Annotated in this window: 41 protein-coding genes and 1 pseudogene (2 of these 42 cut by a window edge); 17 read left to right on the top strand and 25 right to left on the bottom strand. The window is 65.5% G+C overall.

The annotated features are described in order from the left end of the window. A protein-coding gene (locus WBP07_RS15290) for a Crp/Fnr family transcriptional regulator (RefSeq protein WP_395392346.1) crosses the window boundary here: on the top strand, positions 1-512 show its 3' portion. Its footprint begins 190 nt before the window's first position; 512 of the gene's 702 nt are visible here — the last part of the coding sequence; its start codon lies beyond the left edge, outside the window; it ends in the stop codon at positions 510-512. Between the two features lie 75 nt (positions 513-587). On the opposite strand, the gene WBP07_RS15285 is transcribed toward WBP07_RS15290, so the two are convergent. Then, the gene (locus tag WBP07_RS15285) at positions 588-1,286 is read right to left on the bottom strand and encodes an OmpW family protein (protein ID WP_395392344.1); all 699 of its coding nucleotides are present in this window, start codon (positions 1,284-1,286) and stop codon (positions 588-590) included. Positions 1,287-1,485: 199 nt separating this feature from the next. On the opposite strand from WBP07_RS15285, the gene hemN reads away from it, so the two are divergent. Then, the gene (gene hemN, locus WBP07_RS15280; protein ID WP_395395805.1) at positions 1,486-2,799 is read left to right on the top strand and encodes an oxygen-independent coproporphyrinogen III oxidase; all 1,314 of its coding nucleotides are present in this window, start codon (positions 1,486-1,488) and stop codon (positions 2,797-2,799) included. A gap of 102 nt (positions 2,800-2,901) precedes the next feature. On the opposite strand, the gene WBP07_RS15275 is transcribed toward hemN, so the two are convergent. After that, positions 2,902-3,174 (bottom strand): histidine kinase, encoded by a 273-nt coding sequence (locus WBP07_RS15275; RefSeq protein ID WP_395392343.1) that lies wholly within the window; start codon positions 3,172-3,174, stop codon positions 2,902-2,904. 217 nt (positions 3,175-3,391) lie between these two features. Beyond that, the gene (locus WBP07_RS15270; protein WP_395395804.1) at positions 3,392-4,150 is read right to left on the bottom strand and encodes a sugar phosphate nucleotidyltransferase; all 759 of its coding nucleotides are present in this window, start codon (positions 4,148-4,150) and stop codon (positions 3,392-3,394) included. A 194-nt stretch (positions 4,151-4,344) separates the two neighbouring features. Between WBP07_RS15270 and WBP07_RS15265 the strand changes: the two genes are divergently transcribed. The 4 genes from WBP07_RS15265 (at position 4,345) to WBP07_RS15250 (ending at position 8,657) form a co-directional block, all read left to right on the top strand. Further along, positions 4,345-5,721, top strand: a complete 1,377-nt coding sequence (locus WBP07_RS15265; protein WP_395392341.1) for a lipopolysaccharide biosynthesis protein — start codon at positions 4,345-4,347, stop codon at positions 5,719-5,721. Between the two features lie 19 nt (positions 5,722-5,740). Beyond that, on the top strand, positions 5,741-6,958 hold the full coding sequence (locus WBP07_RS15260) for a M20 family metallopeptidase (protein ID WP_395392339.1): 1,218 nt from the start codon (positions 5,741-5,743) through the stop codon (positions 6,956-6,958). A gap of 71 nt (positions 6,959-7,029) precedes the next feature. After that, the gene (locus WBP07_RS15255; protein WP_395392337.1) at positions 7,030-7,986 is read left to right on the top strand and encodes a hypothetical protein; all 957 of its coding nucleotides are present in this window, start codon (positions 7,030-7,032) and stop codon (positions 7,984-7,986) included. After that, positions 7,983-8,657: an AAA family ATPase gene (locus WBP07_RS15250; RefSeq protein WP_395392336.1), complete on the top strand. Its 675-nt coding sequence runs from the start codon at positions 7,983-7,985 to the stop codon at positions 8,655-8,657. Before WBP07_RS15255 ends, WBP07_RS15250 begins: the two co-directional genes overlap by 4 nt. Here the strand turns inward: WBP07_RS15250 and WBP07_RS15245 are convergent. Genes WBP07_RS15245 through dxs form a run of 3 tightly spaced genes read right to left on the bottom strand, consistent with a single transcriptional unit; the run spans position 8,654 to position 12,722 of the window. Continuing rightward, positions 8,654-9,436 (bottom strand): alpha/beta hydrolase, encoded by a 783-nt coding sequence (locus WBP07_RS15245; protein ID WP_395392334.1) that lies wholly within the window; start codon positions 9,434-9,436, stop codon positions 8,654-8,656. The genes WBP07_RS15250 and WBP07_RS15245 overlap by 4 nt on opposite strands. 44 nt (positions 9,437-9,480) lie before the next feature. Then, on the bottom strand, positions 9,481-10,743 hold the full coding sequence (locus WBP07_RS15240) for an MFS transporter (RefSeq protein WP_395395803.1): 1,263 nt from the start codon (positions 10,741-10,743) through the stop codon (positions 9,481-9,483). 56 nt (positions 10,744-10,799) lie between these two features. Next, positions 10,800-12,722: a 1-deoxy-D-xylulose-5-phosphate synthase gene (gene dxs, locus WBP07_RS15235; RefSeq protein WP_395395802.1), complete on the bottom strand. Its 1,923-nt coding sequence runs from the start codon at positions 12,720-12,722 to the stop codon at positions 10,800-10,802. 98 nt (positions 12,723-12,820) lie between these two features. On the opposite strand from dxs, the gene WBP07_RS15230 reads away from it, so the two are divergent. Continuing rightward, entirely contained in the window at positions 12,821-13,204 is a 384-nt protein-coding gene (locus WBP07_RS15230; RefSeq protein WP_395392332.1) for a VOC family protein, read from the top strand. Between the two features lie 34 nt (positions 13,205-13,238). Further along, positions 13,239-13,814, top strand: coding sequence for a GNAT family N-acetyltransferase (locus WBP07_RS15225; RefSeq protein ID WP_395392330.1), 576 nt, complete (start codon positions 13,239-13,241; stop codon positions 13,812-13,814). A 4-nt stretch (positions 13,815-13,818) separates the two neighbouring features. Here WBP07_RS15225 and WBP07_RS15220 read toward each other — a convergent pair whose 3' ends face one another. The 6 genes from WBP07_RS15220 to rpe all read right to left on the bottom strand — a co-directional run bounded on the left by WBP07_RS15220 (position 13,819) and on the right by rpe (position 19,400). Continuing rightward, complete coding sequence (locus tag WBP07_RS15220) at positions 13,819-14,292, bottom strand: Fur family transcriptional regulator (protein WP_395392328.1); 474 nt, start codon at positions 14,290-14,292, stop codon at positions 13,819-13,821. Between the two features lie 70 nt (positions 14,293-14,362). Further along, entirely contained in the window at positions 14,363-14,512 is a 150-nt protein-coding gene (locus WBP07_RS15215; RefSeq protein ID WP_395392326.1) for a hypothetical protein, read from the bottom strand. A gap of 335 nt (positions 14,513-14,847) precedes the next feature. Continuing rightward, positions 14,848-15,057 carry a hypothetical protein gene (locus WBP07_RS15210; RefSeq protein ID WP_395392324.1) on the bottom strand — a complete coding sequence of 70 codons (210 nt, stop codon included), beginning with the start codon at positions 15,055-15,057 and terminating at the stop codon, positions 14,848-14,850. Between the two features lie 22 nt (positions 15,058-15,079). Next, positions 15,080-16,672, bottom strand: coding sequence for a bifunctional phosphoribosylaminoimidazolecarboxamide formyltransferase/IMP cyclohydrolase (purH, locus tag WBP07_RS15205; RefSeq protein WP_395392323.1), 1,593 nt, complete (start codon positions 16,670-16,672; stop codon positions 15,080-15,082). Positions 16,673-16,783: 111 nt separating this feature from the next. Continuing rightward, on the bottom strand, positions 16,784-18,619 hold the full coding sequence (locus WBP07_RS15200) for a heparinase II/III family protein (protein ID WP_395392321.1): 1,836 nt from the start codon (positions 18,617-18,619) through the stop codon (positions 16,784-16,786). Positions 18,620-18,737: 118 nt separating this feature from the next. Then, complete coding sequence (gene rpe, locus WBP07_RS15195) at positions 18,738-19,400, bottom strand: ribulose-phosphate 3-epimerase (protein ID WP_395392319.1); 663 nt, start codon at positions 19,398-19,400, stop codon at positions 18,738-18,740. A gap of 275 nt (positions 19,401-19,675) precedes the next feature. Here rpe and WBP07_RS15190 point away from each other — a divergent pair, with 275 nt between their 5' ends. Beyond that, complete coding sequence (locus tag WBP07_RS15190) at positions 19,676-20,200, top strand: DUF2141 domain-containing protein (protein ID WP_395392317.1); 525 nt, start codon at positions 19,676-19,678, stop codon at positions 20,198-20,200. Between the two features lie 32 nt (positions 20,201-20,232). On the opposite strand, the gene WBP07_RS15185 is transcribed toward WBP07_RS15190, so the two are convergent. The 3 genes from WBP07_RS15185 to WBP07_RS15175 are packed head-to-tail and all read right to left on the bottom strand — an operon-like array spanning position 20,233 to position 23,027. After that, complete coding sequence (locus WBP07_RS15185; RefSeq protein WP_395392315.1) at positions 20,233-21,009, bottom strand: nucleotidyltransferase family protein; 777 nt, start codon at positions 21,007-21,009, stop codon at positions 20,233-20,235. Then, entirely contained in the window at positions 21,006-21,929 is a 924-nt protein-coding gene (locus tag WBP07_RS15180; protein WP_395392313.1) for a hypothetical protein, read from the bottom strand. The genes WBP07_RS15185 and WBP07_RS15180 overlap by 4 nt, the downstream gene beginning before the upstream one ends. Before the next feature lie 51 nt (positions 21,930-21,980). Further along, on the bottom strand, positions 21,981-23,027 hold the full coding sequence (locus tag WBP07_RS15175; protein ID WP_395392312.1) for a diacylglycerol/lipid kinase family protein: 1,047 nt from the start codon (positions 23,025-23,027) through the stop codon (positions 21,981-21,983). Positions 23,028-23,253: 226 nt separating this feature from the next. On the opposite strand from WBP07_RS15175, the gene WBP07_RS15170 reads away from it, so the two are divergent. Both WBP07_RS15170 and WBP07_RS15165 read left to right on the top strand, forming a co-directional pair. Further along, on the top strand, positions 23,254-24,402 hold the full coding sequence (locus tag WBP07_RS15170; RefSeq protein ID WP_395392310.1) for a CDP-alcohol phosphatidyltransferase family protein: 1,149 nt from the start codon (positions 23,254-23,256) through the stop codon (positions 24,400-24,402). A 172-nt stretch (positions 24,403-24,574) separates the two neighbouring features. After that, positions 24,575-25,012: an HIT family protein gene (locus tag WBP07_RS15165; RefSeq protein ID WP_395392308.1), complete on the top strand. Its 438-nt coding sequence runs from the start codon at positions 24,575-24,577 to the stop codon at positions 25,010-25,012. 56 nt (positions 25,013-25,068) lie between these two features. Here WBP07_RS15165 and phbB read toward each other — a convergent pair whose 3' ends face one another. Then, the gene (phbB, locus tag WBP07_RS15160) at positions 25,069-25,791 is read right to left on the bottom strand and encodes an acetoacetyl-CoA reductase (RefSeq protein ID WP_395392306.1); all 723 of its coding nucleotides are present in this window, start codon (positions 25,789-25,791) and stop codon (positions 25,069-25,071) included. Positions 25,792-25,960: 169 nt separating this feature from the next. Beyond that, complete coding sequence (locus WBP07_RS15155; RefSeq protein WP_395392304.1) at positions 25,961-26,725, bottom strand: hypothetical protein; 765 nt, start codon at positions 26,723-26,725, stop codon at positions 25,961-25,963. 382 nt (positions 26,726-27,107) lie between these two features. On the opposite strand from WBP07_RS15155, the gene WBP07_RS15150 reads away from it, so the two are divergent. From WBP07_RS15150 to WBP07_RS15130, 5 genes are all read left to right on the top strand, one after another. Beyond that, positions 27,108-27,584, top strand: coding sequence for a DUF3576 domain-containing protein (locus tag WBP07_RS15150; protein ID WP_395392302.1), 477 nt, complete (start codon positions 27,108-27,110; stop codon positions 27,582-27,584). Positions 27,585-27,664: 80 nt separating this feature from the next. Then, complete coding sequence (gene leuS / locus WBP07_RS15145; RefSeq protein ID WP_395392301.1) at positions 27,665-30,196, top strand: leucine--tRNA ligase; 2,532 nt, start codon at positions 27,665-27,667, stop codon at positions 30,194-30,196. Next, positions 30,193-30,690 carry an LPS assembly lipoprotein LptE gene (gene lptE / locus WBP07_RS15140; RefSeq protein WP_395392299.1) on the top strand — a complete coding sequence of 166 codons (498 nt, stop codon included), beginning with the start codon at positions 30,193-30,195 and terminating at the stop codon, positions 30,688-30,690. Before leuS ends, lptE begins: the two co-directional genes overlap by 4 nt. Before the next feature lie 24 nt (positions 30,691-30,714). Then, the gene (holA, locus tag WBP07_RS15135) at positions 30,715-31,779 is read left to right on the top strand and encodes a DNA polymerase III subunit delta (RefSeq protein WP_395392297.1); all 1,065 of its coding nucleotides are present in this window, start codon (positions 30,715-30,717) and stop codon (positions 31,777-31,779) included. A 140-nt stretch (positions 31,780-31,919) separates the two neighbouring features. Continuing rightward, complete coding sequence (locus tag WBP07_RS15130) at positions 31,920-33,320, top strand: exopolysaccharide biosynthesis polyprenyl glycosylphosphotransferase (RefSeq protein ID WP_395392295.1); 1,401 nt, start codon at positions 31,920-31,922, stop codon at positions 33,318-33,320. A gap of 4 nt (positions 33,321-33,324) precedes the next feature. On the opposite strand, the gene WBP07_RS15125 is transcribed toward WBP07_RS15130, so the two are convergent. The 5 genes from WBP07_RS15125 to WBP07_RS15105 all read right to left on the bottom strand — a co-directional run bounded on the left by WBP07_RS15125 (position 33,325) and on the right by WBP07_RS15105 (position 37,509). After that, a complete protein-coding gene (locus WBP07_RS15125) occupies positions 33,325-35,091 on the bottom strand; it encodes a glycosyl hydrolase family 28-related protein (protein WP_395392293.1) in 1,767 nt (588 codons plus the stop codon). A 30-nt stretch (positions 35,092-35,121) separates the two neighbouring features. Beyond that, a complete protein-coding gene (locus WBP07_RS15120; RefSeq protein WP_395392291.1) occupies positions 35,122-35,556 on the bottom strand; it encodes a hypothetical protein in 435 nt (144 codons plus the stop codon). A gap of 150 nt (positions 35,557-35,706) precedes the next feature. Next, positions 35,707-36,216 (bottom strand): LptA/OstA family protein, encoded by a 510-nt coding sequence (locus WBP07_RS15115; RefSeq protein WP_395392289.1) that lies wholly within the window; start codon positions 36,214-36,216, stop codon positions 35,707-35,709. Then, positions 36,213-36,860, bottom strand: coding sequence for an LPS export ABC transporter periplasmic protein LptC (gene lptC / locus WBP07_RS15110; protein ID WP_395392288.1), 648 nt, complete (start codon positions 36,858-36,860; stop codon positions 36,213-36,215). Before lptC ends, WBP07_RS15115 begins: the two co-directional genes overlap by 4 nt. Positions 36,861-36,885: 25 nt before the next feature. After that, a complete protein-coding gene (locus tag WBP07_RS15105; protein WP_395392287.1) occupies positions 36,886-37,509 on the bottom strand; it encodes a ribonuclease D in 624 nt (207 codons plus the stop codon). A gap of 94 nt (positions 37,510-37,603) precedes the next feature. On the opposite strand from WBP07_RS15105, the gene ung reads away from it, so the two are divergent. After that, entirely contained in the window at positions 37,604-38,293 is a 690-nt protein-coding gene (gene ung / locus WBP07_RS15100) for a uracil-DNA glycosylase (RefSeq protein WP_395392286.1), read from the top strand. Between the two features lie 7 nt (positions 38,294-38,300). Here ung and WBP07_RS15095 read toward each other — a convergent pair whose 3' ends face one another. The 3 genes and pseudogenes from WBP07_RS15095 to gltB all read right to left on the bottom strand — a co-directional run. Further along, the gene (locus WBP07_RS15095; protein ID WP_395392284.1) at positions 38,301-38,609 is read right to left on the bottom strand and encodes a putative quinol monooxygenase; all 309 of its coding nucleotides are present in this window, start codon (positions 38,607-38,609) and stop codon (positions 38,301-38,303) included. Between the two features lie 175 nt (positions 38,610-38,784). Further along, the gene (locus tag WBP07_RS15090) at positions 38,785-40,218 is read right to left on the bottom strand and encodes a glutamate synthase subunit beta (RefSeq protein ID WP_395392282.1); all 1,434 of its coding nucleotides are present in this window, start codon (positions 40,216-40,218) and stop codon (positions 38,785-38,787) included. 16 nt (positions 40,219-40,234) lie between these two features. Continuing rightward, positions 40,235-41,010, bottom strand: a pseudogene (gene gltB, locus WBP07_RS15085) (glutamate synthase large subunit); it runs 3,863 nt beyond the window's last position.

The following is a 41,010-nucleotide window of genomic DNA, read 5'->3' as shown; positions in this document are numbered from 1 at the left end:
ATACCGAGGACGGGCGCGAGCAGATCGTTGGCGTGGTCTATCCTTCGGACTTTATCGGGCGGCCCTTCGGCGGCACCACCGGGCATGGCGTTACCGCGCTGACGGAGGCAAAGGTCTGCGTCTTTTCGCGCCGCGATTTCGATGCTTTCGCGCGTGAGCATCCGGCGCTGGAGCACAAGCTTCTGGAACGCACGCTTGGAGAACTGGATCGTACGCGTCGCTGGATGCTGCTGCTCGGGCGCAAGTCCGCCTCAGAAAAGCTGGCAAGCTTCCTGCTGGAGATGGCGGAGCGGCTCGGCGGGCATGGTTGCGCCATCGCGTTCGACATGCCGGGCCAACAGCGCATTTCGCTGCCGTTTTCGCGCCAGCAGATTGCGGACGTATTGGGGCTGACGATCGAGACTGTCAGTCGCCAGTTCACCCGCTTCAAGAACGAAGGCCTGATCGATCTGCCCTCACGCCGCGATGTCACGATTCTCGCCTTCGAGGCACTGACCGCAGAGGCCGGCTGAAACCGGAAACGAAAAAGGGGAGCCGATGGCTCCCCTTTTTGCGTTCGGGCCCTTTTGCGTTCGGGTGAGGTGCGCTCAGAAGCGGTAGGTGACACCCGCGCTCAGCACCCAGGGATCGAGATCGTGCCTGGTCTTCAGCGCCAGCACGCCGTCGTCGTAGAACGAGGCGGTCGGCTTCACCCAGTACTTCTTGGCATCGAAGGAGAGGCCCAGCCCCTTGTCGTTGAGCGCCACGTCGAAGCCGCCTTGCAGTGCGAAGCCGAGCGCGTTCGACATCTTCACCTTGTCGACGCCAAGTGCCTTCGCCGTATCGCCCGGCTTCTCGTCGATTACGAAGAAGATCGACGGTCCGGCCCCGACATAGGGCTTGATGGGAGTGCCGGTGTCGAGGTGCGCCTTCAATGTAGCGGTGGCGGGCAGGATCAGCACGTGATCGACCAGGCCCGCGCCGGCGATGTCGCCAGTGCCGCTGACATGGTGCTGGGTGAGGCAGCAGATCGTCTCGACCGAGAAGGTCTTGTTGAAGAAATACTCGACCGCCAGGGTTGGCACCACATTGTCGTTCGCCTTGGTGCCGACGTTATCGAGCGTTGCCAGCGTACTGCCGAGTGTCGTGCTCGTGTCGATGGACTTGATCTTGTCGATCTTGCCATCGGGAAGGACGGCGGTGCCGAGCACCTTTACCTGCCACTTGCCGTCCGGGCTGCCCGCCACCGCCGGTGTGGAGATCGCGGTTGCGGCTGCGAGCGCTGCGAGCATGGTCAGTTTGCGCATGTCTGCTTCTTTCCGTCGCCGCCGGGGCCGCACCATGCGATCCCCCCTCTTGAGCGGCTGTGCCCAAGCCTCTGCGCCTGATCGCGGTTCAAGGAATTGACAGGGCGCAAATTCGGCGAAAATCCGCCACTCCATCGCCAGATGCACTGCTTGATCGAGCGCAATGACGCAGGCCGAAGGCGATGCGATGCTGCGGCCCATGTGGACCTATCATCCCGAACTGCTGGCAGTTCCCGTGCCGCGCTACACCAGCTTCCCCACGGCGGCGGAGTTCGGGGAGGGTGTGGGGCCATCGGACTTCGCGACCGCACTGCAAAACGCGCGAGGGGACGTCTCGCTCTATGTGCACATCCCGTTCTGCGAGAAGATCTGCTGGTACTGCGGCTGCAACACCAGCGTCGCCAACCGAACCGACAGGGTGGCGAGCTATCTGGACGCCCTTCACCGAGAGATCGTGCTGGTGGCCGAGCACCTTCCCAAGACCGCGCGGATCGCGCGCATTGCTTTCGGCGGTGGCAGCCCCAACGGAATATCGCCTGTGGATTTCGTGCGACTGGTCGATGCATTGACGCTGCACTTTGCTGCGTCCGGGCCGATCCTGTCGATCGAACTGGATCCCCGCACTTTCGGGCCGGAGTGGGCGGCGGTGATCGGATCGGTCGGCATCACGCGCGCCAGTTTCGGCGTGCAGACCTTTGCGCCGCACCTGCAGCAGGCCATCGGACGCGTGCAGCCGGCGCGCATGATCGAGCAGGGCACGCACATGCTGCGCAGCGCGGGCATCGGGTCGCTCAATTTCGACCTGATGTACGGCCTGCCCGGACAAGCCCTGGGTGACTTGCGCGATTCTCTGGAGCGGACGGTGGAACTCGGCGCCGATCGCATCGCGCTGTTCGGCTATGCTCACGTGCCGCACCTGATCCCCCGGCAACGCAAGATCGACGCATCGGCGCTGCCCGATGCGGAGGCGCGTTTCGCGATGGCGGCATTCGGACATGCGTTCCTGGTTGGCGAAGGCTACGTGCCGATCGGGTTCGACCATTTCGCCCGGCCGGGAGACAGCTTGGCGCAGGCGGCGCTGTCGGGCCGGCTGCATCGCAATTTTCAGGGGTTTACCGAGGATCGCGCACCCGTGCTGATCGGCTTTGGGGCATCATCGATCAGCAGCTTTCCCGCGCTGCTTGCCCAGAACGCGAAGAATACGGGCCAGTATCGCACGATGCTTGCGCAGGAACGGCTTACCACCAGCCGGGGAATTGTGCGCAGCATGGACGACCGCCGCCGCGCCGCCGTGATCGAAAAGCTGCTTTGTCATGATCGCGCCCACATCGACGCCGATCTGCGCAGGGAGGCCTGGCCTTTGCTGCAGCCCTATTTCGCGGCAGGACTGTGCGAGGACGATGGCGAGGATCTGGTGATCCGGCCGGAAGGGCTTCCCTATGCCCGTTCCATTGCCGCGCGCTTCGATCCCTATCGCAAGCACTCGCTGCGGCGGTTCAGTTCCGCAGTCTGATGGAGCAGCGGATCCGACGCAATCGGATCGGAAACCGCTCTAAGTTTTTGGTTTTCCGCGTTTTCCGCTTCATCATGTGATTCCACCCGATTGGAAACCGCTCTAACCGCCCGTTTCCAGTTCCACGCCGAACAGGTTGCCATCCACCCAGCGCACCAGGCCCCAGACCTCGCGCCCGTCGTCCAGTACCGCGCGAATCACTTCGTTGATGGGTGGTGCCGTGCCGACGGCTGCCGCGCTGAATCCGTGCGAGGAAATGTCGCGGATCATCACCTCAACAGGCTGCCCCTGGGAATCGATCAGGACATATCGCGTCAGTTTTCGTCGTCGGCTCTCGCGCGGGATCGGGGTGGGCTTGAAGCGGGAAGCGTCCATGGCATTGCCAGAACGGTCGGTTGCGACAAAAATTAAGATGCCGCTTCGAATTTGACCGCGATCAATGGCACGGAGCCGTGCATCTGCGAGGAAATGCCTGCCGGTCTTGCAGCCACCGCACCCGATCGCGGCGGTTGCGAACCGCTTCTCCCCAACTCGAAGGGCGGTCCCTTGGGACCGCCCATTTTTCTGTCAGCGGGTAAGCGGGTAAGCGCGATCAGCTCCAGGTATCGGTGAGCTTCGTCGCGATCTCGATATCGTTGAGGAAGTCGACTTCGGCCCAGTGCAGGCCTTCGATCGAATTGGTGCCGACCTTGCCGGTGGGCGCGATCGAATCGATCACCTTCAGGTACCAGTGCTGCACGCCTTCGGGGGTGCGCATGGCCTGCCGCACGGTTTCGCGGAACAAGTCCGCCCCTTCGCCGCGGAAGGCCAGGAAGCCGATCGATTCAGAGTTCGACTGGGCGGCGGTCAGCGTCTTGCCGATGTGGACCAGGCGGCCGTCTTCGGTCCGCTCCACTTTCATGTCGTCGCTGTCGTAGCCTTCCTGCTTCACGTCCACGGTGACGGCGATCGGCCAGAGGTTGCCGTCCTTGTCGGTCGCGCCCTGCTGCACTTTGCGAACGATCTCTTCCGAAACCAGCGTATCGCCGTTGAGGATCAGGAAATCGCCGCGCATCGCTTCACGCGCGATCCAGCACGAACCCAGGTTGTCCGCCACCTTGAAGAAGGGGTTGAACCGCACGGTCACTTCGACGCGCGGGTCCTTGATCGACTGCAGGTGCTCTTCCAGCATATCGGTCATGAAGCCGGTCACCACATCGATCCGCTTCACGCCGCCGCGCGCCAGCATTTCGATCTGCCATTCGATCAGCGACCGGCCGGAAAAGTCGATCATGCACTTGGGACGCTCGGCCGTGAGGGGGAGCAGGCGCGAGCCCTGGCCGGCGCTGAGGAGAATGGCGTGTTCGATCATGGGGTTCACATTCATGTTCGCGGGGGAGATGGTCTGCATCTAGTGATTGCCGCGCAAAAGGGAAAGGTGCGCAGCGATAAGCTCTCGGCTGCGCAGGCCGGATCGGGTAGACTGGAGCGCCCCGTTCATGCTTCGGCAATCGCGATTTCGCGACTGGCTTGCAACTCGCCTCCCCCTCGTTCAATGCAGGCTCAATGTCTCCCAAACGCCACCGTCACGAGAGCAGCACTCCGCTGGGCCGGATCCTTCAGAACACCGCCTGGCTGCTGGGCGGCAAGGGGTTCGGTGCGGTCTGCGGGATCGGCTATCTGGCGATCCTCACGCGCACGCTGGGGTTGAAGGACTTCGGCCACTTCTCGCTGATTTTCGGCACCGCGCAGGCGCTGATCGCGATCGCCGGCTTCCAGACCTGGCGCGTGGTCGTGCGCTATGGCAGCGAACATGTGCACAACCACGACTGGAGCAAGTTCGGCCGTCTGGGCATGCTGTGCGGCGTGCTGGATGCGCTGGGCGCGGTGATGGGCTGCGGGCTGGCGGCGATCCTGATCTACGGGTTCGCGCATATGCTGGACCTGAACCCGCTCTACATGAACACGGCGTTCTGGTTCTGCTGCGCCTCGCTCTGGGCGCTGGTATCGGCACCGACCGGCATCGTGCGCGCGCTGCACCGCTTCGACATGGCCGTCTACGTGGAGGCCGTGGTGCCCACCGGGCGCCTGATCGCCGCACTGGTGATCTGGCTGACCGGGCCCACGGTGGGCCGCTTTCTGCTCGCATGGGCGGCGATCGATCTGCTGGAAGCGCTGCTCTACTGGATCATGGCGCGCCGGCTTGCCCCGGCGGCGGTGAACCTTCGCAATTTCCTGCAATGGCGCCAGGCCCTGGCCGAGAATCCCGGCATCGGCCGCTTCTTCATGGTCACCTACGTCGGCTCCACGCTCGATGCGGCGGTGAAGAACGGGCCGCTGCTGGTGGTCGGCGCCTGGGTGGGCACCAAGGCGGCGGGCCTCTACCGGCTTGCCTCGCAGCTGTCGCAGGCGCTGACCAAGCTGTCCTCGCTGCTCACGCGCTCGGTCTATGCCGAAGTGGCGCGCGCGCGGGTCTCCTCGCAAGCGGGCGAGTTCCGCAAGCTGGCCTTACAGACCAGCAAGATCGCCGGGCTCGGCGGAGTGGTGGTGGTGGCCGTGGCGATCCTGCTGGGCAAGGAACTGCTGGCGCTGATCGGCGGCGACGCGTTCGAGCGGGGCGAGGCGATTCTGGTTCCGCTGACTCTGGCCGCCTGTTTCGATTTCGCCAGCGTGGCGTTCGAACCGGTGCTCCATTCGACGGGACGCGCGCAAGCCTCGCTGGTCGCGCGCTTGATCTCGGTGGTCGCGCTGGTGCTCGGGCTGGTGTTCTTCATCCCGATCGGCCCCAGCGGGGCGGCCTGGGCCGTGGCGCTGGCAGGCGCGGTGTCCTACCTGGCGATGGGGGCGATGGCCTGGCACACGCTGCGCCTGATCGACCGCGATGAGATCCGCGTGATCGACGCAGAGCCGGAACCGGACGAACCCGGCTCGACAGTGGAGTGACCGTGGCTATCATGGGGGCATGTCCACAGACCTGCTGACCCGCGAAGCCGCCCGCCTGTCCGACCGCATCGTCGCGCTGCGCCGCGCGATCCATGCGGAGCCCGAGATCGGCCTGCACAACCCGAAAACGCGCGACAAGATTCGCGAGGCGCTGGCCCACCTGCCGCTGGAATGGAGCGCGGGCCCTTCGACTACCGGCCTTGTCGCCACGCTGAAGGGCGGCGCGGGAGAGGGCGGCACCGTCCTGCTGCGCGGCGATACCGATGCGCTGCCGATGCCCGAAGAGACCGGGCTGCCTTTCGCTTCCACCATTCCCGGCGTCATGCACGCCTGCGGTCACGACACCCACGTCGCCATGCTGGCGGGCGCGGCGGAGATACTTGCCGGGCAGGCGAGCAGCCTGAAGGGCGAGGTGCGCTTCATGTTCCAGCCGGGCGAGGAAGGGCATCACGGCGCCCGTTTCATGCTCGATGACGGGTTGCTGGGCGGCGAGGGCTTCGATCGTGCGCTGCCCGATGCGGCGTTCGCGCTACACATCATGCCCAATGCCCCGCACGGACTGATCGGCGGGCGCGCCGGGCCGCTGATGGCGGCGGCGGACGAACTGCGTATCACCGTCACCGGGCGCGGCGGCCATGCCTCGATGCCGCACGATACGGTCGATCCGGTGCCTGTCGCCTGTGAAATCGTGATGGCCATCCAGACCATGGTGGCGCGCCGCTACAGTGTGTTCGATCCAGTGGTGGTCACCATCGCCAAGATCGAGGCGGGCAGTGCGCACAACGTGATTCCCGATACGGCCAGGCTCACCGGCACGATGCGCACGCTTTCGGCCGAGAACCGCGCGCGGTTGAAGGACGAACTGCCGCGCCTGGTGGCCGGGATCGCCGGCGCGCATGGGCTGACCGGCGAGGCGACCATCCTCGAAGGCTTCCCGGTGACCGTCTGCGATCCGCGCGCGGTGTCGTTCGGCGAAGGCGTGGCGCAAGCCCTGTTTGGGGAGGGCGCTTTCCGCCGCCTGCCCGATCCGATCATGGGCGCGGAAGACTTCGCCTATGTGCTGGAAAAGGTGCCCGGCGCGATGTTCTTCCTGGGCGTGGCGCAGGAAGGGGCGGACTGGCAGCACTGCTGCGGCATCCATTCGACCAAGATGATGGTTGATGAAACCGTGCTGCCGCGCGGGTCAGCATTCCTTGCGGGCCTCGCGCAGAACTGGCTGGATCGCGGCTTCGGCTAGGCGGGATTGCCGCTGCGGTCATTGCCATAAAGGGCCTGCCTTGCTGCCTTGGCGGCAAGGAGAGGCCCCCGATGACCGACATTGGCATGAACGATCTGGCATTCGCCGATTTCTTCGGCGCCGCGCGTGACGACAATCCGTACTGGAACGAGAGCGCGTGGTTCTCGGTCACGATTCCCGAACGGCGTATCCACGGGCTGATCCAGCACTATTTCCGGCCCAACATGGGCATGCTCAACGGCGGCCCGGTGCTGTGGGATGCCACCGGGCGCTACCAGTGGAATTGCCTGCACTATGACTGGGCACACCTTCAGGCCATGCCGGAGGGTGCCGCCAAGTTCGACATGAAGGCGCGCAATTCGCTGGCCGTGCGGATGATGGAGCCGCTCTCGAAATATAAGCTCGACTACGACAAGGACGGGCTGTTCTTCGACCTGACATGGACCGCCATCGGCCCGGCGCATCAGCTGCGGACAGGGGATGCCGGCCAGACGGCGACGGCAAAGTTTCACCTCGAACAGCCCGGCCGGATGACCGGCACTCTACGCTGCGATGGCGAGGAATTCGCGGTCGACTGCCTGTCGATGCGCGATTGCTCCTACGGCGCGCGGGATTACGAATCACTGGCCTGTGGTGGCTATCTCTGGGGAATTGCCGAGGATCGCGCCTTCCACGCCATCGCCATGGGCGAGGGTAGGGAGGCTCGCTCGATCGGCGGTTTCATCTGGCAGGATGGCGAACTGTCCAGCCTCGCCTCGGGCAGGCGCGAGGTCTTGGAATGGGGCGAACACGGCCCCGGGCGCGTGCTGTTCGAGGCCACCGACCAACGCGGCCGCACCTTGCGCGCGACGGCGGAGATCGATCCGGGGCTGATCTTTACCGGCTACACCGATCACACCGTCGTCTGGTCGCTGATGCGATGGGATTGGGACGGCGTGGAGCTGTGGGGAGACAATCAGGAGTTCTGCCCCACCGAACGCTTCCGCCGCATCGCCCGTGGCGAAATCGCGCTGGGATCGCCGGCGTGACCTTGGGCCAGATCGTCGTCGTCAACGGCACCTCGGGCTCCGGCAAGTCGACCGCCTGCGAACTGTTCCAGAAGCGCCAGCAGGATTACTGGTTGCTCTACGGCATCGACCATTTCATGGCGCAGACCCTTCCCGCGCAGTTCGGTCACCACGGCCCCAGAGCAGGCGAAGGGATCGAGGCGGTCCCTCGCGATCCCGCCGATCCGCAAGGCCCGCTGCGCTGGCGCTTCGCGCCGCCGGCGATGGCGGCGTTTTCGGCGATGCACGAATGGATGGCGGCCACCGCGCGGCAGGGCGTGAACGTGATCTTCGACCATCTATTGATGAGCGATCCGCCGATCCTGCAAGACCTTGTTCGCCGCACGGAGGGATTGCCGGTGCTGCTGATCACGCTGAAGCCGCCGTTCGATGTGCTCGAACGGCGCGTGGCCGAACGCGCGATGACCAAGCGCATGCCCACCGACCTGCTGGGCGAGGATGCCGTGCGCAAGATCGTCGATCGGCTCACCCGCCTGCGCCCGTGGTTCTTCGACGAAGTCTACCGCAACCCGGTATCGGACCTTGTGATCGACACTTCGATCCACGCGCCGGAGGAGGTCTGCACGCAGATCGAGGCGCGATTGGCGGCAGGCCCCGGCACTGCCTTCGACGAACTGCGGGCGAGCCTTTAGAGGCTGCGGCCCGCCAGCCAGCCGACCACGGCGTCCTGCGCTTCGGCCTCATACTGAAGCTGGTGTCCGTGCCGGTCGAACGGCAGGAAGCGTCCATCGTGCGCGGCTTCAGCCAGCGCCTCTCCCTGTGCGAACGGTATCAGCCGATCGTCGCGGGCATGCAGCACGAGGACCGGCGCGGAGACGCGCGGCATCGCGCCCAGGCTGTCGAACCGGTCAAGCATCAGCGTCCGCACCGGTGCCCATGGCATCGCCGTCGCGCCGACGTCGGGCAGCGAGGTGAATGGCGAGACCAGCACCAGCGCGGCGGGCGGGTGCCTGCTCGCCAGTTGCGTCGCCACCCCGGTTCCCAGCGAGGCGCCCATCAGCACCAGCGATTTCGGCTCAAGGCCTTTCGTTTTGAGGAAGCCCAGCGCCGCCTCCCCATCCAGGATCAATCCCGGTTCGGAAGGCTTGCCGGGATTGCCCGAATAGCCGCGATAGTCGGCCAGCAGCATGCCGTATCCGGCATCCGCCAGTTGCCGCGCGGCGAAGGCCGCGCCGGGAAGACTGTCCCCATTGCCGTGGAAGAACAGCACCGTCCGCCTGCCCGGCGCGGCCGGTCGCCAGGCGGCGGCAAGGGAAAGGCCGTCGGTGGTGTGGAGCGTCACGCGCTCGAAGCCGGGCGGAATGGCCGTGGGCCCCTTGGGCGCCGGATAGATCATCGTCCGCTGCGCCAGAAACAGCAGCAGCACGGCGGCGATGTACAACCCGCCGACAGCGGGGAGGACGAAAAGCAATCGCTTTCTCCATCGCGCGACGGGGGTTGCCGCCGCGAAACTGCTCACACCGTCAGCCGATCCAGCACGTTGTCGCGGCGGCTGTCCTTCAGCATCAGCGCGGCGATCAGCGAGACCGCGCAGAGCGCCGACACGTACCAGTAGAACCCGCTCTCATGCCCGGCCTGCTTGAAGGCCAGCGCCACGTTTTCCGCGGTGCCGCCGAACAGCGCATTGCCCACGCCATAGGCAAGGCCCACGCCCAGCGCGCGCACATGGGTGGGGAACATCTCGGCTTTGAACAGGCCGCTGACCGATGTGTAGAAACTGTTGATCACCAGGCCTGCCAGTACCAGCAGGAACGCCGGGCCGATCGCCTTGGCACCCGCCAGCGCGGTGAAGATCGGCACCGTGCAGACCGTGGCCAGCGCGGCGAACAGGATGATGTTGTTGCGCCGCCCGATCCGGTCCGACAGCAGGCCCATCGCCGGCTGCAGCACCATGAACAACGCCAACTCACCCAGCATCAGCATGGTCGCCGTCTCCTTGGAGAGGCCCACGGTCAGCACCAGATATTTCTGCATGTAGGTGGTGAAGGCATAGAACGAGAGGCTGCCGCCCGCCGTCAGCGCGACCACGATCAGGAAGGGCCGGGTGGCGATGCGGAACAGTTCGGCAAGGCTGCCGGCCTGCGCGCTGTCGCGGTCTTCCGCGCTGGAGGTCTCATGCATGTGGTGGCGGAATAGCACGATGGCCATCGCCCCCGCAGCGCCGATCAGGAAGCCGACGCGCCAACCCCATGCGGCCATTTCCGCTTCGGTCAGGAACTGCTGCAGCAGCACGATCACCAGCGTCGCGCAAAGCTGCCCGCCGACCAACGTGACGTACTGGAACGAAGACCAGAACCCGCGCCGCCGCCGTCCCGCGATTTCGCTGAGGTAAGTGGCGGCGGTGCCATATTGGCCGCCGGTGGAGAACCCCTGCACCATGCGGCCGATCAGCAGCAGGATCGGGGCAAGGATGCCGGCCTGCGCGAATGTCGGCAGCACCGCGATCAGCAGCGCGCCGCCCCCCATCATCATGACCGAGAGCACCATCGCGCTCTGGCGGCCGTGGCGGTCGGCATAGCGGCCGAAGTACCAGCCGCCGATCGGCCGCAGCAGGAAGCCCACCGCGAAGATCGCGCTGGTGGCCATCAGCTGCACCAGTTGGTCGCTCTTGGGGAAGAAGGCGGGCGAGAAATAGAGCGCGGTGAAAGCGTAGATGTAGAAATCGTACCATTCGATGAGGTTGCCCGCCGATCCCGCAAGGATGGCGCGCAACCGCATCGCGTCGCTGATGCCGCCCGGCTTGACCGGGGAGATTCCAGCGACGCTATCCACGCTTAGGCGCGTGCTTCGTTCACGCCGGCGCTGTTGTGCCGCAGCGCCTTCAGCACGGTATCGACGATCTGCGGTGCGTTCAGCCCCGCTTCGTCATACTGCGCTTCCGGCTTGTCCTGATCCTGGAAAACGTCGGGCAGGCGCATGGTGCGGATCTTCAGGCCCGCATCGGTTAGCCCTTCATCGCTCGCCATCGTCAGCACATGCGCGCCCAGACCGCCGACCGAGCCTTCCTCCACCGTGACCACCACTTCGTGGCTGAGCATCAGCTTGCGGATCAGATCGGTGTCGAGCGGCTTGGCGAAACGCAGGTCGGCAACGGTGGTGGAAAGGCCCTTGGCCTCCAGCACGTCTGCCGCCTTCAGCGCTTCGCCCAGGCGCGTGCCGAGCGAGAGCAGGGCGACCTTGGAACCTTCGCGCACGATGCGGCCCTTGCCGATTTCCAGCTGCTGCGGAACTTCGGGCAGGGCTACGCCCTCGCCATTGCCGCGCGGATAGCGGAAGGCGATCGGGCCGGAATCGTGCAGCGCGGCGGTGTGCGTCATGTGCACCAGTTCCGCCTCGTCGGCGGCGGCCATGACCACCATGTTGGGCAGCGTCGCCAGATAGGTCACGTCGAACGAGCCGGCGTGGGTGGCGCCGTCCGCGCCGACCAGCCCGGCGCGGTCGATCGCGAAGCGCACCGGCAGGTTCTGGATGGCAACGTCATGCACCACCTGGTCGAAGGCGCGCTGCAGGAACGTCGAATAGATCGCGCAGAACGGGCGCATGCCCTCGGCGGCAAGGCCAGCCGCGAAGGTCACCGCGTGCTGTTCGGCAATGCCCACATCGAAGCTGCGATCGGGGAACTGCTGCACGAACTTGTCCAGCCCGGTGCCCGAAGGCATGGCGGCGGTGATCGCGCAGATCGTGGGATCGCGCTCCGCTTCGGCCACCAGCGCCTTGGCGAAGACGCCGGTATAGCTGGGCGGGCCGGCGGGTGCCTTGGCCTGTTCGCCGGTGACCACGTTGAACTTCTGCACGCCGTGGTACTTGTCGGCCGCTTCCTCGGCCGGGGCATAGCCCTTGCCCTTCTGCGTGACGACGTGGACCAGGATCGGGCCCTCAGCCGCGTCGCGCACGTTTTCCAGCACCGGGATCAGCGCGTCGAGGTCGTGCCCGTCGATCGGGCCGACGTAGTAGAAGCCCAGTTCCTCGAACAGGGTGCCGCCCATGGCCATGCCGCGGGCGAATTCGTCGGTCTTCTTCGCGGCCAGATGTAGTGGGCGCGGCAGGCGGCGGGCGAACTTGCGCGCCAGTTCACGCAGGCCCAGGAACCGGCCGGAGGAGACGAGGCGCGCCAGATAGGCCGAAAGCCCGCCCACCGGCGGCGCGATCGACATGTCGTTGTCGTTGAGGATGACGATCAGGCGGTTTCCGGCCTGTTCGGCATTGTTCATCGCCTCATAGGCCATGCCCGCGCTCATCGCGCCGTCGCCGATCACGGCGATGCCGCGGCCGGGCTGGCCCTTGATCTTGTTGGCGACGGCAAAGCCCAGCGCGGCCGAGATCGAGGTGGAACTGTGCGCGGTGCCGAACGGATCGTATTCGCTTTCCGAACGCTTGGTGAAGCCCGAAAGGCCGCCACCCTGGCGCAAGGTGCGGATACGGTCGCGCCGGCCGGTCAGGATCTTGTGCGGGTAGGCCTGGTGGCCCACGTCCCAGATCAGGCGGTCCACCGGCGTGTCGAACACGTAGTGGATGGCGACGGTCAGTTCGACCACGCCCAGGCCCGAGCCGAGGTGCCCGCCGGTCTGGCCGACGGCGGAGATCATTTCGGTGCGGAGTTCGTCGGCCACCTGGCGAAGTTGCGTGGGCTTGAGCTTGCGCAGGTCGTCAGGAGTATCGACGGTGTCGAGAAGCGGAGTTGCCGGATTGGCTGTCATGGTCATCGGTTTACACGTGAGTTGCACTGGTGTCGAATTTTCCGCTGCCATTAGGCGGCTAATAGGCCAAGATACAGGAATTCTCGTCGGAGGTGCCGATGATTCCGCTGAGCCGTTCCAATCCGATTGCCTTCGTTCTCACCGCCGACCGCGATCGCGCGCGGGCGTTCTACGCGGAAACGCTGGGTTTACCGGTGATAGCCGAGGATGATTTCGCCGTGACGTTCCGGCTGGGCGATAGCACGACCATGCGCCTGAGCGGGGTTCCGGGCTATCAGCCGCATCCGCATACCGTGCTTGGCTGGGCAGTGCCGGATATCCGCGCGACGCTGGCGGACCTGCGTGCAAAAGGGATCAGCCCCAATATCTACGATGGTTTCGGGCAGGACGCGGATGGAATCTGGACGTCCCCCAGTAGCGATGCGCAGGTCTGCTGGTTTCCCGATCCCGATGGCAACGTGTTGAGTCTCACGCAGTTCTGACGGGCTGGTCTGCCCGCGCCGATCGTGACATGGAATGGCTCCCCCCAATTTGAGGAGTTCTCCTTTGTCGCTTTCGATCCGCCCGCTCTCCATCAGGCCGGCCACGCGTGACGATCTTCCGCAGCTTTCCACAGTCATGGATGCCGCCATCGGCGAATTGCAGAAGGGCTTCCTCGATGCCGACCAGATCGCATCGAGCCGCGCGGTGATGGGGCTGGACCGGCAACTGGTGGATGACGGCACCTATTTCGTGGCGGAGATCGACGGGGCCGTGGCAGGCTGCGGCGGCTGGAGCCGGCGGGCGACGATGTATGGCGGCGATCACAGCACCGGCTTGCGCGAACCGCGCCTGCTCGACCCCGCCAGCGAGGCGGCGCGGGTGCGGGCGATGTACACGCATCCCGACTTCGCCCGTCGCGGCGTCGGCCGTGCGCTGCTGGCGCATTGCGAGGAACGGGCCCGGGCCGAGGGCTTCGCCACGTGCGAGCTGATGGGCACGCGATCGGGCGAGCCGCTCTATCAGGTTGCGGGCTACGAAGTGATCGAGCGGATCGAGGATTCGACCGGCGGCGCACCCGTGCCGCTGGCCCGGATGCGCAAGTCGCTCTGAAAATTCAGCTGCTGCAGGCGGCGCAGGTTCCGCGCAATTCCACCACCGGGCGCACATCGGCGAAACCGGCATTCTTGGCCGCCGCGATCAGTGCGCCGGTGAGCTTGTCGTCGTCGATGTGGACGGCCTGCCCGCAGGCATCGCAGATCAGGAAGATGCAATCGTGCTGGCAGCCGGGATGGCTGTTGGCGAGGTAGGCGTTGGCGCTTTCCACCCGGCGGGCGAGGTTGGTGCGCACGAACAGGTCGAGGATGCGGTAGACGCTGTTGGGCGCCACCCGCTTGCCGCGCAGGGCGGAGACGCTTTCGGCCAGATCGTAGGCGGAGGCGGGGCGTTCGCGTTCGGCCAGCGCGCCGAACACGTCGGCCCGCATTTCGGTCCATTGTTCGCCCGATTCGAGCAGCGCCGCGCGGGCGGCTTCGATCAGCCCTGCGCCGGAATGTTCGTGATGATGATGTGCACCTGACATAACCTCCATATGGAGGTTCGCCTGTCGGCGCGCAATGTTAAGGGCCCGCTTAACGCCGGCCCGCTTAGTCTCGGCCCGATCAGTCCTGGATCGAACCGGCGTGCGCCGGGGGCGCCATCGTTTCCGAAAGGGTGTGGGTGCCGATGCCCATGGCGCCGAACACCAGCAGCGCGCCGCCGGCGAAGCCGATTGCGAAGAAGCGGTAGAAGTCGGCCTTGAAGAGTCCCATGATCGGTGCAGCTATCCAGTGGTTCACGAAATTGCGTGGCGCCCACTTGGGCCGATTCGCCTTGCAGTCCAGTGAACGTGCCCCATTTTCGCCTTATTATGCGATGAGCGGTGAGGATGGAGCGATGAATCGCTGGAACAGACGCGAGGGTGTCACCGAAAAGCCCGATTGGAGCGCGTTTGCGAAAATGCCGGAAGAGGCATTTTCGAGGCGGCACCGGCCCGCTCCCCCACCCGACCACCCACGAGTGTACCCTGATGGGTGGTCGGGTGGGGGAGCGGGCCGGTGCCGCCAAAATCCGCCTGCGGCGGATTTTCAAACTGCCGGATTTCAAACTAGGGCAGGATCGGCGCCAGTGCCGCGTGGCCGATCGAGGCAAGGACCAGCAGCGCCAGCGGGATGATCGCGCAGCCGAAGGGCAGGGCCAGCGCACCCGCGACGCGGGGGCGGCTACTTATGCGGCCCAGCCGCACCAGCACTGCCGATGCGGCCATGCCGACAAGGAAGGCAAGGGCAACCAGCGGTCCTAGCCAGTCTACCCCCATAAGCGCCTTCCTTCTCGTTCGATCAATGCTTGAAGTGGCGCATGCCGGTGAAGACCATCGCCAGGCCCGCCTCGTCGGCAGCGGCGATGACTTCCTCGTCACGGATCGAGCCGCCCGGCTGGATCACTGCGGTCGCGCCCGCCTCGGCAGCGGCCAGCAGGCCGTCCGCGAAGGGGAAGAACGCGTCGGACGCGACGGCGGAGCCCACCGTGCGGGCCTGCGCCCAGCCGAACTTCTCGGCCGCTTCGGCCGCCTTCATCGCGGCGATGCGCGAGGAATCGCGGCGGTTCATCTGGCCCGCGCCGATGCCGGCAGTAACGCCGTCCTTGGCATAGACGATCGCGTTAGACTTGACGTGGCGGGCCACCGTCCAGGCGAACAGGCAGTCCTTCAGTTCCTGCTCGGTCGGCGCGCGCTTGGTCACCACCTTCAGGTCATCGAGGCCGATGGCGCCGGCGTCACGGCCCTGCACCAGCAGGCCGCCGGTGATCGGCTTGACGGTCAGGCCGGGGCGGCGCGGATCGGGCAGGCCGCCGGTCAGCAGCAGGCGCAGGTTCTTCTTCTTGGCGAAGAACGCGCGGGCTTCCTCGTCGGCGTCGGGGGCGACGACGACTTCGGTGAAGATCTGGCAGATCGCCTCGGCCGTCGGGCCGTCGAGCGTGGTGTTCACGGCAACGATGCCGCCGAAGGCCGAAACGTCGTCACAGGCCAGCGCGCCGTGCCAGGCTTCCAGCAGGCTGGAGCCCTGCGCCACGCCGCACGGGTTGGCGTGCTTGACGATGACGACGGCCGGCTCCTGGCCCTTGAACTCGGCAGCGAGTTCGAAGGCGGCGTCGGCATCGTTGTAGTTGTTGTAGGACAGTTCCTTGCCCTGCACCTGTTCGCCCTGGGCCAGGCCCTTGGTGAACGGGCCGACCGGGGTGTAGAGCGCGGCCTTCTGGTGCGGGTTCTCGCCATAGCGCAGCGTGGTGGCCAGGCGGCCGTTGACGCTCAGCATCTCGGGGAACTCAACGCCCTGGTCGGCGAAGGCGAACCACTGAGAGATCATCGAATCGTAAGCGGCGGTCTGCGCGAAGGCGCGCGCGGCCAGCAGCTTGCGGAAAGCCAGGGTGGTGCCGCCGTCGGTGGTCTCCAGTTCGGAGAGCAGGCCGGCATAGTCCTTGGGATCGGTGACGATGGCGACGAAGGCATGGTTCTTCGCGGCCGAACGCACCATCGACGGGCCGCCGATGTCGATGTTCTCGATCACCTCGTCACGGTCGGCGCCCTTGGCGACGGTCGCTTCGAACGGATAGAGATTGACGACCACCAAGTCGATCGCGCCGATCGCGTGATCAGCCATCGCCTTGGCATGTTCCGGATTGTTGCGCACCGCCAGCAGGCCGCCATGGACCTTGGGGTGCAGCGTCTTCACCCGGCCGTCCATCATCTCGGGGAAATCGGTGATTTCCGAGATGTCCTTCACTTCAAGGCCAGCGTCGCGCAGCGCCTTGGCGGTGCCGCCGGTGGAAACCAGCTCCACGCCGCGAGCGGAAAGCGCCTTGCCGAGATCGGCGAGGCCGGCCTTGTCGGAAACCGAAAGCAGTGCGCGGCGGATCGGGACGATATCGGTCATCTGGGGGCCTCTTGCGAATGGAGCGGGCAAAGAATTTGCGCGCCCTCTAAGTCGAGAGGGGCGAGGCCGCAAGGTGGGTAAGGCACAACCGGTGGCGTACCTCGGCCGAAACTACCGCATTTTCTTGAGAAGCCAACCGAAGTTTCCGCCGCCGCGCGAAACCATGCCCTGAATCACCAGCTGCTGCGTGGCCTGCGGACGGCCCTGACCGTCCACCCAGAGCGAATCCTCGATCCCCACTTCACCCGCCGTGCTGCGGAACTGCCAGTAGCTGCCATCGGGCAGCGACAGCGCCGCGCCCTGACCATCGACGGTGGGGGAGACTTCAACTTCGGGGCCGAGGTGGAAGCGGATTGCAAAGCCCACCTTGCCGCGCTTGCCCTTGCGGCCGGCGGGCAGCAGCACGTCTTCGCCGCGCAGTTCGGTGCCGTCGTCGCGCAGGATCAGGATGCGTTGGTGATTGAGGCCGTGGCGGGCGGCATAGCCGTTGTGGCTGGCTTCCAGGCGGGTGGCATTGCCGCCGTTTTCCTGCGCCAGCGTCTTGCGATCGATGTCGACTTCGCTGACGCCCGATCCGATCGCGCCGTTGATGAGCACGGCGGTGGAATTGGCGTCATCCAGGGTCAGCGTGGAATGGGCGGCGGTGGCGCGCAGAGCCTGTTCCAGCCGCACGGGCACCAGCCCGCCGCCGCTGGCGGCGCCGCCACAATTGACGACCAGGCGATGGATGCCGTGCGAAAGCTCGAACGCCAGCGTGGAGGCGCAGCCATAGCGCGCATGGGCAGGCAGCGGCGGCGGTGCGGTGTCGAACTGCAGGATCGCCTTCTGCGCAACCACGCGCTGGTAACCCCATTGGCGCACATCGCGCAGCGGGCGCGTGCGCACGCCGCTGGCTTTGACCAGATCGTCGATATCGCTGGCGCTGACCGCCCAGCTGCCCTGCCACGAACCCAGCGAGCCATCGCCATGGGTCAGCGCCAGCAGCGGCGGCACCAGCAGTTCCACCACGCGCTCCACCGTCTGCGGTGCATCGCGGCGAGTGGCCTGATAGCAATTGCGCAGGCGCACCAGCAGGGTGATCGCCTCCATCTGCGCCAGCGGGCTGCGCGACAGCAGGCCGCCATCGTCGCCCATCAGGTCGCCCAGCGCCTTGACCAATCCGGCCTCGCCATAGAGGCGGCGCGGGCGGCCTTCGGGCAGCAGCAGGCCGGCCGCGACGATCGCGCACCAGCCGGCGACTTCGGCCAGCCCGTCCTCGGCCCGGTTCACATGTCGGTCCAGCCAGCGCGCGGTGGCGGAGATATGTACCAAGGTGCGGTTGCGCAGCGCCTTGTCGCCGGAAAGGATCAGCGGCGCGTGGGCCAGCCAGTTCATCAGGCGCATGCCGGTATTGCCGACCGCCCAGGCCGGGCCCTTGCCGGGCTTCGATGGCGGCGCCGGGTTGGCTTGCAGCCATGACGTCAGAATGCGTTCGGCCACCGGCACGCACTGTTCGCGCGGGGCGCAGGCCTCCAGATCGGTGAGCCAAGAGAAGCTGTGGACCGCACGCTCCAGCGGCGGAGTGACGCGCGCGGCGCCGGCATAGTCGACTTGCGCGATCGGGGTCTTGGCGCCGTGGACCAGGAAGTGCCCGGCGCGCAGCGCGGTGCCGGCAGTGGCATTGCCGGGCAGCGTGTTGCTGACGGTGGCCAGCAGGCGCGTGCGCGGCTTGCGGCCCAGCGGTGACGTCAGCATCGTGGCCGGGACGCCCAGGCGATAGGCGAACCGAATGAACCGGTCCGCCGCGCCCGTGGACGGCGGCGAGAAATCGGCCAGCGCGATATCGCGGCCGGTATCGATGCGGGGATCGAGCCGATGTTCAGGGCGCTCGGCCCGGATCTCGGACGGATCGGCGGTGAGGGCAGGGTCCTCGGGAATGGCGCCGATGCCATCAGGTTCGGCTGCCATGTCCTGCTTTAATGCACCGCGCAACGCATTCTCCTCGGCTTCCGCCGCCTGCGGAACGGCCCGATCCGCGCCCGGGTTCCCGGTTTGCGTGCGCGGAGGGGCCGTCGTTGCCAAGGGCTCAGTCCAGTCCCTTGAGCGCCCGGATATTGGCGGCATATTGCGACGGGCCGCCGCGGAAAGTGGCGGAACCCGCCACCAGCACGTCGGCACCGGCGGAAACGCAAAGCGGCGCGGTCTTGGCATCGACGCCGCCGTCGACTTCGAGATGAATCTCGCGGCCGGACTTGTCGATCATCTTGCGCACTGCCTCGATCTTGCGAAGCTGGCTGGAAATGAAGCTCTGCCCGCCGAAGCCGGGGTTCACGCTCATGATCAGGACCAGGTCGATCTCGTCGATCAAATAGTCCAGCATCTTGGCGGGGGTGGCCGGGTTCAGCGAGATGCCCGCCTTCTTGCCCAGCGACTTGATCTTCTGGACGGTGCGGTGGACGTGCGGGCCGGCTTCGGGGTGCACGGTGATGATGTCGGCACCGGCGGCGGCGAAATCCTCAAGGAAGGAATCGACCGGGGAGATCATCAGGTGCACGTCGAACACCTTGGCCGAATGCGGGCGCAGGGCCTTCACCACGGCCGGGCCAATGGTGATGTTGGGCACGAAGTGGCCGTCCATCACGTCGACATGGATCCAGTCGGCTCCGGCTTCGTCGACCGCGCGGACTTCTTCGCCAAGGCGCGCAAAGTCGGCGGAAAGGATCGACGGCGAGATCAGCGGAACGGTCATGGAAATTCTATACTCCTCCGGGTAACGAATAAGACACCATATGTAGTGGGGACAAGCACGCCTCCGCGCTTTTCCACCACGCGATATGGGCGCGACAGTGTTGGGGCAGGCCCCTGCACCGGCTATTCGCGCCGCGCAATTGCGAATTGCCAATTCAGAGTGCATTCACGGCCCCGCTGCCAATTCGCGGCCAAGGGCGCGAACCCGTCCGGCTTGGGTCCGTTGGGCCGCAAGGGGGCGGGGGTAGAATGATGGAAGAGGTCAACAGGCCAGACATGAACACGAAGCAATCGCATCGTTTCCCGCGTGCCCGCCGGCGCGCGCTTATCTCCGCCGGTGCCGTGGCCGCACTGGGCCTGGCCGTATCGGCCGGCGCCGCCGTGCGCGAGCACGAGGAACTGCGCAACGACATGAGCCTGTGCCGCGCCGACAAGGGGCCGGCGCTGCTGGTCACGGTGGATGGGATCAAGGCGACATCGGGCAGCATCCGCGTCCAGAGCTATCGCGCCACTTCGGCGGAATGGCTGCAATCGGGCCGGTGGATTTCCCGCATCGAAGTTCCGGCCCGCGCCGGCACGATGACCTTCTGCGTACCGCTGCCGGGCAGCGGCACTTACGGCATCGCCGTGCGTCATGACGTCAATGGCAATGGCAAGACCGACATCAGCAGCGACGGCGGGGCGATGTCGAACAATCCGCCGATCAGCCTCTTCAACCTCGGCAAGCCCAGCTACACGAAAGTGGGCGTGCCGGTGGGCAACGAAGTGAAGTCGATCCGGGTGCAGATGCGTTACATGTGACGAGTGCCCGCAAGGGCACTCTCAGGTACCGTTCAGGGCCGTTCGGGTCGCGCCGAAATAATCGCGCGGGCGTCGGCCAGATCAGACGGTTTGTCCACGTCCACCGCGGCCAGACCGTCCCTCGCGGCAACCAGGCGGGCGGCGACGCCGATCTTGTCGCCCAACCGCTTCAGCGCGCCGGCCAAGGTCAGGCGGCCCAGCGCATAGCCGATCAGGATCCCCACTCCCAGCCGCGCGGCGATGCGCCAGGGGCGCTTGCGGTCGGCCTCCACCAGCTTCCAGGTGTCGATCGCCGCTCCGGCGCGCGGGGTGTTGAGCAGGAACAGGTTGCAGCCGGACCAGTCGCCATCGGCAAAGCGCAGATAAGTGCGCTTTGATCCCGGCATGGCCGCCTCGATCGCCTCGCGCCGGGCCAGCAACACGGCAACGTCGGCATCCTCAGGCGTGTCGGCGATGAAGTCGTCCACCCAGGCGCCGCGCAGCAGCGCATGGTCGGACGTGGTCACCAGCATCGGCGTGCCCAGCCGGGCAAGGCCGGCAGCGACACTGGCGCTGGGGCCGGCCTCGGCGGGAATGACCTCGCACCCCAATTCCTGCGCCAGCGCGATCACCGCCGGGTCGTTGGCGACCACGGCGATCCGCTCCACACGGCTGTCGTTGAGCGCGGCGACGACATGGGCCAGCATCGGCTTTCCGGCGATTTCCACCAGCGCCTTGTGGCTGGTGCCCTCGCTGGCGGCGACCGGATCGGGCGCGCCGGGGCGCGAACCGGCCAGCACGAGTGCGGCGTGGGGCCGAGTTGTCGTCATGCCATCCGCTCCCGCGCCTTCTTCGCACGCCAGACCTGCCAGAGCACACCCGGCGCGGCGAGCACCGGATGACGCTCCCGCCACGGCGTCAGCCTTACGGGAATGCCGGTGTGGCGCTCGATCTTCCACGCGGCATAGCGCGCCGCACCCTCGAACGTGGTCGAGGCCTTGAGCAGACGAAGCACGTTGTAAGGCTTGCCCATTCGGCGGCGATGCGCCCACCAGCCAAGGGTCTTCTGGCGGGCCGCGGAAGGGACCTGCGGCCGGATCGTGCCATCGGCTTCGCGAATAAAGGCGATGCCGTCAGCCTTGAGGGCCAACGGCAGCAGCCCGTCGAAATGATCGCGGTTTACCGAGAGGATCGAATCTTCCCGCCCCGCCTTCTCGACGCGGAATTCGGCGGCATAAGTTGCCCGGAACAGGGCACGCCAGTAATCCTCCGGCGTACCCTGCTCGGGCCCCAAAGCTACGGCAAGGCGGCTGGCCGTGCGGGCGGCGCCGGAGACGGCCTGAGCGACTTGCCCGGCCGCTGCCGCATCGCGTTGCCAGGCGAAACCGCTCGGCTGGACGAAGCGCGCCCAGATCGTGGTATCCACAAGCTCGCCGGCGGCGGCGGCGCGGAAAGTCTCCAGCGCCATCGTCGCGACTTTGGCGCGCAGGACTACCCCTTCGCGCTCCCACTCGTGATAACTGACGCGCGGCCAGATCTTTTCCACCTGCGGACCATCGGTCAGCACGTAGAAGTCCAGCACGCCTTCCAGCGACCCGGTGCGCAAGTTGGATCCGTAGAACAGCACGGCGGCGGTTCCCGGCGTCGCGTGCGCCAGCCGGTCGGCAAAGGCGCGCACTTCGACCACCACAGGGCGGTCGAGTGCCTTGCGCACGCGCGTTTCCAGAGTTTCGCCGGAAAGTTCGGTCATGCCATCATGCTCGGGCAAGCCCGTTCCGAAATCAAGAGTTCGGGACAGGCTTCAGGGCACCACGAAGGTGATCGCGGGCCCTTCTTCGAGCACGTAGTTGCCGGCCGGAAACGCCTCGCCATCCAGGATGTACGGCCCTTCGATGTCGAGGTCGATCGCGCTGGTGGCGAAGCGATGTGCGCCGCTGCGGTCCAGGAAGCGGCCCATGATGCCGAACATCAGGATCAGCGGCAGCAGCGCGATGACCCAGCGCACCGGCCAGTCGATCACTGCCAGCTTCATGCCAGCAGGGACATCGCGGCCGAACGGCTTGGCGCCCAGCGGGAACTTCTCGAACGTGGTGGCGACCGCCATGAAACGCTCGTTAGGGTTGCCGCGACCGTCGTAGGGAAGGTCGCGCCCGGTTTCGCGGTCGATCAGCCGTGTCGGGGTGCTGGAGCGCCAGGGGTTTCCGGCGCGACCGAACAGCGTCTGGATGATGCCCCAGAGCACGGTCAGGCCGACGGCGAAGCTGTTGAAGGCGCCGCGGCGGTGCGCTTCCTGACCTGCCTCCGTCGCCAGCGCGAAAGCGCCAGTGCCGAAGATGAAGCCCTGGATGCAGCCGGCGCTGCCATCGCGCGACGAAACGCGCAGCGGCGAACGAACCAGCGTATTGCCGCGATGCGCGGCCGCCAGCGCTTCCGCCAGCGACCAATGGTTCGGCAGGCCGAGGTCGATCGCCAGCGCGTTCGTCTTGCCCTTGGGTAGCACGATGAACGCGGGCCAATGGTTGCCGAACACATCGGCGCCGCACGTCAGCACGTCTCGCACGGTGCCGTCGCCGCCGTCGACCACCAGGTAGTCGATCCCGCGCTGGGCAAAGCCTTCGAGCACGCGATAGAGATCGGTGCGCGTCCGCGGCGTTTCCGTCAGGATGTTGGAGCAATCCTCCATCTCGGGCGCGTGGCCCTTGTTGCGATGGCTGCGGGGATTGCGGATGATGCCGACGAGGGGAACCGCGCGGCCACGACGGGCCTGACGCGCAGGGCGGGGGGCGCTGCGCGGTCGTTGCTCACCGACGGTCGGCAGCGTTTCGAATTCGTAAATTGTTCCGTACACGGGAGCCTATGTAGTGTCACCCGCCCCGGAAATCACCAAGAAACATTCCCTGACACATTCAAGTTACAGTTCTATGGCGGTTTTCCGGGCGTTGAAATTCCGGCAACAAATTGCGCATTTACTGCAAGCCGGAAAGCCGGCCGCGATAGCGCCGCCCATGCCTCCGCAGCGGGCAAAACGCTTTGCCGCATTTCCAAATCGATCCCGACCGATTACGGCCACGGGCATGGCTGATACGGATAACTCCCCCCAATCCCGTCCGGTCGTTGTCACGATCGGCGATAACCCCATGAAACTATGGGGCCTGACCATGGAACAGCGAACCGCGCGGATCGCTCGCGCCAACGGGTGTGAAAGCGGCGATTCCCCTCTGGCGGGGCCGGCGATCCTTTCCAATGCGGCTTTCGCATGGGACCCGGCATGGTTTCGACATGTTGCGGAACGGCCCGGCATGGTGCTGACGCTGGGCGGCGTCCCGGCACTCGGCTACGGGGCCGATTCCGACCAGGCAGCGCGAATCGCCCAGGCCATGAAGGCCGGTTCGGCGCTTGCCGATTCGTCCGGAATGGATGTGGTTGCCTTCGAAAGCGGGCCCACCATCGAGAACAAGCAGCTGCGCAAGCGCGAAACGCCGTTCCTGATGGCGCTGACGCGTGAGAGCGTGCGCCCGATCGAACGGGCCAGCTACTTCGGTGCCTACAAGGGCGTGACCGATGTGCTGACCAAGTACCTCTGGCCCGAATGGGCGCTGGTGCTGACGCGCATCTGCGCGAAGCTGCACATCACGCCCAACATGGTGACGACGGTGGGCGCGCTGTTCTGCGTGATCGCCACCGTGCTCTTCGCCTATGGCCATTACTGGTTGGGCATGGCGCTGGGTCTGGTGTTCATGGTGCTGGATACCGTGGACGGCAAACTGGCGCGTTGCACGATCACCTCTTCCGAATGGGGCAACGTCTTCGACCATGGCATGGATCTGGTCCACCCGCCGTTCTGGTGGTGGTTCTGGGCGACCGGCCTTGCCTACTGGGGACTGGGCTACGACAGCACCACGTTCTGGCTGGTGCAGGCCGCGATCCAGGGCGGCTATGTCGTGCAGCGCCTGATCGAAGGCGTGTTCATGCGCCAGAACGGGATGATGCACATCCACGTATGGCGCAAGTTCGACAGCCAGTTCCGCCTGATCACCGCGCGTCGCAACCCGAACATGGTGATCCTGTTCGTCTCGATGGTGTTCGCGCGGCCCGACCTGGGTCTGATCGCGGTGGCATGGTGGACGGTGATTTCCTGCCTTATCCATGCAGTGCGGCTGGTGCAGGCCTGGATGGTGCGCGCGCAGGGCGGCAAGATCACGTCCTGGCTGTCCGACGCCTGAGCGGCCGACGCCTGAGGGGCCGTGTAGATCCGCTCCATGCGGGCCTGCGAACGGCAAATTTCTGCGCTTCCGGTGCTCCCGTACTGAAAGTACGCTGCGCGCCGGTTCTCGAAGTTCGCCATTCTCGGCTCCGCCTGGACCAAATCCACACAGCCCCTGAGGGAGAGTATCGATGAACGCGACGATGGAGAAATTCGGCTTCCCGGCGAGCCTTGTCGCGGAATTCGACCATTGGGTGGTGCTGGCACGCCCGGCGCAGCCCACGCTGGGATCGCTGGTGCTGGCGGCCAAGAGCGATGCCACGGCCTTCGGCGATCTTCCGGCCGAAGCCCATGCCGAACTCAAGCAGGCCACATCCGCGATCGAGCGCGCGCTGGCCGAGGCGGTCGGCTATGCGAAGCTCAATTACCTGATGCTGATGATGGTGGACCCCCACGTCCACTTCCATGTCATCCCGCGCTACGAAGGCGTGCGCGAGTGGCAGGGGCGCGAATTCGTCGATTGCGGCTGGCCGAAAGTGCCGGACCTTGGCCATGCGGTCGCGCTGGAAGGTGAGGGTCTTGCCGCGCTGGTGGCGTGGCTGAAGCCGCTGTTCACGGCCGGGGCGTAAGGCGCCCGTCAGAAGTAACGATGGCGCAGGAAGCGAGGCTTCCTGCGCCATTCGCATCAATACATGTGCTGGCCGCCGTTGATCGACAGGGTCGATCCGGTCACGAAGGCGGCATTCTCGGAACAGAGGAAGGCGCAGCCGCGCGCGATCTCGTAAGCGCTGCCAAGGCGGCCGACGGGGATCTTGGCGACGATCTTTTCCAGCACCGGCGGCGGCACGGCGGCCACCATATCGGTATCGATATAGCCCGGCGCGATGGCGTTGACGGTTACGCCGAACTTGGCGCCTTCCTGCGCCAGCGCCTTGGTGAAGCCGTGGATGCCGGACTTGGCGGCGGCATAGTTCACCTGGCCGTACTGTCCGGCCTGGCCGTTGATCGAACCGATGTTGACGATGCGGCCCCAGCCGCGATCGCGCATGCCCTGGAAGGTCGCCTTGGCCATGTTGAAGCAACCGCCAAGGTTGATGCGCATCACATCGTTCCAGTCGTCGAACGTCATCTTGTGCAGCACGCCGTCGCGGGTGATGCCGGCATTGTTGATGACGATATCGACCGGGCCGTGCTTCTCGGTGACTTCGGCCACGCCGGCCAGCACCGCTTCATGATCGCCCACGTCCCAGCGGTAGGCGGGGATGCCGGTCCTTTCGGTGAAGGCGCGGGCCTTCTCCTCATTGCCTGCGTAATTTGCAACTACGGTGTGACCACGCTCTTTGAGGGCGAGCGAGATAGCCTCGCCAATGCCTCTGGTCCCGCCGGTAACAATAGCAACACGCGCCATTCTCAAGCCTTTCGCTTCAGTGCATCCACCGAGGGGCAGGCTAGGAAAAGCAATGGGTCAGGGCAAGCGCAACGCCATCGCAGAGGAGGCTTATTTGCGCCGAAATGATTGAGACAAGCGCAACTACGATTGCGTGACAGGAAACTGTAACGAACCGCGTCTAGGCGTGTCAGAAGCGGAATTGCGTGCCCAGATAGATGGCCTGCGAATCCTGCTTGCCGTCGGTCAGTGGCACCAGGCGCTCACGATCTTGCGAATAGCGCACGCCAGCCGTGACATCCAGATTCTTGGTCAGGCGATAGGAGCCGCCCAGGTCCACTTCGCCCGCATCGCCCGCGAAAGTATGCGGCGCGCGGCCGGGCGGGCGCTTCTCGTCGATGGAGATACGGGGGCTGAACCGCGATTCGGGCTGGTCCACCGTGCCGGCGGCCAGGCTGAACTTGCGCAGTTCGGGGGCCTCCGCCAGTGCATGCGGGGCGGGTGCCTGCGGTTGCGCCGTATCGGGCGAGAAATTCTGATAGCCGCGTGCCACGCCCAGGTTGAACGCGGCCGGATTGATGCGCAGGCCGCCAACATCGGTTTCAGTCCGGGCAACCTGAAGCCGGTTGTGCACGACGATGATGGACTTCGCCGCCTCGTCATCCACGCGCACGGCAACGGTCACCGCGCGGTCCGGGCGATTGGGCGTGCCGGCGGGAGTAAAGGGAAAGGGCTGCCCCTTGCCCAGCGAGCGCATGGCGATCACCCGCGAGAGATTTTCGCTGGAAGTATCGGGATCCAGCGAATCGATGCGGGAATCCTGCTGGTGAATGCCCCGGAAGGTCGTGGAAAAGGCCAGCACCGCGCTGGGCAGCGCCAGCACGCAGACGCACCCGGCAAGCATCATACTCGCCTTCATGCCGCCTTTCGACGCGCGTGTGCGTTGCTGTTCCATCGTGACGCCCTCGAAAGTCCTTTTGCCCTGCTCGTGCCCAGTGACCTGGCGGCGCGGATCGCGACGCCATAAACGCGCAACGGTATTACCACGGCGCAGCCGGCACGTCAGCCAATCCTCGCTCCAGCACCTTAACACAGGATGATCGCCAGAGGGAGGGGGCGCGGAACCGAAGCGGCAGGCGGGCCGCTCCAGTGATCCGTGGGGCGATCCATCGGGCGATCGCGGCATGCGCGTTCAGGCGGCGTTTAACGCAAGTACCGTTTAGCCCGTTTGCCGATGCGGCCGCACTTGCCGCCCGGGCAACGGCGGCTATAGAGGCGTTTGGATGGCAACCGCTGGTGTTTCGGCGGATCGTGCCGAGACAGGAACTGGAAACGACATGACAGGCAGCACCGACAAGGGCCTCTTCTCCGCTCGATCGCTGGCAACTGCGGGCTTCTGTGCCGTTGCGGCGCTTGCACTGGCCGGTTGCGGTGGTGGCCGGAAAGAGAAGCAGGTGAAGTCGGCGGGCGTCGCGCCCTCGATGGTGACGACGATTGGCGTCAACAGCTATCTGTGGCGCGCCAGCCTCGATTCGCTGTCGTTCATGCCGCTCCTCCAGTCGGACAGCGCCGGCGGCGTGATCGTCACCGACTGGTACGCCAACCCCAAGAACCCGGGCGAGCGCGTGAAGGTGACCGTGATGATCCTCGACAAGGACCTGCGCGCCGATGCCCTGCGCGTGACCGCGCTGCGCGAAGTGTCGCAGAACGGCAGCTGGGCTGCGGCGCCGGTTCAGGCGGCCACCGTGCAGAAGCTTGAGGATGTGATCCTCACCCGCGCCCGCGATCTTCGCCGCGATTCGATCGGCGGCTGATTGATTTCCCTGCGGACCGAACGATCGGTCCGCAGCTTCATTTGCGCGGGCGATAGGGGCTCGCAGGAGACTTGATAGAAATGACCGAGCGGTTCGATCCGGCTCAGGCGGACACGCGCTGGCAGGCTGCGTGGGACGACGCGCAGTGCTTCAAGGCGGACGACACTTCGTCGAAGCCGCGCAGCTTCGTGCTTGAGATGTTCCCCTATCCTTCGGGGCGCATCCATATCGGCCACGTCCGCAACTATACGATGGGCGACGTGCTGGCGCGCTACAAGCGCATGACCGGGCACGAAGTGCTCCATCCGATGGGCTGGGACGCGTTCGGCATGCCGGCCGAGAATGCGGCCATGGAAAAGGGCGTCCACCCCGGCGGCTGGACGCGCGAGAACATCGCCAACATGAAGGCGCAGCTGAAGCGCCTGGGCTTTGCGCTCGACTGGAGCCGCGAGATCGCCACCTGCGAGCCGGAATACTACGGCCATGAGCAGGCGCTGTTCATCGATCTCTATGAGAATGGCCTGGTCTACCGCAAGGAATCTGCGGTCAACTGGGATCCGGTCGACCAGACCGTGCTCGCGAATGAGCAGGTGATCGACGGGCGCGGCTGGCGCTCGGGCGCACTGGTGGAGAAGCGTAAGCTCTCCCAGTGGTTCCTCAAGATCACCGACTTCGCCGACGAACTGTTGGACGGGCTTTCCACGCTCGACAAGTGGCCCGAGAAGGTCCGCACGATGCAGGAGAACTGGATCGGCAAGTCGCAGGGCTTGCAGTTCAAGTTCGACCTTGCCGCCGAAGTGGGCGGCATCGGCTCGGTCGAAGTCTATTCGACGCGTCCGGATACAATCTTCGGCGCCAGCTTTGTCGCCGTCGCCGCCGATCACCCGATCGCGCAGGCAGTTGCTGTCGGCCGTCCCGAGGTCGAGGACTTCATCGCGCTGTGCAAGCAGGGCGGGACGACTGCGGCCGAGCTGGAAACCGCGGAGAAGCTGGGCTTCGATACCGGCATCAAGGCTAAACACCCGTTCACGGGCGCCGACCTGCCGCTGTTCATCGCCAACTTCGTGCTGATGGACTACGGCACCGGTGCAGTCATGGCCGTTCCCGGCCACGACCAGCGCGACTTCGAATTCGCCACCAAGTACCAGCTGCCGATCCTGCGCGTCGTCGCGGCGAGCGAAGCCGATGCCGATAAGCCGTTCGACGGCGAGTCCGAGGCCGGCGATGGCGTTTGCGTCCACTCCGACTTCCTCAACGGCATGGCCGTGAAGGACGCCAAGGCCGCTGTCATTGCGCGCGCCGAGGCCGAAGGCTGGGGTGAGGGCAAGACCGTGTGGCGCCTGCGCGACTGGGGCGTTTCGCGCCAGCGCTATTGGGGCACGCCGATCCCGTTCATCCACTGCGAGGTTTGCGGCGTTGTGCCGGTGCCCAAGAAGCACCTGCCGGTCACGCTGCCTGAGGACGTCGATTTCACGACGCCCGGCAATCCGCTGGTGCGTCACCCGACCTGGAAGCATGTCGATTGCCCGCAGTGCGGCCATGCCGCGCGCCGCGAGACCGACACGCTCGACACGTTCGTCGACAGCTCGTGGTACTTCCTGCGCTTCGCCAGCCAGCCGGAAGATCGTCCGTTCGATCCGGCCAAGATCGCCGAATGGCTGCCGGTTGAGCAGTATATCGGCGGTATCGAGCATGCGATCCTGCACTTGCTCTATGCCCGCTTCTGGACGCGCGCATTGGCCCGCATCGGCAAGGTCGATGTGAAGGAGCCCTTCGCCAGCCTGTTCACGCAGGGCATGGTCACACACGAGACCTATTTCCGCATCAACGATGCCAATGGCCAACCGGTCTACTTCTCGCCCGGCGAGATCGAGCGCGGCGCCGAAACCGCCACGCTCAAGGCCGATGGCGCCCCGGTCGAGGTCGGCCGCGTCATCAAGATGTCGAAGTCGAAGAAGAACGTTGTCGACCCCGACGAGATCGTTGCGACTTACGGTGCCGACGCGATCCGCTGGTTCATGCTGTCGGACAGCCCGCCGGAGCGCGACCTGCCGTGGTCGGAAGCCGGCATCGAGGGCTGCGGCCGCTTCGTGCAGCGCCTGTGGCGCCTGTTCGCCCAGTACGACGCCTCGGCAACGGGCGAGGACAAGGCGATCGACCGCAAGGCCCACCAGACGGTGGCCGCAGTCGCTTCGGACATCGAATCGCTGGGCTTCAACAAGGCCGTGGCGCGCATCTACGAACTGACCGGCGTGGTCGAGAAGGCGGCCCCTTCGGCCAGCCGTTCGAACGCGATCCGCACGGTTCTGCTGCTCGTCTCGCCGATGATGCCGCACCTGGCGGAGGAAGCGTTTGCAACCTTCGGCGAAGGTCTGGTCGCCCAGGCGGCATGGCCCGAAGTCGATCCGGCACTGCTGGTCGAGGACGAGGTGACCGTCGCTGTCCAGGTGAAGGGCAAGCTGCGCGATACGCTGACGGTGGCCAAGGGCACGTCGAAGGAAGAGCTTGAAGCGCTTGCCCTTGCCAGCGAGAAAGTGCAGCGTGCACTTGATGGCGCCGAGGTGAGGAAAGTGATCGTCGTACCCGACCGTCTGGTAAATCTCGTCGCGTGAAGCGCCTTAGCGTCCTTCTCGGAGCCGTGCTGCTCTCCGGCTGCGGCCTCACCCCGATGTATGCGGGGGGAGGCAGCGGCGCGGTGGCGCGGGGTCTTTCCGATGTGCAGGTCTCCGCGATCGAAGGACGCGCCGGCTGGCTGGTGCGTAATGCGCTGGTCGACCAGATGGGCGCCGGCAAGCCAGGCGCGGCGCCGAAGTACCGGCTGGATGTCCGCCTGGACGACAAGCTGGAAGGCATGGCGCTGCTGTCGGACGATACGATCAGCCGCGAACGCCGCACGCTGCGCGCCCGCTACCAGCTGGTGGACACCTCCAGCGGAGAGATCGTGCTGGATGCGACCGCCGCCTCGGATGCCGGTATCGACGTGGTTTCGTCCGACTATGCGACGATCCAGGCCGAACAGACCGCGCTTGAAAATCTCTCCAAGGATGTCGCCTCGCGCATCGTCACCGGGGTCGCGCTGCGGCTGCGGGGCGATACGCATCAGTGACGCAGGCGTGAAGGCTCACAACCCGTGAAGGCGACCCGCAAGGACTTTGCCGGCATGGCCGCGCGCGCGGCGCAGCAGGCGCGGGTGTTCTTCTTCTGCGGCCCAGACGAAGCCGGATGCACCGACGCGGCGGAAAAGATCGTCTCGCTGTTCGACGATCCGGGAGAGCGGGTGGAGATGGCCGGCGCGGACTTGCGCAGGGATCCGGTCCGCCTGGGGGACGAGGCACGCTCCAATTCGCTGTTCGGCGGCACCACCCGGCACATCTGGGTGCGCGCGCAGGGTGACGAGGCGCATGACGCCGTGCAGATCCTGGTCGAAAATCCGGTCGATTCCTGCCCGGTGCTGATCGTCGCCACCGGCGCGACCGACAAGTCCCGGACGGCAAAGCTGCTTGCCACCCACAGCGATGCGCTGGTGGCGATGTTCCATCCGCCAGACCTTGGCACCGTGACCGCCGCCGTGCGCACCATGGCCAATGGCGCCGGCCTGAAGATGGGCAGCGAGCTGGCGGAGCGGATTGCCCGCGCCGCCGGGCTCGACACGCGTCTGGCACGCTCCGAAGTGGCCAAGCTGGCGCTCTATCTGGATGCCACGCCGGAAACGCCGCGCCCGGTGACCGCGGCCGACCTCGACGCGATCGGCGCCTCCACCGAAGATGACGATTTCTCGCCCCTCGTCGATGCCGTCCTGGGCGGAAAGCGGGCCGCGATCGGGCCCGAGCTGAAGCGCATGCGCGATCAGGGCATCAACCCGGTAGGGCTGTTGCTGGCTTTCGAACGCCGCGCCGCACAACTGGCCGGGCTCAATGCGCGACTCGGCCGGGGCGGAGACGTCGGCGCGCTGCTGGAGGCGGAGGCGGCTGCACGCCGCGTGTTCTGGAAGGACAAGCCTGCGCTATCCGCGCAACTGCGTATCTGGCGCGGCCCGCGACTCGCGCGTTTGGTGGCCCGTCTTGTTGCGATGCACCAATCCCTGCTTGGCAATAGTCAGGATTCGGAACTGTTATTGTCCCAGGGCTTACTGGAAATTGCGCGTACGGCATGTCTTGATGTAGAACATCGGACAAATAGAACGGCTTACCCCTAACCTTCTTCCCCAATAGATGCTAGGCTTATAGGGTCGTACACCTATTGCAATGCAGCATAAATCCCGTTCGCGCTGGTCGCGATAAGGTGTGGACAATGTCGTCTCCGAAACGGAGGTCGGCAATGGGGAGTGTTGAACGAGTGAACGCGCCATTCGCGGTATCTCAACAGGCACGACAAAGGTCGGAAGCGGACGAACTGTTGGTCGCTCCGTCGCTCGAACGTCGTCGTCTACAATGCTACCTCGTTCTAATTGTTTCCGATATTGTCGCGGTTTCTTTGGCGTTCGTTGTTGCCGGCTGGCTTTACGACATGAACGACGGGGCGATGCGGTCTCTGGTCTACGGCCAGGTGCTGCTGCCGATCTTCCTCACGCTCGCGCTTTACAACGGTTCCTACTCGACGTGCTCGCTGCGTGAAGGCTGGCGCGGTGTGCTGCGGGCCCAGGCGGCGATCATGGTCGCCGTGGCGGTGGTGGTCTTCGTCCAGTTCCTGATGAAATCGTCCAGCGAATCGTCGCGCGGCGCTTTCAGCGGCGGCGTCATCCTGGCGATGGTGCTGGTGGCCTGGTCGCGGCTTCAGCTTCGCAGCTTCGTGCGCTGGCGCTGCGGCGCCAATGTCATCAACGAACTTATCATCGATGACGGTGGCCCCCAGTTGCGGCTACCCGGCGCCATCCGCGTGTCCGCCTCGGCCATGGGGCTCCGTCCCGATCTTACCGATCCCCATTCGCTCGATCGGCTGGGGCTGGTGCTGCGCAACATCGATCGCGTGGTCATCAGTTGCCCGGCCGACCGTCGCGCCAACTGGGCGATGATCCTGAAGGGCGCGAACGTCGATGGCGAAGTGCTGGACGACGAAGTCGCGCGGCTGGGTGCCCAGGGTGCCCGGGTGGCGGCGAACCATGGTCTGCTGCTGGTTTCGGCCGGGCCACTGGGCCTGCGCGAACGGGCGATCAAGCGCATCTTCGACGTGACGTTTGCCGGCGGTGCCATCCTTGCGCTTTCGCCGCTGATGCTGGTCGTGGCGCTGGCGGTGAAGTTCCAGGACGGCGGGCCGATCTTCTTCACGCAGCGCCGGATGGGACGCGGCAACCGCTTCTTCAACATGTACAAGTTCCGTTCGATGACGCAGGCCCTCTGCGATGAGAACGGCAACCAGTCGGCCTCGAAGGAAGACCAGCGGATCACGGCGGTCGGCCGCTTCATCCGCCGCACCAGCATCGATGAGCTTCCGCAGCTGTTCAACGTGCTGCTGGGGGACATGAGCCTTGTCGGCCCACGCCCCCATGCAACCGGATCGCTGGCCGGAGACAAGCTGTTCTGGGAGGTGGACCTGCGGTACTGGCAGCGTCACTCGCTGAAGCCCGGCCTATCGGGACTGGCGCAAGTACGCGGATTCCGGGGGGCGACCGACCATGAATCGGATCTGGTCAATCGCCTCCAGTCGGACCTCGAATATCTTGAAGGCTGGACGATCATGCGCGACCTGCAGATCCTGTTCCTGACCCTACGGGTCCTGGTCCACGATCGGGCTTTCTGAATCTCTAAACGTCGTGACGCCCCGATTTTCGCCAGACACTGTTCAGCGCGTCATAGCGGACGGACATCTTGCCCGGATTGCCGCCCGCCGCGATCGATGAGACCACGGTGGTGCCGGACTTGAAGTTGAGCGCATAGGCGCCGGTCATGTCGTGCCGCGTCGCTGAGAATTCGACATTGTGCCACAGCCCGTACGTGGGCAGCACGATGTCCAGCGCGCCGGTAAGGGCGGCGGTGGTGAAATAGTCCTGATCGGCACGCGTTCCGTTCAGCGTGACGGTGCCGCTGGTCGCGGTGATCTGGTTCCCGCGCTTGTTGCGCCGGGTGCCTTCCAGCGAGATGCCGTTGGCGTATTGCTGGAACACGTAATAGCCGTTGGACACGTTCCAGTCGAACTGGCCCACGCTGCCGCTGCCGTTCCCTTCGTTGTAATAGATGTAGCCGGTATTGGCCGTCTGGCTGTCGGCGATGACGGTGGTTTTCCCGGAGACGAAGCCGCCGATGCTGTCGAAGACGGCGCGGTTGTTCACGCCGGCATCGCCACCGGCGCGCGCCGCCTGTCGAACGATGCGGCAGCCGAAAGTGACCAGCCCGCCGCTGGCCACGCTGGTGTTGAAGCCATGGCCTTGCGTGTCCACCGTCTCGCACCGGTCGTGGTGCCAGGCACCGCCGCTGGGGACGGAGACGAGGAAGCCCTTGTCCCCGCAGGTTCGCACCCGGATCGCGCGGCTGGTGAGCGTGGCGGGCTGGGTGTTGCTGGAAACGAACCCGGATGAGACGCAGTTCTCGATCAGCACATTCTCGAAATCGGCATCGCCGCAATTGCCGATTTCGATGCCGTAGCGATTGCCGCTGTAGCTGCCGGTACCGGTCTTCTGCCCGGCATCCTTGATGATGCCGTTGGCGATCTTCACATTGCCGGGCAGGCGCAGGCCGTTGGTGCCGTCCTGATAGACGATCAGCGCGGTCCCGCGGGTATTCTCGATCGTGAAGCCGTCCAGCACCACCCGTTCGGGGCCGACCACGCTGATGCCGCGCGTATCGCTGTTCTTCACGATGACGTTGCGGGCAACGATGTCGTAGGCTTGCGGCTGGGCCGCATAGGACAGCAGGGCCAGCCCATCGTCGCCGGTGTTTTCGGACAGGAAGTTCACCAGCGAGATCTTGCCGGAATTGAAGAAATCGAACCCATCGGCAAGCGTGTTGCGCACGCGCACGTTGGAGGCCTGGACCCCGGTGCATAGCCGCAGCAGGGCGCCGGCGCCGGCCGAGCGCACGATATCGAGATCGTCGATCACCACGTCGCTGGCGGAATCGATGTAAAGCATCGGCGCATTCTGCTGGCGGACGGTGGGCGCGTCCCGCGTCGTGATGCGCAGGCCGGACAGTTTGGGCGATCCGCCGTAGAAATAGAGGCCGCGCTGCGTCAGGTCGGTGAATGTGAAGGTCACGCCGGGGGAGCAGATCAACTTGCCGGAGAAATTGTTGATCTGTCGGACGCTGCTGTTGTCGATCAGGTAATTGCCGGGCGGGACGATGATGGCGTCCGTCCGGTTGGAAAGAGCCTGCAGGGCGGCGTGATCGGACCGGATGCCGTCCCCTTTCGCGCCGAAGGCCTTGAAGGTGATCGCGCCTTTCAGATCGGCGAGCCAGTCGGCGACCGTGCGGTTATCGTCCGCGCCGATCAGCGCGGCGCCCTTGCCGGCGGTGTGGGAGGAGAAATCGCGTCTCTGCGCCGTGGCCAGGCCACGGGCAATCAGATCCTGGGACATGGGAAGCTCCGCTAAAAGGGGGAGAGGGCGCTACTGCGAAAGGCGGTAGGACAGCGATCCGCTGGCGATCGTTACGCTGAGATAGAGCGAGGCACCGTCCTCGTTTTCTTCCCATACGGGTTCGCAGGCATTGGCGGTGAAGCTGCCCCAGGGCATCCCCCCGACGGTGAGCGGCGCCATCGTGGCGCCATCGTCGATCGATCGCATCACCGAAACCGTGCCCTGCCACGTGCCGCCCAGCGTGACGTAGACGGGCCGTGCGGCGGCGGGCGTGAAGGGGCCGAAGGTTCCGTTGGCGGAAGTCATGCCGGCGACCGGCACGGCGGGGGCAGGTCTTATCGAAGCCACGGGGAGGGGGCGACTGGTATCGACGATCGCTAGATTGCCGCCCTCCGCGCCATCGGCGAAACCGATGGCGAAGGCGGTGGCATAGCCGCCGGGCATCTGGATGGGATTGTTGGACATCGGGAACTCCTTTTCGAAAGGGTCCCGACTCCAGATACGCACACCGATGGATGTAGGAAAATTCTTTTAGCTAACACGGCAAACCGGCGCGACCGGCTTTTCCAAGCGATGGAATGCGTTGGGTGCGCTTAGCGCCGTCCTAGGACGCGTTCAGTTCTTCTTGGGTACGTTGAAGGTGCCGGTAACGCGCCCGCCCGATGCGGACGAGACGCCGCTCTTGAGATCAATCACGAAACGACCGCCGCGCAGGGTATCGCCGCCGGCGCGCTTCAGGGTCGCGTTGCCTACCATGGTGATGATGCGCTGGTTCAGGTCGTAGATAGCGGTGTCGCCAGTCGCGGTCTGGTCCTGCCGGGTCACCACGACGCTGCCGCTGGAGGTGATGCGGTTGACCTGGAACTGTTTGGTATTGGCAAGATCGATCACGGTGCGGGCGGCCCGCATGCGCAGGTCGGTCTGCGTGATGTCCACGTTGCCGGTCAGGATCACGCGGTTCTGCTTGTCCTGCATCTCGATGCGATCGGCGCCGAAATCGACGGGGGCGTTGCTGTCATGCCCGGAAAGGGCCTGCGCGCCCAGCTGCTGCGTGGCGGCAAAGACAGCAAGCGCGACGACCGGCAGGGCGACAGCGGTACGGAGGAGGCCGGAGCGAACGGTCATTGGGGAATCCTCAGCTTGCCGGGCGTGATGCGCATCCGCGCGTTGCCTTCGAGCGTTATTGTACGGTTGTCGAGATCGGCATGCATCGTATTGCCGCTGAAGGTGCCGCTGGGGCCGTTGCCCGAGACGCCGCCGGAAGCGACCGCGGTCTTCTGCTTCACGTCGATGTCCACCTGCTTGGTGGTCATCTGGTAGCCGCCCGCACCGTTGAAGTTCACCGGGCCGGAGACCTTCATCGTATCCTCGTCGAAGTTGTAGGCCCCGCGCGGCGCGGCGATCGTGGCCGGCCCGTCCTTCATGTTCATCTTGGCGACGAGGTCGAGCATGTCCACCACCGGAACGTCGGGCGAATGCTGCACGGCGCTGCCGGCAGTCACGACGAAATCGCGTCCCGAATTGTCCTGCCCGCGATAGGCGGCATTGGACACGGCGATGCGCTGTTCGGTCACCGCCACTTTGTTGCGATCGAGCAGGAAGCTGATCTCTCCGCGCGGCGACAGGGGGACCAGAATCATGACGGCGGCAACCAGGCCGATGCCGGTGGGGAGTGCCTTGGCAAGGAAGCCCACCAGGCGATCGTGCGAACCGCCGGGCGCGGCGAAGTGCCGGCGGCGGTTGCGGATCTGGATGGCGTCTTCGGACATGCGCGCGTGCTCTCCGGCTTAAGGGTCAGGCGGCTTCGTGGCTGAAGATGTCGTGATCCGGCCAGCCCGCCAGATCCAACCGCGCGCGGGCGGGCAGGAAGTCGAAGCAGGCCTGTGCGATGTCGGTGCGATTCTCGCGCGCCAGCCGCACGACCAGGATTTCGTGCATGGCGTGGAGATAGCGCACGTCCGACGCGGCATAGTCCTTCTGCGCGTCGGTCAGTTCGGCCGCGCCCCAGTCGCTGGACTGCTGCTGCTTGGACACTTCCTTGCCCAGCAGTTCGCGCACCAGGTCCTTCAAGCCGTGGCGGTCGGTGTAAGTGCGGACCAGCTTGCTGGCGATCTTGGTACAGAACACCGGCGCGGCGGTGACGCCCAGGTAGTGCTCGATCGCGGCGAGATCGAATCGCGCGAAATGATAGAGCTTCAGGCGTGCGGGATCGGCCAGCACCGCCTTCAGGTTCGGCGCGTCAAAAGCGCTGCCGGGCGCGAAGCGGATGAGATGCTCATCCCCTTTGCCGTCGGAAATCTGGACCACGCAAAGGCGGTCGCGCGGGGTGATCAAACCCATCGTCTCGGTATCGACGGCAACGGGTCCCGGCGCAAGCACGCCCTCGGGGAGATCTTCTTCGTGGAGATAGACAGCCATGGTCCGGAAATGCTTAGGGACTGGCCCAGGTTTTCGCAATGGTCGGATGCCCCTGCGGGTTGCCCGATATCGACAATTCGGGAGTAAGACGGCGATGGAAGCAGCAGAAGCCATGCAGGGCGTGCCGTCATCCTGGCAGGATGCGCTCGAACCGGTACTGGCAACGCCCGAGTCGCGGCGGCTGGGTGGCTGGCTGAAAGCCGAGGAAACCGCGGGAAAGACGATCTACCCCCCACGCGGATCGCGGCTGCGCGCGCTGGAACTGACTCCGCTGGACGAAGTGCGCGTGGTGATCCTGGGGCAAGACCCGTACCACGGCCCCGGACAGGCGCATGGACTGGCGTTTTCGGTAATGGAGGGGGTGAAAGTCCCACCTTCGCTGGTCAATATCTACAAGGAACTGGCGACTGATTGCGGCGTCACCGCGCCGGGCCATGGCAATCTGGAGCATTGGGCGCGGCAGGGCGTGCTGCTGCTCAACAATGCGCTGACGGTGGAGGCCGCGCAGGCCGGTTCGCATCAGAATCGCGGCTGGGAAGCGATCACCGACGCCGCCGTCGCCGCCGTTGCCGCCAAGCAGGAGCCTTGCGTGTTCCTGCTATGGGGCAGCCACGCGAAGAAGAAGGCGATGCGCGTGCCGGGGCTGGCTTCCAGCCACCATCTGGTGCTGACGGCGCCGCATCCCAGCCCGCTTTCGGCCTATGCCGGTTTCTTCGGCTGCCGCCATTTCAGCCGCGCCAACGAATTCCTGGAAGCCAACGGGCGCGGCCGGATCGATTGGTAAGGGCCGATCAGGCCGAGGCGCCGGCTATGGCCTGGTCCATTTCGTAGTGATGCATAGTGCCACCGATGGCCATGTCGTCGAAAGCGGAGCGGAAGCTGTTGAAGCTGTCCAGTTTGCGCGCGGCGTCATGCGCGTCCATCGATGTCCAGACGACGTTGAAAGTGAAGCGAGAGGGCTTTTCGACGCCCCGGCCGAACTGCAGGGAAATCACGCCTTCGCAGGCGGCCAGTGCCGGAATGCCGGTTTCGCGCATGGCTTTTGCAAAGGCGTCTTCCGATCCGTGGCGAACGTCGATTTCAGCGATTTCCAATAGCATGTCGTCTCTCCCGTAAGGACGGGAACCTCGGTCCTGACGCGACGTGGGTCAAGGCCGGCTCTATCGCCCGGACGGCTTCATATCGGTATGCTCCATGCTTGTTGGGCGGCGCATGGACGCAAAAAAGGACGCCCGGTGAGGGGCGCCCTTTCCTGATTTCAATGCCGAGGTTCGATCAGCGGGGCAGTTCGGAAACGCCCATCAGCGCCTCGTCCACCGCGCGGGCGCATTGGCGGCCTTCGCGGATCGCCCAGACCACCAGCGACTGGCCACGGCGCATGTCGCCGCAGGACCAGATGGCCGGGTCGCTGGTGCGGTAGTCGGCCATGGTGGCCTTGACGTTGCCGCGCGCGTCCAGTTCGACGCCCGACTGATCGAGCATGCCGGCCTTGCGCGGGCCGACGAAGCCCATGGCGAGGAAGATCAGGTCGGCCTGGAGCGTGAACTCGCTGCCTTCCACTTCCTGCATCTTGCCGTCCTTCCACTCGACGCGGACGCATTCGAGGCCGGTGACGTCATTCTCGCCGACGACGCGCTTGGTCAGCACCGCCCAGTCACGCTCGCAGCCCTCTTCATGGCTGGACGAAGTGCGCAGCTTCAGCGGCCAGTTCGGCCAGGACATCGCCTTGTTCTCGTGAACCGGCGGCTTGGGCATGATTTCCAGCTGGGTGACCGAAAGCGCACCCTGGCGGTTGGACGTGCCCACGCAGTCAGAACCGGTGTCGCCGCCGCCGATGACGATGACGTGCTTGCCGGTGGCGGAAAGCGTGCCGCGCGGCGCGGCGCGCAGTTCGTCGTCACCCGCGTTGCGCTTGTTCTGCTGGGTCAGGAATTCCATCGCGAAGCGCACGCCCGGCAGCTCGAAGCCGGGGATGTTCAGCGGACGGGGATCCTCGGCGCCGCCGGCGAAGACCACGGCGTCGAAGTTTTCCTTCAGCGAAGCCACCGAAACCGTCACCCCGACTTCGACCGAGGTGCGGAACTCCACGCCTTCGGCCATCATCTGCACCATGCGGCGGTTGATGAGGTGCTTCTCCATCTTGAAGTCGGGGATGCCGTACCGCATCAGCCCGCCGACGCGGTCGTTCTTCTCGAACACCGTCACCGAGTGGCCGGCGCGGGCCAGCTGCTGCGCCGCCGCCAGACCGGCCGGGCCCGAACCCACGACCGCCACCGACTTGCCGGTGCGCTTGCTGGCCACCTTCGGCGTGATCCAGCCTTCGGCCCAGCCCTTGTCGACGATCGCGCATTCGATCGACTTGATGGTGACCGGCTGGTCGATGATGTTCAGCGTGCACGCTGCCTCGCACGGGGCGGGGCAGATGCGGCCGGTGAACTCGGGGAAGTTGTTGGTCGAGTGGAGGACTTCCAGCGCGTTGCGGAAGTCGTCCTCGTAGACCAGGTGGTTCCAGTCCGGGATGATGTTGTTGACCGGACAGCCGGTGTGGCAGTGCGGCACGCCGCAGTTCATGCAGCGCGATGCCTGACCCTTCAGCGTTTCCGCCGAGAGGGGGACGACGAACTCCTTGTAGTTCGTCAGACGCTCGGCCTTGTCGCCATAGGTGCGATCCTGGCGATCCAGTTCGAGGAAGCCGGTTTCCTTGCCCATTTCTATTACCTTCGAATTATTCTGCGGCCACCGAAGCGGCTTCAAGCCGCTCGGCCTCGAGTTGGCGAAGCGCCTTGGCGTAGTCGCGCGGCATCACCTTGATGAACTTGGAGACGGTGGTCGCCCAGTCGTCCAGCAGCGCACGGGCCCGCTTGGAGCCGGTGTGCAGGTGGTGCCGTTCAAGCAGTACGCGCAGGCGTTCCGCGTCGTGGCGCAGCATGTCGCCCATGCCGAGGTCGGTCACGCCATTGGTCCGCTGCTGCGGACGGCCGGCACCGTCTTCCTCGTCGGCTTCGGTCGAGAACTTGACCAGATCGACCATGGCGGGATTGCACAGCTTCTCGAACTGGCCGTCCTCGTCATAGACGTAGGCAACGCCGCCCGACATGCCCGCCGCGAAGTTGCGGCCGGTCTTGCCCAGCACGGTCACCACGCCGCCGGTCATGTACTCGCAGCCATGATCGCCGCAGCCTTCGACCACCGTGACGGCGCCCGAGTTGCGCACCGCGAAGCGTTCGCCGGCGACGCCGTTGAAGAACGCCTCGCCCGAGATCGCGCCGTAGAGCACGGTGTTGCCGACGATGATGTTCTGCAGCGGATCGCGGTTCACGTGGCCCGGCTGGCGGACGATCACGCGGCCGCCCGAAAGACCCTTGCCGACATAGTCGTTGCCGTCGCCGGTCAGGTCGAGCGTGACGCCGTGGGCAAGCCAGGCGCCGAAGCTCTGGCCGGCAACGCCGGTGAGCTTCACGTTGATCGTGTTGTCCGGCAGGCCGGCATGGCCGTAGCGAC

Origin of the sequence: Novosphingobium oxfordense (assembly GCF_044029435.1) — a bacterium.
Lineage (GTDB): Bacteria > Pseudomonadota > Alphaproteobacteria > Sphingomonadales > Sphingomonadaceae > Novosphingobium.
The sequence above is the reverse complement of the archived record's forward strand: the minus strand, read 5'-3'. Positions and strand labels throughout refer to the sequence as shown.

Coding starts and splice junctions, on each gene's coding strand:
- WBP07_RS15190 (WP_395392317.1), top strand. CDS start 19,676: ATGAACACGAAGCAATCGCATCGTTTCCCGCGTGCCCGCCGGCGCGCG.
- WBP07_RS15165 (WP_395392308.1), top strand. CDS start 24,575: ATGAACGCGACGATGGAGAAATTCGGCTTCCCGGCGAGCCTTGTCGCG.
- WBP07_RS15155 (WP_395392304.1), bottom strand. CDS start 26,725: ATGGAACAGCAACGCACACGCGCGTCGAAAGGCGGCATGAAGGCGAGT.
- WBP07_RS15170 (WP_395392310.1), top strand. CDS start 23,254: ATGGCTGATACGGATAACTCCCCCCAATCCCGTCCGGTCGTTGTCACG.
- WBP07_RS15255 (WP_395392337.1), top strand. CDS start 7,030: ATGACCGACATTGGCATGAACGATCTGGCATTCGCCGATTTCTTCGGC.
- WBP07_RS15090 (WP_395392282.1), bottom strand. CDS start 40,218: ATGGGCAAGGAAACCGGCTTCCTCGAACTGGATCGCCAGGATCGCACC.
- phbB (WP_395392306.1), bottom strand. CDS start 25,791: ATGGCGCGTGTTGCTATTGTTACCGGCGGGACCAGAGGCATTGGCGAG.
- WBP07_RS15225 (WP_395392330.1), top strand. CDS start 13,239: ATGGCTCCCCCCAATTTGAGGAGTTCTCCTTTGTCGCTTTCGATCCGC.
- WBP07_RS15185 (WP_395392315.1), bottom strand. CDS start 21,009: ATGACGACAACTCGGCCCCACGCCGCACTCGTGCTGGCCGGTTCGCGC.
- WBP07_RS15125 (WP_395392293.1), bottom strand. CDS start 35,091: ATGTCCCAGGATCTGATTGCCCGTGGCCTGGCCACGGCGCAGAGACGC.
- hemN (WP_395395805.1), top strand. CDS start 1,486: ATGTGGACCTATCATCCCGAACTGCTGGCAGTTCCCGTGCCGCGCTAC.
- WBP07_RS15210 (WP_395392324.1), bottom strand. CDS start 15,057: ATGGGGGTAGACTGGCTAGGACCGCTGGTTGCCCTTGCCTTCCTTGTC.
- WBP07_RS15200 (WP_395392321.1), bottom strand. CDS start 18,619: ATGGCAGCCGAACCTGATGGCATCGGCGCCATTCCCGAGGACCCTGCC.
- WBP07_RS15120 (WP_395392291.1), bottom strand. CDS start 35,556: ATGTCCAACAATCCCATCCAGATGCCCGGCGGCTATGCCACCGCCTTC.
- WBP07_RS15095 (WP_395392284.1), bottom strand. CDS start 38,609: ATGCTATTGGAAATCGCTGAAATCGACGTTCGCCACGGATCGGAAGAC.
- lptC (WP_395392288.1), bottom strand. CDS start 36,860: ATGTCCGAAGACGCCATCCAGATCCGCAACCGCCGCCGGCACTTCGCC.
- purH (WP_395392323.1), bottom strand. CDS start 16,672: ATGACCGATATCGTCCCGATCCGCCGCGCACTGCTTTCGGTTTCCGAC.
- WBP07_RS15240 (WP_395395803.1), bottom strand. CDS start 10,743: ATGCGGTTGCGCGCCATCCTTGCGGGATCGGCGGGCAACCTCATCGAA.
- rpe (WP_395392319.1), bottom strand. CDS start 19,400: ATGACCGTTCCGCTGATCTCGCCGTCGATCCTTTCCGCCGACTTTGCG.
- WBP07_RS15105 (WP_395392287.1), bottom strand. CDS start 37,509: ATGGCTGTCTATCTCCACGAAGAAGATCTCCCCGAGGGCGTGCTTGCG.
- WBP07_RS15220 (WP_395392328.1), bottom strand. CDS start 14,292: ATGGAGGTTATGTCAGGTGCACATCATCATCACGAACATTCCGGCGCA.
- WBP07_RS15115 (WP_395392289.1), bottom strand. CDS start 36,216: ATGACCGTTCGCTCCGGCCTCCTCCGTACCGCTGTCGCCCTGCCGGTC.
- WBP07_RS15150 (WP_395392302.1), top strand. CDS start 27,108: ATGACAGGCAGCACCGACAAGGGCCTCTTCTCCGCTCGATCGCTGGCA.
- WBP07_RS15230 (WP_395392332.1), top strand. CDS start 12,821: ATGATTCCGCTGAGCCGTTCCAATCCGATTGCCTTCGTTCTCACCGCC.
- ung (WP_395392286.1), top strand. CDS start 37,604: ATGGAAGCAGCAGAAGCCATGCAGGGCGTGCCGTCATCCTGGCAGGAT.
- dxs (WP_395395802.1), bottom strand. CDS start 12,722: ATGACAGCCAATCCGGCAACTCCGCTTCTCGACACCGTCGATACTCCT.
- WBP07_RS15275 (WP_395392343.1), bottom strand. CDS start 3,174: ATGGACGCTTCCCGCTTCAAGCCCACCCCGATCCCGCGCGAGAGCCGA.
- leuS (WP_395392301.1), top strand. CDS start 27,665: ATGACCGAGCGGTTCGATCCGGCTCAGGCGGACACGCGCTGGCAGGCT.
- WBP07_RS15215 (WP_395392326.1), bottom strand. CDS start 14,512: ATGGGACTCTTCAAGGCCGACTTCTACCGCTTCTTCGCAATCGGCTTC.
- WBP07_RS15265 (WP_395392341.1), top strand. CDS start 4,345: ATGTCTCCCAAACGCCACCGTCACGAGAGCAGCACTCCGCTGGGCCGG.
- WBP07_RS15270 (WP_395395804.1), bottom strand. CDS start 4,150: ATGATCGAACACGCCATTCTCCTCAGCGCCGGCCAGGGCTCGCGCCTG.
- WBP07_RS15180 (WP_395392313.1), bottom strand. CDS start 21,929: ATGACCGAACTTTCCGGCGAAACTCTGGAAACGCGCGTGCGCAAGGCA.
- WBP07_RS15260 (WP_395392339.1), top strand. CDS start 5,741: ATGTCCACAGACCTGCTGACCCGCGAAGCCGCCCGCCTGTCCGACCGC.
- WBP07_RS15285 (WP_395392344.1), bottom strand. CDS start 1,286: ATGCGCAAACTGACCATGCTCGCAGCGCTCGCAGCCGCAACCGCGATC.